The sequence below is a fragment of the Arthrobacter sp. 35W genome (assembly GCF_000482545.1).
Taxonomy (GTDB): Bacteria; Actinomycetota; Actinomycetes; order Actinomycetales; family Micrococcaceae; genus Specibacter.
The window spans coordinates 1,710,954-1,768,089 of sequence record NZ_KI519454.1 but is presented as its reverse complement, the minus strand read 5'-3'; the positions used below and the strand labels follow the sequence as shown (position 1 = coordinate 1,768,089).

Below are 57,136 nucleotides of genomic sequence, written 5' to 3'. Positions count from 1 at the left end.
CGCGCGTGATTGCCGCCGACGAGTGGGACGTGCTGGAGCGGGGCGTGGCCCAGCGCGTGCGGGCGCTGGAAGCGTTCCTCAACGATGTCTACGGCCCCATGAAAGTGGTCTCCGACGGCGTCGTCCCGCGCAAGCTCATCACCACCAGCGCACATTTCCACCGCGCAGTCCACGGCTTTGACCCTGCCGGCGGGGTCCGGGTCCATGTCTCCGGCATCGACGTCATACGTGACGCCGCGGGAACCTTCCGGGTGCTCGAGGACAACGTCCGCGTTCCCTCCGGGGTGAGCTACGTACTGGAGAACCGCCGGGCGATGGCCAAGGGGCTCCCGGAGGTGATGGGGCAGCAGCCCATCCGCCCCGTGGAGGAATACCCAAGGCGGTTGCTCTCCGCCCTGCGCAAGACGGCGCCGTCGGGCGTTCTTGACCCCACCGTCGTCGTGCTGACCCCCGGGGTGTTCAACAGTGCCTATTTCGAGCACACGCTGCTGGCCGGGCTGATGGGCGTGGAACTGGTGGAGGGGCGCGACCTCATCTGCCGAGGCAACCACGTCTTCATGCGGACCACCGCCGGCGAACGCCGCGTGGATGTGATCTACAAACGCATCGACGATGAGTTTCTGGACCCCCTTCATTTCCGTGCCGATTCCATGCTGGGTTGTCCGGGGCTGGTCAATGCGGCACGGGCCGGCGGCGTAACCATAGCCAATGCCGTGGGCAATGGCGTGGCCGATGACAAGCTGATCTACACCTACCTGCCGGACCTGATCCGCTACTACCTCGGCGAGGAGCCGGTGATTGCCAATGTGGACACGTTCCGATTGGAGGACAAGGCGTCCCTTGAAGAGGTTCTGGACCGGTTGGATGAGTTGGTGGTCAAGCCGGTGGACGGCTCCGGCGGCAAGGGGCTGGTGATCGGCCCCGATGCCTCCCGTGCCGAGCTGGCCCAACTGCGTGCCCGCTTGATCGAGGACCCCCGCGGCTGGATAGCCCAACCGGTGCTCCAGCTCTCCACAGTCCCCACCATGGGCGGAGAAAAGTTTGGACCCCGGCATGTGGACCTGCGGCCCTTTGCCGTGAACGACGGCGACGATGTGTGGGTTCTGCCGGGCGGGCTGACGCGTGTGGCGCTCAAGGAAGGATCATTGATCGTCAATTCCAGCCAGGGTGGTGGTTCCAAGGACACCTGGGTGCTGTCCAGCCCCCAGACGGACGGACCGGCGGCCGGGGTGGAAGAGCACGCGCAGGCCAATGCGGGGGGCGTTCCGGTTGGTGGGCCGAAGCCCGCCCCACCGGTCCGCGAGAGCGTTTCCGTCTGGCCGGTGGAAAGCAATTGGCGCGACAACCATGCCCAGAAGCAACAGCAGCAATGAGCCGGCCGCAGCCGCGGCACTCCCACCCACTGCCAGGAGGCAACCACCCATGCTGAGCCGTATCGCCGAGTCCCTCTTCTGGATCGGCCGCTATGTTGAACGGGCCGATGGCACCGCGCGGATCCTGGACGTTCATCTGGAACGCCTGAACCACCTCTCCGCCAAGGAGGCCGGCGGCGTCGCCCGGGAACTTCTGGCGGTCATGGGTGCCGTCCCCAAGGATGGCGCATTTGGTTTGCCCGAGCTGCTGGATGCGCTGGCCTATGACAAATCCAGTGCGGCCTCGATCGCCGGGTCGCTGGCCGCAGCCCGGGAAAATGCCAAACGTGCACGCGAAACCATATCCTCCGGCCTCTGGGAAAGCCTGAACACCACCTACTACGGGCTCGCCCAACAACGCAGCGACGTCGTCGGCACCTACCATTTCTGTCATTGGGTGCTCGAGCGAACGGCCATGATCAGCGGCCGGGCGGACACCACTGTGAGCCATGACGACAGCTGGCAGTTCCTGGCCCTGGGCAGGTCCCTTGAGCGGGCGGACATGACGGCAAGGCTGCTCTCGACGTCGGATGTGCTCGCCACCGGCGCGTCCTGGGTCAACATGCTCCACTGCGCCGGCGCCTATGAATCCTTCCTGCGCACCCGCCAGGCAGCCTTTGGCGATCGGTACGCTGCCGAGTTCCTGCTGATGGACAGGCTGTTTCCGCGCTCCATCGCCTTTGCCCTGCGCGATGCGGAAACGTGCCTCACCGCACTGGACCCCTCGGCCCAGCGGGTGGGGTTCGTGAACGACGCACGCAGGATTGTGGGCCAGGCCCGCACGTTCTTGGAGTTCCACCAGACCGATGACCTCATGGCGGAACTGCCCGAGCACATGGAACGGGTGCAGAAGGCCGTCACGGCGGCTTCGGACGCCATCTCACGCAAGTACTTCAATCGGTCAGACGAATTGGCCTGGGTAGGGGAAATGTCATGACGCGCCTGCACATCGTCCACACCACCACCTACCACTACAACTCACCCGTCACCGTCTCCTACAACGAGGCGCGCCTCACCCCGCTCAACGACCTCGAACAGGGCGTGCTGGAAACGTCCCTGGCCATCAATCCACCCCAGACCGGGGTCAGCAGCTACAACGACTATTGGGGCACCCGCGTCACTGCGTTTGACTTGCAGAGCCGCCACGAGCGCCTCACCATCACCGCGACGTCGACGGTTGAGACCTTTCGCGGCAGCGATCCCGGCGACGGTGGCGCCTCTTGGGCCCAGCTGCACTCCAGTGAAGCTTCGGACCAATTTGGCGAGTGGCTGGCCCAGACCCAGCTGACGGGCCCGGGTGCGGAGGTCCAGATCCTGGTGGCGGCCGCGGTGGGCTCCCTGCCGCCGGCTGCTGCCGCAGTGGCAGTTCTCAAGTGGCTGAGGGACGGTGTGGAATACGTCAAGGGGGTCACCGCCGTGACCACCAGCGCCGAACAGGTCTGGGCGCACCGCAAAGGTGTCTGCCAGGACCTGGCGCATCTGGGGATCGGCGCCCTGCGGTCCATCGGCATCCCGGCCCGGTATGTCTCCGGCTACATCCACCCCGTGCCCGAGGCCGCTCTCGGCGAAACAGTGGCGGGCCAATCGCACGCCTGGCTCCAGTGGTGGGATGGGCGGTGGCACAGTTGGGACCCCACCAACCACGGTCCGGCCGGCAACCTGCATGTTTCGGTCGCTGTGGGCCGGGACTACCGCGATGTCTCGCCCCTGCGCGGCATTCTCTCCGGCGGGGGCGGGTCGGTCCTGGACGTCCAGGTGGACATCGCCAGGATCGCCTAGGAGCAGGGGCAGATGTGAAAGGGCGGCCGGAACCGGTGTCCGGCCAAGAAAGTCCGGCCAAGAAAAAGGAGGCGCTGTCCGGCACCATCAGGTGTCCGGCCAGCGCCTCCGCATCCAGCAGTCTTCTAGCGGCCCTTGACGGGCACGCCGCAGCGGGTCATGGACTCCGCGTAGGCCTTGGCGATCTCCAGCAGCCACTGCTCCTGGCGCTCCGGGGAGCCGGCGAAGCTGCGTCCACCGGGGGACTTGACCTTGTAGATGCCAAAGCCGCGCTTGTACAGCGTGTGGCTCTGGGCCTTGGCCAGCTGGTCGGCAAGGCGGTGGGCCTCGGTGCCGTGGGCAACCAGGGCAGAGGCGCGCGGCACCAATGCCAGCAGCTTCACGAGCGGGCGCAGGCCTGCCTCGATCTGCGGTGCGGTGAGGCGGCCGTTGGGCTCGCCCGGGGTGAACCACGGGTGGACGTTCCACGGCATCACGTAGCTCGGGCGCAGGCCCAGCTGCCAGTGCACGCCCAGCAGGCGGGTGGAAGCCTGGGGATCGCCGGCGGTGATGAAGCCTGACTCGTCGGCCGTGCCGACGTTGGAGTACAGGCTGATGATGCGGCACTCATCCACATCATGGATCGGATCGACATAGGGAACCTGCATGTCGGGACGCGCTTCGCCCAAGGTGTCAAGAAGGCGGTTTACCTCGCCGACGTTCTCGTCGTACCGGCGGTTCCAGAGCTGTTCGCTGTGCGATTCGGTTGCCACGGACTGCATTGAGTGTTAAGTCTCCTCGGGGGTGGGTGGGGCCTTCCGTCCCTCCCCACAGGCACGGCATAGCAAGCTCTCCAGCCTAGCAACTTCCCGCCGTCGGCGCGCCCCCTGGGCGTGTGCTATCGGCGGGGGAAAACTTTGCCATTGTGACGAAGCACTCATGGGTGGGTGGGGCCTCTGCCGCCCGGCGCGGATCCCCCTCACGGTTCCCCTGTACGGAAGCCGCCCGTGTGCCTAGCATCGTATCCATGCGCCCATCCGGCACCGCTTCCGCCCAGCAGCCACGCACTGGCATGCCGCACCAGCCCGCGGCCATCACCGTCCGCGGGCTGCGCAAGTCCTATGGGTCCAAGGAAGTGCTGCACGGTCTGGACTTCACCGTTGAGCGTGGCACCATCTTCGGCATGATCGGGCCCAACGGTGCCGGCAAGACCACCACGATGCGCGCCCTGCTGGACATCATCCGCCCCAGCTCGGGGGAGTTGGCCCTGCTGGGCGAGGATCCTCGGCGGGGCGGGCCGGCGCTGCGCCGGCGCATCGGCTATCTGCCCGGCGATCTGATTCTGCAGGCCCGCACCACGGGCCGGCGGCTCGTGGAGCACTATGGCGAGCTGAGCGGCCCCGTCCGCCCCGGCCGTGTCCGGGAGCTTGCCGAGCGGCTGGATTTGGATCTGGACGTGCAGATCCGCCGCCTCTCCAAGGGCAACAAGCAGAAGCTGGGGCTGGTCCAGGCCTTCATGCACGATCCCGAGCTTCTGGTGCTGGATGAACCCACCAGCGGCCTGGACCCCCTCATGCAGGCGGAGTTCCTGGCCCTGCTGCACGAGGCGCGGGCGAAGGGCCAGACGGTGTTCCTCTCTTCCCACGTGCTCAGCGAGATCCAGGCCGTGGCCGACGAGGTGGCCATTCTGCGCGAGGGCAAGATCACCACCATCGCCACCGTGGAGGAACTGCGGGCCACGGCAACGCGGCGGCTGCGGCTGGTGGCCGGCAATACCAGCCCCGAGAAGTTGGCCGCATTGCTGCAGGGGGTGCCCGGCGTCGCCCGCCTGGCGGTCCACAGTGTCGGTGCCGCAGGCATGGTGGAGGCAACGGGTGTGCTGGAGGACGGCGTCTCGGCCCTGGTGCGGGCGTTGGCCGCCGTTGAGCTGCACGACCTCGTTCTGGAGGAGCCGGACCTCGAAGAGGCCGTGCTGTCCCTCTACTCGGAAGAGGTCCGGCCGTGAAAACCCCAGGTGCCGCCCTGCCCTTGATGCGCCGGGCCCTCGCAGACAGTTGGCGCTCCACCCTGGCCTGGGCGGTGGGGCTGGTGGCCGTCATGTCCCTCTACCTGCCGCTCTACCCGGCCATCGGTGGCAACGCCCAGATGAAGCAACTGCTTGACTCGCTTCCGCCAGAGCTCATCCGGGCCCTGAACTACGACCAGATCGCCACCGGCGCCGGCTACACGCAGGCCACCTTCTTTGGCCTCATGGGCTTCCTGCTGATGTCCATCGCCTCCGTGGCGTGGGGCGCGGCAGCCATCGGCGGTGATGAGGAGGCGGGGCTGCTGGAATTAACCCTGGCCCACGGCGTCTCCCGCGTGCAGGTGGTCCTGGAACGGGCCGCGGCCCTCGCCGTGCGCGTGGCGGTGCTGTCCGCCGTCGTGCTGGCCACCATCGTGGTGCTCAGCGGCCCATCCCAACTGGGGGTGGGCCCCGGGCACGCGGCCGGCGGCGTGCTGCTCTTTGCCGGCCTTGCCTTGCTCAGTGGGACGGCGGCGCTGGCTGCCGGAGCCATCGGCGGGCGGCGCTTCCATGGCCTGGCCGCCGGTGCCGCAGTGGCAGTGGCGGGCTATGCCTTCAATGCCCTGGGCAACCAAAGCAGCGATCTCTCCTGGCTGCACGGCCTGTCTCCATACCACTGGGCCTACGGCAATGCGCCGCTGGCCAATGGACCGGACTGGGGCGCCGTGGCCGCCATCTACGGGCTCTCGGCGGTGTTCACTGCCGCGGCGGCGGCCGTGCTGGCCCAGCGGGATGTGGGGGCCTAACCCCGTCACATGGCCGCGGCGGGTCGCGGGGCAGGGATGCCGATGTGAAAAGATTGGGCATGCGCCCGATGCAATACTCTTCCAAGCTGGCCAATGTCCGTTACGAACTCCGCGGACCCATCCTGCATGCCGCCCAGAAAATGGAGGCCGAGGGCCACCGGATCCTGCGGATGAACCTTGGGGATACGGCGCCCTTCGGGCTGGAAGCGCCGGAATCCATCGTGGTGGACATGATCCACCACCTGCGCGGCGCCCAGGGCTACAGCGATTCCAAGGGCATCTTCTCGGCCCGGACGGCCATCTCGCAGTACTACCAGACGCGCGGGCTGATGCAGATCGGCGTCGAGGACATCTTTGTCGGCAACGGCGTCAGCGAGCTCATCTCCATGACCCTGCAGGCCTTCCTGGAAAATGGGGACGAGGTCCTCATCCCGGCCCCGGACTACCCGCTGTGGACCGCCTCGGTGACGCTCACCGGAGGTGTTCCGGTGCACTACCTCTGCGATGAAGACAACCAGTGGTGGCCGGACATGGCCGACGTCGAGGCCAAGATCACCCCCGCCACCCGTGCCATCGTGGTCATCAACCCGAACAATCCCACCGGTGCCGTCTACCCGCGCCACATTCTGGAGCAATTCGCCGAGCTGGCGCGCCGCCACGACCTGGTGCTCTTCTCCGATGAGATCTACGAGAAGATCCTCTACGACGGGGCCAAGCACATCCACATGGCCTCGGTCGCCGCCGACGTCGCCACCCTCACCTTCAGCGGCCTGTCCAAGGCCTATCGGATGCCCGGCTACCGGGCCGGCTGGGTGGCCCTCTCCGGACCCCGTGCAGCGATGGCCGGGTTCAAGGAATCGCTGGAACTGCTCGCCTCGCTGCGCCTGTGCGCCAATGTGCCAGCACAGCATGCGATCCAGACCTCGCTGGGCGGCTACCAAAGCATCAACGACCTCACGAAGCCCGGTGGGCGGCTGCGCGAGCAGCGCGACAGGGCCGTGGATCTGCTCACCGCCATCCCCGGCGTCAGCTGCGTCCCGGCCGCCGGTGCCATGTACCTCTTCGTGAGGCTGGATCCTGCCGTCTACCCCATTGCGGACGATGAGAAGTTTGTCATCGACCTGCTGCAGGACCAGAAGATCCTCGTCTCCCACGGCACGGCCTTCCACTGGCCGACGCCGGACCACTTCCGGTTCGTGATCCTCCCCTCCGTGACGGACATCGAGGAGGCCGTGCGGCGGATCGGCTCGTTCCTGGCCGTGTACCGCAGCAAGGCCGCCGCCTAGGGTCCCCAAAGGGAAGGCCCAGGGAAGGCCCAGGGAATTCCACGGGGAATAGTTTCCGCACAGCCCCGGTTCCACTAGATGCAAACGCATGGAATTTGGATGAAGGAGCGGCATGGACGGGCAGCAGTTTGAACTTGGATTGGACACCTTCGGGGACATGACCCTGGATGCGTCCGGGGAGCTGAAGCCGGCGGCCCAGTCCATCCGCGACGTCGTCGAGCAGGGCGTGCTGGCCGATCAGGTGGGCCTGGACTTCTTCGGCGTCGGCGAGCACCACCGCGACGACTACGCCATCTCCGCCCCCGACATGGTGCTGGCGGCCCTCGCGGGCCGGACGGAGAAAATCCGCCTCGGTTCCGCCGTCACGGTGCTCAGCTCCGACGATCCGGTGCGCGTCTTCCAACGCTTCTCCACGCTCGACGCCGTCTCCAACGGCCGCGCGGAGGTCATCCTGGGCCGCGGCTCCTTCACGGAGTCCTTCCCGCTGTTCGGCTTCGACCTGACCGACTACGAGAAGTTGTATGAGGAGAAGCTGGATCTCTTCACCCAGCTGCGCAGGCAGGGCCCGGTGACGTGGTCCGGCGACACCCGCGCCGCCCTTTCCAACCAGATGGTCTACCCGCCATTGGAGAACGGCGAGCTGAAGACCTGGGTCGCCGTCGGCGGCAGCCCGCAGTCGGTGGTCCGTGCCGCACACCACGGCCTGCCCCTGATGCTGGCCATCATTGGCGGGGAGCCGATGCAGTTCGCGCCGTTCACCGAGCTCTACCACCGTGCACTGAAGGAATTCGGCCAGCCGGAGCAGCCCATTGGTGTGCACTCGCCCGGCCACATTGCCGCCACGGACCAGCAGGCGCTGGATGAGCTGTGGCCGCACTACCTGAAGAACTCCTCGCGCATTGGCCGCGAGCGGGGCTGGGGCCCGATGAGCCGGGCGCAGTTTGAGGAGACGGCCGGGCCCGATGGCGCGCTGTTTGTCGGTTCGCCCCAGACGGTGGCCTCGAAGATCGTCAAGGTGGCCAAGGGTCTGGGCCTGTCCCGCTTCGATCTGAAGTACAGCCACGGCACCCTGGGCCATGACCAGTTGATGGAAAGCATCCGCCTTTACGGCACCGAGGTGGCGCCGCTGGTGCGGGAGCAGCTCGCCGAAGCTTAGAGGTTCGATGACGGCGCCCGGCGAGCCTGCCGGGCGCCGTCGACGCTTAACCGCGGGGCTTCAGCCGGATGGTGGGCAGGACGGGCGCCGGCAGCGGTGCCAGGTCCTGGCCCGAAGGCAGTCCGAACCGGCGTTCCCCCGGACCTGTTCCGTCCTCGGCGGCCGGTTCAAAGCCGGCGTCGCGCTGCCAATCGGCGCGGAACGCCATGATCTCTTCGTGGCTGCGGCCCACGAAGTTCCACCACATCACAATGGACTCGCCCAACGGTGTGCCGCCGAGCACCAGCAGCCTCGCGCCCTGTGGCCCCGCCGTGAACTGCAGGGTTGTTGCCCCCACCGGTAGTGCGCCCAGCTGGTGCGCCGCCAGGTCGCGGCCGTTGACACTTACGCCGCCACTGTCCAGGAGTACGCCGAATTCAAAGCCAGGGTCCACCGGATACGCCACCGAGGCACCGGCGTCCAGCACCACCTCGGCCCCCAGCAGCGGGGTGAACGTTGCCACCGGTGAATGCTGCCCGCCGAGCGAGCCAAGGAACACCCGCAGCTGGACGCCGCCGCCCAACACTGCCGGCGGCCGGTAGCTCTCGAAGTCCGGTGCCGTGAACCTGTCGCCCTCGGGCAGCGCCACCCAGAGCTGGGCTCCATGCAGCACGGCGGTTCCCGGGGTGGAGACCTCCGAGTGGCTGATGCCCCGGCCGGCCGTCATCAGATGGAGTTCGCCCGGGCGGACCATCGCGTGGTGGCCGGCGCTGTCGCGGTGCTCCACCTCGCCGGTGAACAGCCAGGAGATGGTTTGCAGCCCGGTGTGCGGATGTGGCGGCACCACCATGCCGCCGGTCCCGGCCACCGGATCGGGGCCGTAGTGGTCCAGGAAGCACCAGGCGCCGATCAGCGAGCGGCTGCGCTGGGGGAGTGTGCGGCGGACCGTCATGGCCCGCGGTCCGCCCAGGGGGACCATGCGCGGTTCGAGCACTTCAAGCGACGGCGGCTGCGGGCCGCTGCCGCACACCAGTTCTTCGGGAGCGGATTCCAGATTGCTCATGTGTGTTCCTCCCAGGGGAAAGAGCCGGACCAAAGGCACACGACGTGCCGCATTTCACACCAGTGCCGATTGGCCCCCGTGCCACTGTCGATCCTACGACCTGCCCGCCACGGTGCAGGGGGCACACTAGTGTGCGTGTACCAACGGACGGTGAACACCCACTAAACTTTTGTGAAGTCCGCACTTGCCCACTTCAGATTGGATCGCGGGTGGATCTCACCTTTATTGTCGTGCTAGTCATAGCGCTGGCGCTTTTCTTCGACTTCACGAACGGCTTCCACGACACGGCGAATGCCATGGCGACCCCCATTGCGACGGGAGCCATCAAGCCCAGGACGGCGGTGGCCCTGGCAGCAATCCTGAATCTGGTGGGCGCGTTCCTTTCCACCGAGGTTGCCAAGACCATTTCCGGCGGCATCATCCGCGAGGGGGAGGGTGGCGTGTCCATCACGCCGGAGCTCATCTTTGCCGGCCTGCTGGGAGCCGTCCTGTGGAACCTGTTCACCTGGCTGCTGGGCCTGCCGTCCAGCTCCTCGCACGCCCTGTTCGGCGGCCTGATCGGTGCAGCCGTTGTCGGCACCTGGGGTTTCGACGCCGTTGACTTCGCCGTCGTCCTCTCCAAGGTCATCCTGCCCGCCATTTTGGCCCCAGCCATTGCCGGCGGTGTGGCCTATCTCTGTACAAAGCTGGCCTACGGCATCACCCGCCGCACCGACCCGGATTCGGGTGACAAGCTAGTCCAGAAGCGCGGCGGCTTCCGCTACGGCCAGATCTTCTCCTCCTCGCTGGTGGCCCTGGCGCACGGCACCAACGATGCCCAGAAGACCATGGGTGTCATCACTCTGGTGCTGATTGCCTCCGGCCTGCAGACCGCCGGCACCGGCCCGCACCTCTGGGTTGTTGCCGCCTGTGCCGTGGCCATTGCCGCCGGCACCTACGCCGGTGGTTGGCGCATCATCCGCACCCTCGGCAGCGGTCTGACCGACGTCAAGCCCGCCCAGGGATTCGCGGCTGAAACCTCCACGGCGGCGGCCATCCTAGCCTCCTCGCACCTGGGCTTCGCCCTCTCCACCACGCATGTGGCCTCCGGCTCCGTGATCGGATCCGGCCTTGGCCGCACCGGCTCCACGGTCCGCTGGGGCGCCATCGGCAAGATCGGCCTGGCGTGGCTGTTCACGCTGCCCGCTGCAGCCATCGTGGGCGGCCTGGCCGCATGGCTGGCCAGCCCAACCCACGGCTTTGGCACCACCGGTCTGGTGGTCTCCGCCGTCATCGGCCTGGCCGCCATGGTCTTCATCTTCATCCTGTCGCAGCGCGAAACCGTTGACCACTCGAACGCCGTCAGCGAGGTCGACGCCGTCGGCGAGGCCGTGCACATCCCGTCCAAGAAGGAGCGCGAGCGGTTGGCCGCCCGCGCCCGCCTTGCCGAAAAGGCCGCCGCCAAGGCAGCGGCCAAGGCAGCCGAGATGGCCGACATCCGCGCCCAGGCGCTGGCCGCCGTCGAGCGCGCGGACACGGCAGCGTTGATTGCCATGACTGCTGCAGCGGAGCGGGCCAAGACGGACGCCCGTGAGGAACGGGCCGCGGCCAAGGAAGCCAAGACCGCAGCCCACCAGGCCGCGCACGAGGCCGGTGGCAAGGGCGCAGGGAAGGCATCGGGCAAGGCCGCAGTGAACACCCCGGCGAACGCCACCAAGAGTGCCATTGGGGACGCCACCGAGGATGTCGGCACTGGGAATGTCGGCGTTGGGAATGTTACTGACAACAGCGAGGACAAAGCATGATCAACTGGGCATCCTTCGGCATCGTCGCCCTCGCCACCCTCATTGGCGCAGTAACAGTGGTCGGCATGTACTCCCTGGGCGTGCGCCTGTGGGCTGTCAGCGCCGACGCCGGCACCTCGGCCCACCGAACGGCCCGCAGCGGCGCCATTGCCTGCTTCGCCGTCTGCGGCGCGGCAGTGCTCTATGGCATCTACCTGATTGTGCCGTTCTTCCACTAGGCAGCACAGGCTCCACGCAGACGAAGGGTCCGGCACCTCTGGTGTCGGACCCTTCGTTTACGCTGGCACCATGGCACTGACACAGTACTTTGTTGCATCATCCCTGGACGGATTCATCGCCGAGCCCGACGGCGGCCTTGACTGGCTGATGGCCTTCAACGGCGTCGAGGGGCAGGAAGAGTCCTACGCATCATTCATGGCCGGCATCGGGGCCATCGTGATGGGGGCGGAGACCTACCGCTTCCTGCTCAACGAACAAGCCGCCGGCGCCCTGGACGAGTGGCCCTACCCGGGCCTGCCCACCTGGGTGGTCACGCACGCCCAGCTTCCCGCCTTTGAGGATGCGGACATCACCTTCACCTCCGGCGACATCGCCCCGGTGCATGCTGCGGCGCTGGCCGCGGCCGGCGGGGCCAATGTGTGGATGGTGGGCGGCGGCTCCCTGGCGGCGCAGTTCCACCAGGCAGGTCTGCTGGATGAACTCGTCCTCACCCTGATTCCCGTCGCCCTCGGTTCGGGGCGGCAGCTGCTGCCGGTGTCGGGGACGACGCCGGCCTGGACGCTGCTGCGGTCCAAGGTGCTCGGCGCCGGCGCCGTCGAACTCACCTACCGGCTGCGGCCCTAGGCCAAGGGGCCCGCCGGGCCCTTTGAAAGTGCTGGAATTCCGGCTGCGCGGGTCATGATCGGGGTTAGGCTCGAAGGGTGAGGTATTCCCTCATCTTTCTGAAAGCTGCCCATCATGTCCCCACTGTTGATTGTCATCGCCATTGTCGCCGTCGTGCTCCTGCTCACCGGTGGCTTCTTCCAATCCCTGCAGTTCCTGCTCTGGGTTGGCATCGTGCTCGCGATCATCGCCGTGATCATGTTCATCATGCGTTCGATGTCCGGGCACAAGAGCGCCTAGCCGCACCTTCCGCCGCCTTCAACTGTGCGACAGATAACGCTCTTAAACCCGCTGTTTGGAACGTTGTCTGTCGCACAGTTTCTGTGTCCTAGGCTTCGCGGATCAAATTGGTGATCCGCGCCGTCGAGAGCCGGCGTCCGTCCTCATCCGTCATGACGATCTCATGGGTGGTCAGGGTGCGGCCAAGGTGGATGGCGGTGCACGTGCCTGTCACCAATCCCTTTGACACGCCGCGGTGGTGCGTCGCGCCCACCTCAATGCCCAGTGCCTGGCCCTTGGGGCCGGCGTGGATGCCTGCGGCAAAGGATCCCAGCGTCTCCGCCAGCACCACGTGGGCTCCGCCGTGCAGGATGCCCGCCACCTGGGTGTTGCCCTCCACGGGCATGGTGGCGACCATGCGCTCGGCGCTCATTTCAAGGAATTTGATGCCCATCTTCACCACCAGCGCGCCAATGCCCCATTCGGCGAGCCACGCATGCATTTCCTCGGGGACGCCGGCTTCGACGAGCTCGGCGAGGTGGTCTGTGGGTGTGTAAATGTCGCTCATGCCAACTAGGCTGGCACCTGTGAGTGAATCTACCAAAACGGCCCCCCAAACCACCCCTGCCCCCGCCGCCGCTGCCACAGCAGACGGAGAGGGCAAGCGGCTGCTGGTCATTGACGGCCATTCCATGGCCTTCCGCGCCTTCTATGCCCTGCCGCCGGAGAACTTTGCCACCGACACCGGCCAGCACACCAACGCCGTGCACGGGTTCACTTCCATGCTGTTGACCATGATCCGCCAGCAGAAGCCCACCCACGTCGTCGTGGCCTTCGACCTGGACACCCCCACCTTCCGTTCGCTGGAATACACGGAGTACAAGGGCGGCCGCAACAAGACGCCCGAGGAGTTCTACGGGCAGATCGACCTCATCATCAAGGTGATGGAGGCCATGAAGATCCCCACGATTTCGCTGGACGGCTACGAGGCGGACGACATCATCGCCACGCTGTCCGAGCAGGGCGAAGCCGCCGGATGGGACGTACTGGTGGTCTCCGGCGACAGGGATGCCTTCCAGCTCATCACAGACAAGGTCTTGGTGCTCTACCCCAAGAAGGGCATCTCTGACATTCCGCCGATGGACGCCGAGGCCGTGGAGGCCAAGTACTTCGTGCCGCCGAACCGCTACTCGGACCTCGCGGCGCTGGTGGGCGAAACCGCCGACAACCTGCCGGGCGTTCCCGGCGTCGGGCCCAAGACGGCCGCCAAGTGGATCAACCTCTACGGCGGCCTCGAGGGCATCCTGGAGAACATCGATGCCATCGGCGGCAAGGTGGGCGACTCCCTGCGCGAGCACGTGGAAAACGTCAAGCGCAACCGCCGGCTGAACCACCTGCTGCGCGACCTCGAACTGCCCGTGGCCCTGGAGGACATGGAGCTGCAGCACCCGGACCGTGCCGCCGTCGAGGAGCTCTTCGACGCCCTGCAATTCAATACGCTGCGCAAGCGCCTCTTCGACCTCTTCGGCGAGGAGGAAGTGGCCGACGACGGCGAGGGCCACCAGGTGCCTGAACACCAGCTGGCCGCCACGGCCGCCGAGCTCACCTCCTGGCTGGCCGCCGGCACCGCCGGTGCCAAGACGGCCGTGCAGGTCATGAGCGTTCCAGCGGGCCTGATGACGCAGGCCGTCGGCGTCGCCCTGGTCCGTCCGCACGGTGCCATCGTTGTAGACCTTGAGACGGCCGAGGCCGCCCTGGATTCCGCACTGGCAGCGTGGCTGGCCGATCCCTCCACGCCCAAGGTGGTCCACGAGTACAAGGAGGCCATCAAGGCCCTGCACGCCTGCGGTCTGTCGCTGGAGGGCGTCGTGGACGACACTTCCATTTCCGGCTACCTGATCCAGCCGGACCGCCGCAGCTACGAGCTGGAGGACCTGAGCCAGGTGCACCTGAAGGTCACCTTCTCCACCGCGGATCCGTCCAAGGCAGGCCAGCTGGAACTGGGCCTCGAGGACGATGCCCCCGCCCGCGACGCCGTGCAGAAGGCCTACGTGGCGCTGCTGCTGAGCGAGAACTTCGCCCCGCAGCTGGTGGAGCGTGGAGCCGCCAGCCTGCTGACGGACCTCGAACTGCCGCTGGCCCGGGTGCTGGCCCAGATGGAGCTGACGGGCATCGCGGTGTCCGGCGACCGTCTGGAGACGCTGCTGGCGGACTTCACCGCAGCGATGGATGCCGCCCAGGCTGCAGCGTTCGCCGCCATCGGCCACGAGGTGAACCTCGGCTCGCCCAAGCAGTTGCAGACGGTCCTCTTCGAGGAGCTGGGCCTGCCCAAGACCAAGAAGATCAAGACCGGATTTTCCACCGATGCCGAGTCCCTCAAGACCCTGCTGGAGAAGACCGGGCACGAGTTCCTGGCCCAGCTGATGGCCCACCGCGAAGCCTCAAAGCTGAAGCAGATGGTGGAGACGCTCAAGAAGTCTGTGGCGGAGGATGGCCGGATCCACACCACCTACGCCCAGAACGTGGCCGCCACGGGCCGCATCTCCTCCAACAATCCGAACCTGCAGAACATCCCGATCCGCTCCGAAGAGGGCCGGCGCGTCCGCGACGTCTTCGTCGTCAGCGAGGGCTACGACTGCCTGCTGGCCGCCGACTACTCGCAGATTGAAATGCGCATCATGGCGCACCTCTCCAACGACGCCGGCCTGATCAAGGCCTACGCCGACGGCGAGGACCTGCACCGCTACGTCGGCTCGCACATCTTCAATGTGGCCCCCGATGAGGTCACCAGTGCCATGCGCTCCAAGGTCAAGGCCATGTCCTACGGCCTGGCCTACGGCTTGACCAGCTTCGGCCTGTCCAAGCAGCTGGAGATCTCCGTGGACGAGGCGCGGACGCTGATGAAGGACTACTTCGACCGCTTCGGCGGGGTGCGCGACTACCTGCGCGGCGTGGTGGACCAGGCTCGCATCGATGGCTACACCGCTACGATCGACGGCCGCCGCCGCTACCTGCCGGATTTGTCCAGCACGGACCGCCAGCTGCGCGAGATCGCCGAGCGAGTGGCGCTGAACTCGCCCATCCAGGGCTCGGCGGCGGACATCATCAAGCACGCGATGCTTGGTGTCGCCCGCGAGCTCGCGGCCCGGGGCCTGAAGTCCCGGATGCTGCTGCAGGTCCATGACGAACTGGTCCTCGAGGTGGCCCCGGGGGAGCGCGAGGCCGTCGAGGCGCTGGTCATCGCCCAGATGGGCGGCGCGGCACAGCTGTCGGTCCCGCTGGACGTCCAGGTTGGCGCCGGGTCGAGCTGGCACGACGCCGGCCACTAGCCACACCCGGTGGCCGGGTCCGTTCCGAAGAACGGGCCCGGCCACCGGCCTCCAAGGCCATTGACGGTGCACCGAAGGCACGGCTACGGTTGCCGCAGCTTCCAGATTCCACGCATCGAGGAGTAGCCATGGCACCGGACATCAAAGGGCAAGTAATGGGCGTACTGAAGAGCATCGAGACGGGCGACGCCGGCCCGGTGGCGTGGATTGATCCGGACCGGTACACCCAGCACAATCTGGCCGTCGGAGACGGCCTTGCCGGATTTGGTGCCGTGCTCCAGGCCTTGCCGGAGGGGTCCGCAAAGGTCGACACCCGCCGGGTCTTCGCCGATGGCAACCACGTATTTGCCCACACGGACTACAACTTCTTCGGACCCAAGATCGGCTTCGACATCTTCCGGTTCAAGGACGGCCGCATCGTTGAACACTGGGACAACCTGCAGGAGACGCCGGCGGACCCCAACCCCAGCGGACACACCATGATTGACGGCCCCACTGATGCGTCGGACCTTGCCTCCACCGAAACCAACAAGGCCCTGGTGCGCAGTTTCCTCGACGACATCCTGGTCAACGGCCGCTTGGACAAGCTGGCCGGCTACTTCGATGGCGACAATTACGCCCAGCACAACCCGCAGATCGGTGATGGCCTCTCGGGCCTGGGCGCCGCACTGGAGGCGATGGCCGCCCAGGGCATCACGATGAAGTACGACACCATCCACACCGTGCTCGGTGAGGGAAACTTTGTCCTGGCTGTCAGCGAAGGCCATTTGGGCGGGGTGCACAGCAGCTTCTACGACCTGTTCCGGATCGAGAATGGCAGGATCGCGGAGCACTGGGACACCATCGAAGCGATCCCGCCGAGCACGGAATGGAAGAACGAGAACGGCAAATTCGGCTTTCCCGCCTGAGCACTCCTTGGCTCGACCTCCGTCTAACGCCGGCGGGCCGGTTTCTCCCACAGGCCGTGGGCGGCCAATTGGAAGGCCGCCCACGCTGCCGTCGTATTCACGGCCAGCAGCGAAACGAGCACCAGCAATTGGATGATGCCGGCGTCGATGGGGCTCGCCCCGCCGAGGATCATCCCCACGAAGGCGCCCGGCAGGGTCACGAGTCCTGCCGTGCGGGTCTGGTCCAACCCCGGCAGCACCGCCTCGCCGGCAACGTGGCGGGAGACCAGCCGCCGCGCCGAGGGCCATTCAAAGCCGAGGGCGGCGGCGGCCTCCACTTCACCGCGGCGCAGCACGAGCTCATCGGCCACCCGGCGGCCGGCCAGCGTGGTGGTTGCCATGGCGCCGCCAATCTGTTGGCCGAGCACGGCGATGAGTGCCAGCGCCTGCAGCGGCAGCACGCCGCTGAGCAGCAGGGCACCGGCGGCAGGCAGTGTTCCGGCGGCGATGGGGAGTGCCGCCATCCACCACCGGCCGCGCGGTGCCACCCGGTGCCCGGACGTCCACACCGCCACAATGAACATGAGGGCCACAAAGGCCATGGCCAGCCCGGGGTAGGGACTGACTGCCGCGATGACCACCGCCACCACGGCCAGTTGGATGAGGGCGCGGGCGCCGGCCAGCAAAACCTCGGTGAACCGGCGGTGGAGCGCCAGGGCCCAGACCGCTGCCGCTCCGCCCAGCAGGACGGCCAGCACCACCCAGGCGGCCGGGCCGGTGTTCAGCAGTGTGGTTCCCTCCATGGGGCTATGTTCCCATGACCGCCGTTCCTCGACCTTCATGGCGGGCTCGGTTAGGCTGGCGCGGGTGAGTGATCAAAACGCTGCCGCCGAGTCCAATCCCTACGAGATCCGTTCCTTCCCCGTGCGCCGGCAGGTGGATGGCGTCGACCCCAGGCTCTCGAAATGGGTCCAGGCCGTCTCGTTCGGCTTCCACGACGGCGCCGTAGACGAGGAGACCATCGAGAAGTATCTGGCCTCCGAGGAAAAGGACGGCCGCACCGCCACGGGCGTGTACGCGGCAACGTCCCTGAAGGGGGCCTGGGACGCCGACTACCCGGTGGCCACCTACGCAGCGCACCGCAAGACGCTCAATGTTGGCGCCGGGACGCTGCTCCCCGTCCACATGATCACCGCCGTCACGGTCCGCAGCAGCCACCGGCGCCGCGGACTGCTGCGTTCGATGATCACCGCCGACCTCCAGCAGGCCAAGGACGACGGGCTGCCGATGGCTGCACTGACGGCCTCGGAAGCCAGCATCTATGGCCGCTTCGGCTTTGGCCCGGCCACGCACCACACCAGCGTGGACATCGACGCCGGCCCCACCTTCGCTTTCCGCAACCCGGCGGCCGCCAACCGTGGTCTGGTCGAGGTGGCGGACCCTGTGGTGCTCCAGGACCTTGAGCCAGTGCTGTTCGAGAGGATCCATGCGGCCACCTTCGGCTCCATCGCCCGCCAGGACTCGTACCGCTACCAGGCGAGCGGCTACTGGAGCTACGCCAACCCGGAGCGGGACAAGGCCGTCCGCGCCGCGTTGCACTACGGTGCCGACGGCGGGGTGGACGGCTACGTCTCCTACAAGTTCAAGGGCTGGGATGAGAAGCCCGCTGCCGTCGAGGTGGTTGACCTGCTGGCCGTCGACGCCGATGCCTACCTGGCGCTGTGGAACTACCTTGGCTCACTGGACCTCGTCGGCAAGGTGGTCCGGCACGGCGCCCCGGTGGAGGATCCGCTGGAATGGGCACTGGCCAACAAGCGCCACTACCGCCGCACCAGGGTCAGCGACCACCTGTGGCTGCGCATCCTGGACACCAAGGCGGCACTGGAGGCCCGCGCCTGGCACCACGACGCCGTCGTCGTGCTCAAGGTCACGGACCTGCTGGGCCATGCCGGCGGCGTGTTCGAGGTGAAGGTCGCAGGGGGATCCGCCTCCGTGACGGAACTGGTCCACGACGAGCTGGTTGACGAGCCCCGCATCCACGCCGAGTTGGGCATCGCCGAACTTTCATCGCTGTACCTGGGCGATGTTTCCCCTGCCACGCTGGCGGCCGCCGGAACGCTCCGCGGCCTGGTTCCGGGCGCCGTCGAACGACTGCAAACTCTCTTTGGGGTGCCGGTCAGGGCGCACAGCCTGACGGACTTCTAGGGGCGGGAGTGCGTGGGGGAGTTCGCTGTGGGCGGGACGGGTTCGTGCCGCAGGTAGCTGCGCCGGAAGCGTCCGGCGCCGGCTGTCAGGGCATGCAGCTGGACCGCGTAGTGCAGCAATTCCTGTTCGGGGACCTCGGCGCTGATGTCCGTGACGCCACCGACGGCCGACAAGGTGCCGGTCAGCCGTCCACGGCGGGTGGTGAGATCGCTCATGACCGCCCCCACGCAGTCCTCCGGGACGCTGATGGCCAGTTCCGCGACCGGTTCCAGCAGCTGGATGCGGCCGGCGGCAGCGGCCTCCCGCAGGGCCAGAGCCCCGGCGGCCTGGAAGGCTGCGTCCGAGGAGTCCACGCTGTGGGTCTTGCCGCCCACCAGCGTCACCCTGATGTCGACCACCGGAAATCCGGCAAAGACGCCGGACTGCATCTGCGACCGGACCCCCTTCTCGACCGAGGTGACGAACGGTCCGGGAATCACCCCTCCGACAATCTTGTCGACAAACTCGAACCCCGCCCCGCGGTCGAGCGGTTCAACGTCGATGTCGCACACGGCAAACTGCCCGTGGCCTCCGGACTGTTTGACGTAACGCCCATGCCCGGCGGCCGGGGCGCCAAACGTCTCCCGCAGCGGGACCACCACCTCCACTGTGGCAACCTTGACGCCTTGGCTCCGCAGCCTGTCCAGAACCACCTCGGCATGCGCTTCCCCCGTGCACCAGAGGACCAATTGGTGGGTCTCCGCGTTGCGCTCCACTCGAAGCGTAGGGTCGCTGGCCGTCAGTTTGCCCAGACTCTTGGCCAGGGCGTCTTCATCGTTGCGGGAGAGCGCTTCGACGGCAATCGGCAGCAACGGCTCGGGCATGTCCCACGGGTCGATCAGGAGTGGTGCGTCCTTGGCCGAGACGGTGTCACCGGTTTCGGCGCCGTTCACCCGGGTGAGCGCACAGATGTCCCCCGCCACACAGTACGGAACCGGCCGCAGGCCCGCCCCCAGCGGTGAATGCAGGTGGGTGACGCGTTCGTCGCTGTCGTGGTCTTCGTGGCCCCGGCTGGACAGCCCGCGGCCGCTGACATGCACTGCGGAATCCTCGCGCAGCGTCCCGGAGAAGACCCTGACCAGGGCAATCCGGCCCAGAAATGGGTCGATCGTGGTCCGGACCACTTCTCCGACAAGGGCTCCGGCGGGGTCGCAGGACACCGGGGGCGCGGGACTGCCCTGGAGGTCCTTCACGGCGGGCAGCCCCCGTCCAACAGGGGAGGGGAGTACGTGCTCCAGCACGGCCAGCACCTCCGCCACCCCTGCTCCGGCCAGGGACGAGACACCCAAGGCGGGGAAGATCGCTCCACGGGCGACGGCGGCCGCCAGTGCGGCGGCGAGGACCTGCGGTTCCACGTCCTCGCCGTCGAGGTAGCGGTCCATCAACGTCTCATCGTCGGCCTCGGCGATGATGCTCTCAACAAGAACCGCGCGGTCGGACTCGGAGGCCTCTCGTTCGGCTGCGTCGGCGTCGCGCGTGGCAGGCCGGGGACTGCCGCCCGGATATTCCGACACCCGCCCCGCCGCCAGCCCCAGCCAACCAGTGATGCCCCCATCCGTCCGAAGCGGGCTGTAGAGCGGCACCACCCGGCTGCCAAACGCCTGCCGGCAGGCGGCCAGGACACCGTCGTAGTCGGCCCGCGGATGGTCCAACCGGCTGAGCACCAGCACCCGGGGCATGCCCAGCCGCTCACATTCGCCCCAGAGTGCCGCCGTCCCCACGGCCAGGCCCTCTACGGCCGACACCACAAACAGCACCGCATCTGCGGCGCGCAGCCCGGCTCGCAGCTCCCCGGTGAAGTCCGGGTAGCCCGGTGTATCGAGCAGGTTGACCTTTGTGCTGCCAAGCATCACAGGCACCACCGACAAGGCCACGGAACGCTGTTGGTGGATGGCCGACGGATCCGAGTCACTGACCGTGGTGCCGTCCTCGATGGTGCCAAGGCGGGAGATGGCACCTGTGGCAGCGAGCAGGGCCTCGACCAGCATCGTCTTCCCGGCCCCGGAATGGCCCACCAAGGCAACGTTGCGGATGGCCTCCGGCCTGTCCGCTGGACCCTCGGTCCGCTTGGAGGCCGGAGCGACGGGCCGCTGGGGATCGGGGACGGCCCCACCCGGCCCCCCTGCCGGTCCACTGCTGGCTTTCGCTGACATGGGTACCTCCTGGCGTCGTATTCATCCACCGCTGTCGAGCGCACTTAGAACAGATTCGACACCCTCGAGTGGGTGGACGGCAAGGGCGCGGCGGCCGGACCCGCCCGGCGGAACCTTTTTGCCATCATTGCTGGAACGGACTAGACTAAACGGGCGTGTAGTGCGCAGATTATGCCTCCTTGTGGGTCAAAATCGGCCGCTCCGCATCCATGCTTTGCCCATAATTCAGGCCCGGCAGCCCGGTTCACACCGGTCCGCGCGTGCCTGCGAATCCAACTATCCACATCGGAGCCCCTACTACATGACCATCACGACCCCCGAGAAGACCGGTACCCCCGTAGTCGCCATCAACGACATTGGTACTGCTGAAGACTTCCTCGCAGCCGTAGACGCAACCATCAAGTACTTCAACGACGGCGACCTCGTCGAAGGTGTTGTTGTCAAGGTTGACCGCGACGAAGTTCTGCTCGACATCGGTTACAAGACCGAAGGTGTCATCCCCTCCCGCGAGCTCTCCATCAAGCACGACGTTGATCCCGGAGACGTTGTCTCCGTTGGCGATCAGGTCGAAGCCCTGGTGCTCACCAAGGAAGACAAAGAAGGCCGCCTGATTCTCTCCAAGAAGCGCGCTCAGTACGAGCGTGCCTGGGGCGACATCGAGAAGGTCAAGGAAGAGGATGGTGTCGTTACCGGTACCGTCATCGAGGTCGTCAAGGGTGGTCTTATCCTGGACATCGGCCTGCGCGGCTTCCTCCCCGCCTCCCTCGTCGAGATGCGCCGCGTGCGCGATCTGGCTCCGTACATCGGCCAGCAGATCGAAGCCAAGATCATCGAGCTGGACAAGAACCGCAACAACGTTGTTCTGTCCCGCCGTGCCTGGCTCGAGCAGACCCAGTCCGAGGTTCGTTCCACGTTCCTCAACAAGCTGGAAAAGGGCCAGGTTCGTCCCGGCGTCGTGTCCTCCATCGTCAACTTCGGTGCCTTCGTGGACCTGGGCGGCGTCGATGGTCTGGTTCACGTTTCCGAGCTGTCCTGGAAGCACATCGACCACCCGTCCGAGGTTGTCGAAGTTGGCCAGGAAGTCACCGTCGAGGTTCTCGAAGTGGATCTGGACCGCGAGCGTGTATCGCTCTCGCTCAAGGCTACGCAGGAAGACCCGTGGCAGACCTTCGCCCGCACTCACGCGCTGGGCCAGGTTGTCCCCGGTAAGGTCACCAAGCTGGTTCCGTTCGGTGCGTTCGTGCGCGTCGAAGACGGCATCGAGGGCCTGGTCCACATCTCCGAGCTGGCCGTGCGCCACGTGGAGCTGGCCGAGCAGGTTGTCTCCGTTGGCGACGAGCTCTTCGTCAAGGTCATCGACATCGACCTGGAACGCCGCCGCATCTCGCTGTCCCTCAAGCAGGCCAACGAGGGCGTCGACGCCGAGGGCACCGAGTTCGACCCGGCTCTGTACGGCATGGCCGCAGAGTACGACGAAGAGGGCAACTACAAGTACCCGGAGGGCTTCGACCCGGAGTCCAACGAGTGGCTCGAGGGCTACGAGACCCAGCGCGCAACCTGGGAGCAGCAGTACGCTGACGCCCAGGCTCGCTGGGAGTCCCACAAGAAGCAGGTTGCCCAGCACGCTGCCGAGGACATCGCAGCTGCCGGCTCCGGCGACAGCGACTCCGCTGCAACCTCGTACTCCTCCGAGCCGGCTGCTGCCGACTCCGGTGCGGGCACGCTGGCTTCCGACGAGGCTCTCGCCGCTCTGCGCGAGAAGCTGACCGGAAACTAATTCCGCAGCACTGGCTAGCAATAGCTGAAGGCGGGTCCCTGCGAAAGCAGGGGCCCGCCTTTGCGTTAACCACAATTCCACCCGCCCAGTTCCACCCTGCGCGAAAGAGCACGTGGGGGTTTCGGAATTGCTAGGTGAGGTCCACCCAGCCGGTGCCGGACGCTTCCAGGGTGGCTCCGCCGGCAGTCAGCGACGCGAGCCGGTGCCGGGCGGCCTCGATGGCGGCGGGCTCGTCCGGCATGGCCAGGCCCATGTGCGTGAGGACGGCATCGTAGCCGTTGCCCGTCATGGTGTAGCCGGCGCTGCGCAGCTCGTTCTCCAGGCGCCCGGCGGCGGCGTGGGGGAGCGAGACGGTGAACAGCCCCAGCCGCTGGCGCTGGACCAGGGGTGCGGCGTCCAGGGCTGCCGAGACGGATTCCGAGTAGGCGCGGACCAGTCCGCCGGCCCCCAGCAGGATGCCGCCAAAGTAGCGCACGACGACGGCGGAGACGTCGCTGAGCGCACTGCCGTCCGCGGTGCGGTGCTTGGTGAGGGCCTCAAGCATGGGGATGCCAGCGGTGCCCGAGGGCTCGCCGTCGTCGTTGGAGCGCTGGACGGACTGGTCCGGGCCGAGAACGAAGGCCGTGCAGTGGTGGCGGGCGTCGTAGAATTCCTTGCGCAGTTCCGCCACGAGCGCCCGGGCGCCGGCCTCATCCTCCACCCGGCGCAGCACCGTGATGAAGCGGGAGCGCTTGATGGTGAGCTCGTGCCGGAAGTCCGCCCCCGCTGCCAGGGTGGTGTAGCCGGTGGCCGTGCTCGGGGTTTCGCGTTCCGTCTTCTCCACCAACCCAGCTTAGTCTTTAGGCATGCTTTCCCTTGGCCTCACCGGCGGCATCGCGTCCGGCAAATCCCTGCTCTCCGCCCGGTTCCGCGAACTGGGCGCCGTCGTGATCGATGCCGATCAGCTGGCCCGCCAGGTGGTGGCGACCGGAACCCCGGGGCTGGCCGCCGTGGCCGCCGAGTTCGGCCCAGGCGTGCTGGACGCCGACGGCGGCCTGGACCGCCCGGCGCTGGGTGCCATCGTCTTCGCGGATCCGGACAGGTTGAAGGCCCTCAACGCGATCACGCATCCCCTGGTGCGGGCCGAGGCGGCACGTCTGTCGGCGGCCGCTGGGCCGGGCCAGGTGGTGGTGCAGGACATCCCGCTGCTGGTGGAGACCGGCCAGGGGGCGGCGTTCCACTTGGTGCTAGTGGTGGACGCGCCGGTGGAGCAGCAGCTGGCCCGCATGGTGGCCCACCGCGGGATGGCCGAGGCCGATGCCCTGGCGCGCATCGCGGCCCAGGCCAGCCGGGAGCAGCGGCTGGCGGCGGCCGACGTCGTCATCGACAACAGTGCGGGGCCGGAGGCTGCCCTGGCGGCACTGGATGCCCTGTGGCAGAAACGCCTGGTGCCGTTTGCACAGAACCTGGCAGCCGGCCGGTGCGCCGCGGGGGACGACGCCGTGGTGCCGGCGGATCCGGCCTGGCCTGACCAGGCTCGCCGGCTGGCCTGGCGCATCGCCCACGCAGGAACGGGGCTGGTGCTCGGCGTCGAGCATGTGGGCCCAACGGCGGTGGCCGGGCGCCCTGCACCCGACGTGCTGCACCTGCGCGTGTCCGCCGCAGGAGCAGAGCAGGCGCAAAAGGTCTCGGCCCTGCTGGCGGAGGCAGGATTCCCGGTGCAGGCACCCGGACACGGCTCCTGCGGGGATCTGCTCCCTGGAGCCGGCACCGTCCGCCACTGCTCGGCCGACCCGGGCCGGGCCGCTGTGGTCGAGATTCAAGCCGCTGAAGGCTAGGTCCGCGGCGACGGTTCGGCAACAACAGAGGCCGGCTTCGCAGTGAAGCCGGCCTCTGTCTCTCAGACCCCCGGGAAAGCGGTGCGGGCTAGATGCCCGTGCAGGAGCCTGTCTGGCCGTTGACGGTGAAGGTGGGGGAGCCGTTGCTGCACTGCTGCTGGATGTCCGTTGCCAGCTGCGTGGCGGCGGAAATGCCAATGATCGCAACAACGATAGTGATGACGATGGCCAGCGCACCGAGAATGACGCCCACGAGTGCCGGGGTGTTCTTGAAGCCGGCCTTCTTGGACTTGCTCATGCCGATGAGGCCCAGGATGAGCCCCACGAGTCCCAGCCCCACGAACGGCAGAATGATGGAGATGATGCCCATGACCTTGCCGGGATCCTGGGCCGGAGCGCCCTGGTATGCGCCGTTGGGTGCGGTGGGGTAGGCGACAGGCTGCGGCTGCTGGAACTGCGGCGGGGTGGGGCTGTTGTTCTCGCTCATGAGACCTCATTCGGGTTGTTTGCGGTGATGTCGTCAACATTCTTACACGAATCAAGTCCAGCGTTTGGACTTATCGACGGGGAGTCCTCCCCATGCCCGCGGCGGCTCCTCTTATCCATGTCGGTGGCACGCGGTAGCGTTGTCCTATGAGCCTTGCCCAGGAAATCAACCGCGTCGTCGCCCCCTTCGAGGTCATCAGCGAATTCCAGCCCGCAGGAGACCAGCCGGCGGCCATCGCTGAATTGACCCAGCGGATCAACAATGGGGAGAAGGACATCGTCCTGCTCGGCGCCACCGGCACCGGAAAGTCAGCCACCACGGCGTGGTTGATCGAGCAGGTGCAGCGCCCCACGCTGGTCATGGTGCAGAACAAGACCCTGGCGGCACAGCTGGCCAATGAGTTCCGTGAACTTCTTCCCAACAACGCCGTCGAGTACTTCGTCTCGTACTACGACTACTACCAGCCCGAGGCCTACGTACCGCAGACGGACACCTTCATCGAGAAGGACTCCTCGGTCAACGAGGAGGTGGAGCGGCTGCGGCATTCGGCGACCAACGCGCTGTTGACCCGCCGCGACGTGATTGTGGTGGCCACCGTGTCCTGCATCTACGGTCTCGGCACCCCGGAGGAGTACGTGGCGGGCATGGTGACGCTGACCCGTGGCGCCCAGATGAACCGCGACGATCTGCTGCGCAAGTTCGTCTCCATGCAGTACAAGCGCAACGACGTCGACTTCCACCGCGGCACCTTCCGAGTGCGCGGGGACACTGTGGAGATCATCCCGATGTATGAGGAAGAGGCCGTCCGCATCGAGTTCTTCGGCGACGAGATCGAGAGCATCTACACGCTGCATCCGCTCACCGGCGACCTGATCCGCGAAGAGACGGAGATGTACATCTTCCCGGCCTCGCACTACGTCGCGGGCCCGGAGCGGATGAACCGCGCCATCACGCAGATCGAGGACGAGCTCGCCGTGCGGTTGAAGGAGCTGGAGAAGCAGAACAAGCTTCTGGAAGCCCAGCGGCTGCGCATGCGCACCACCTACGACCTGGAGATGATGGCGCAGATGGGCTTCTGCACCGGCATCGAAAACTACTCCCGGCACATTGACGGCCGCGGCCCGGGCACGGCTCCGCACTGTTTGATCGACTACTTCCCGGACGACTTTCTGCTGGTCATCGACGAGTCCCACGTGACGGTCCCGCAGATCGGCGCCATGTACGAGGGGGACAGTTCCCGCAAGCGCACCCTGGTGGACCACGGGTTCCGTCTGCCCTCCGCACTGGACAACAGGCCGCTGAAATGGGACGAGTTCCTGGAGCGCATCGGCCAGACCGTCTACCTCTCGGCAACGCCGGGCAAGTACGAGCTCGGCAAGGCGGATGGCTATGTGCAGCAGATCATCCGCCCCACGGGGCTGATTGATCCGGAGATCATCGTCAAGCCCACCAAGGGCCAGATCGATGACCTGCTGGGGGAGATCCGCACCCGGGTGGAGAAGAACGAGCGCGTGCTGGTCACCACCCTGACCAAGCGCATGGCCGAGGACCTCACGGACTACCTGCTGGGCCACGGCGTCAAGGTCCAGTATCTGCACTCGGATGTGGACACCCTGCGCCGGGTGGAGCTGCTGCGCGAGCTGCGCATGGGCCAATTCGATGTGCTGGTGGGCATCAATCTGCTCCGCGAGGGCCTGGATCTGCCGGAGGTGTCGCTGGTCAGCATCCTCGACGCCGACAAGGAGGGCTTCCTGCGCTCTGCCACCTCGCTGATCCAGACCATCGGCCGTGCCGCCCGCAATGTCTCCGGCGAGGTGCACATGTATGCGGACCGGATCACCGATTCCATGGCCAAGGCCATCGATGAGACCAATCGGCGCCGGGCCATCCAGGTGCAGTACAACCTGGACCACGGCATCGATCCGCAGCCGCTGCGCAAGAAGATCGCCGACATCACGGACACGCTCGCCCGCGAGGATGCCGACACCAAGGAACTGCTCGCGACGGCGGCGAAGAACCGCATCAAGGGCAAGGGTGCCGCTGTGGTCCGCCACGACGGCCTGGCCGCGGCGCCCGCGGAGGATCTGGTGGAGCTGATCGCCAGCCTGACGGAGCAGATGCATGCCGCCGCCGCGGAGCTGCACTTCGAGCTGGCCGCCCGGCTGCGCGACGAGGTGGGGGACCTGAAGAAGGAGCTGCGGCAGATGCAGTCAGCGGGCCATGCCTGAGTAGGGTACGATGGTTGGTACGTAGGGGAGTATCCCAAGAGCTCGTTCCGTCAACACGTAGGGTAAAGACGCCCTGCCGGGACCAGCAGCTGGAAACAGCGGAGAGACTTATGCCTCTTTGTTGTACCCTCGAAAGGTTGCTTCGTGCCTACGTTACCCCTGTGGTTTGAAATCGGCGCTTTTGCCGTCCTCGGTCTGATTCTGCTGGCCGATCTGCTGCTTGTGATCAAGCGCCCCCACACCCCCTCGATGAAGGAATCCGGCCTGTGGGTCGCCTTCTATGTCGCCCTGGCCCTGGTCTTCGCCGGTCTGATGTTCGCCTTCACCGGCCCCGAATACGGTGGCCAGTTTGTGGCCGGCTGGGTCACCGAATACAGCCTGAGCATTGACAACCTGTTTGTCTTCATCATCATCATGGCCCGCTTCTCGGTGCCCAAGCCGCTCCAGCAGGGTGTGCTGATGGTGGGCATCGTGATCGCGCTCATCCTGCGCGGCATCTTCATCCTGCTCGGCGCCATCGTCATCGAGCAGTTCAGCTGGGTCTTCTACATCTTCGGTGCCTTCCTGCTCTGGACCGCCTACAAGCAGGCCAAGGATGACGGCAGCGACGAGGAAGAGGGCGCCGAGAACCCGCTCATTGCCAAGCTGCGCAAGGTTCTGCCCATGAGCGACAAGTACGTCGGCACCAAGGTCCGCACCGTCGTTGACGGCAAGAAGGTCTTCACCCCGATGCTGATCGTCTTCATCACCATCGGTGTCACCGACCTGCTCTTCGCCGTGGACTCCATCCCGGCCATCTTCGGCCTCACGCAGAGTGCCTTCATCGTCTTCACCGCCAACATCTTCGCCCTGATGGGTCTGCGCCAGCTGTACTTCCTGCTCGGCGGTCTGATGACCCAGCTGGTCTACCTCAAGCACGCGCTGTCCGTCATCCTGGCCTTCATCGGCGTCAAGCTGGTGCTGCACGCGATGCACGTCAACGAACTGCCCTTCATCAACGGCGGCCAGCACATTGAGTGGGCTCCGGAGATCCCGACGTTCGTGTCCCTGGGCATCATCCTCGGCACCATGGCCATCGCCGTGGTGGCCAGCCTGCTCAGCCCCGCTGGCAAGCAGGCCAAGATCGACGCGCGGCTGAAGGCCGACGCCGAGGCTGCTGCTGCCGGCGAGGACAACAAGTCCCTCGTCTAGCACTTAGCTGAAGCCCGGTCGCGGCCGGGACAGCACCCAACGACGACGGCGGGCCCCACCAGTGTGGTGGGGCCCGCCGTTTGCGTTGGCCGTCTAGGGCTCGCGGTCGATCTGCAGATGGCTGAGGCCGCTGACGTCGAGCCAGTACTGCGTGGGCGTCTCGACCAGGCGCAGCAGGACGCCCTGGCAGGAACTGCAGCGGACGACGATGCCCGGGGCATCGGTGTAGACCACGGCCTCGCCGAAGGCGTGTTCGGCGCCGCAATGCCGGCACCGGCCAATCGCCGCGATGATGTCGATGCGGAACAGTTCCCCCATCATCCCCGCCACGGCATTGCCGTCGAGATGGGGTATCGGATTGCCCACGGTTGCCGCGATGTCACTGTCGTCGAAGCGCGGCTCCCCGGATCCCGGCGTGCCTGAGCTGTGCCTGCCGGTCACCGGTTGCCTCCCGTTCCGCCGAAGCGTTCGGTCTTGATCGACGTTGGGTAGCCCGCCTGGACGAGCCATTCCGAGACGGTCTCGACAAACACCGTCTGGCCGCAGATGAAGATCTCCGGGGCGGCATCGGCCGGCAGGATGCTTGCCAACAGGGATTCAGCGGTGAGCCGTTGCGGTGCATGAGACCAGCCGGGCGGCACGGCACGGGTGTAGACGTAGTCCACCGCGAGCCTGCCGGACTCCCGGCCCAGGGTTTCCAGTTCGGAGCGGTAAAACCCTGCCTCGGGCGATTTGAGCGAGTACAGCAGCCGGAACCGGGACGGATTCGTCGAGGCCTCATGTGCGCGGATCATCGACATCAGCGGCACGATGCCCGATCCGCCGGCAATCAGCTGGACGGGGTTCGGGTCCGAGGGCAGCCAGACAAACCAGCCTCCGACGGGGCCGCGGATCTCCAATTGGTCGCCGACCACCAGCTCACGCACCAGATACGGGGAGACTTCGCCGTCGGCCAGTTCGTCGACGGTGATCTGCAAAAGGCCGTCCATGCCGGCCGCCGCCACGGAGTAGGACCGCACGGCAGAGTACCCGTCATCGGAGGTCAACCGGATGTCGATGTGCTGTCCGGGGAGGCTGCCGTCCAACCCCGCCACCTTCAGTCCAATGGTCCGGGCGGTGTCATTTTCGGGCATGCCGCTGACGACGTCGGCAACGCGCCACGTGGTGCTCACCTGGTGCGGCTCACGAGTAGCGCTCCTCGCGCCACGGATCGCCGTGCAGATGGTAGCCGTTGGATTCCCAGAAGCCTGGAACGTCGCGCGGGATCAGTTCAAGGCCGTGGACCCACTTTGCGCTCTTCCAGAAGTACAGGTGGGGGACCAGCAGCCGGGCCGGTCCGCCGTGGGCCCGCTCGAGGGGTTCGCCGTCGAATTCCCACGCCACCCAGGACTGGCCGCCGAGGAGGTCCGCCAGGGGGACATTGGTGGTGTAGCCGTCGTAGGAGTGGGCCATGGTGAATTTGGACGACGTGTCCACCTGCTCGAACAAGGTATCCAGTGACACTCCACGCCACGAGGTCCCGAGCTTGGACCAGCTGGTGACGCAGTGGATGTCGTTGCGGATGTCGATCTGCGGCAGCGCCATGAACTGCTCCCACGACCAGGCGTGGCGTTTGCCCGCCTCGGTGGTGATGAAGAATTCCCAATCCCGGGTGGCGACGTCCGGTGCCGGGCCGGCCGTCAGCACGGGAAAGTCTCCCGTTCCATGTTGGCCGGGGGGCAGCTTGTCATTGGTTGTCTGCCGCTTGCCATGAAAACCACGCGAAATGATTCCCACCATGCACCTCCGATGAGGATGTCCCGGTCGGCACTGGCCGGTCCTCCCACGATAGGCCACTGGGAGGACCGGGTCCAGACACACGGGGCACCGGACCAGCGGGCCGGCCGGGTCAGCCCGCTGTGCCGCGCACCATGCCCAGCAGGCGGGCGAAGATGCCCTCGCCGTCGTCGGTGATGCCGTCGTGGTGGAAGTCCGCGCTTTCCCAGACCTGCAGGCCGGCGACGGCGGCGGCCGTCTCCAGGGAGAGGTCCCGGTCCACGTAGATGTCATCGCTGTAGACGGCGGCAGCCACGGGGACGGTGTTGCGGGCAAGCTGCTCGGGATCGTAGAGGGCGGGCCACTGCGTGCGGACCGCCAGCAGTTCCGCAACCTCCTTCAACGGCGCCAACGCGGGATCCTGGTCGAAGTACCACGGGTAGATCATTTCTCCCGTGAGCAGGGGCTCGGCGGCGTCGGGGGCGAAATCCGGATGGGCGGCAAGGACGCGCTGGGCCGACCAATCGGTGGCCGCACCCTGGGCGTAGATGGATTCGTGCAGGACGGCGTAGAGCGGGTTGCCGGCGCGGCTTACCTGGCCGCCCACCTGCTCCAGGAACGCATCGGCCAGCCTGTCGCCATCGGGCGTGGGGACGAAGGCCTCCTCCAGCAGGTAGTGCAGCCCGTCCACCCGGGTGTTGCCGCCTAGGAAGCTCCCCACCATCTGGAAACGCTCCGGGGTGAGCCGCTCCCCGGTGGGCAGGCGCTCGTCGACGGCGCGGAGGTGCTCCATGATCCGGGTGGCCACCGCGCGGTCCTGCGGGTAGCGGGCAAAGTACTCGGCGTTGCGGGCGCGGACCCGGCCGAAGGTGGCCTCATAGACGCGGTCGGCACTGCCGTGCAGCGGCCCGAGGCCGCCGGTGATCAGCACCTCGCGCAAAGCCTCGGGCGCCGTGGAGAGGTAGGTCAGGGCGCAGAAGCCGCCAAAGCTCTGGCCATAGACGCTCCACTGGCCATCCGCCAAGGCACCGCGGAACAATTCGGAGTCGGCCACGATCGCGTCCGCACGGAAGTGGGCCAGGTAGTCGGCCTGGGCGGCGGCGTTGCCGCGCAGAGCGAGCGTGCGGCGGTCCACGGGCGTGGAGAGGCCGGTGCCGCGCTGGTCCAGCATCAGAATGCGGAAGCTGGAGGACGCCTCCTTGATCCAGCCGGACAGGCCCAGGGGCCGGATGCCGCGCCCGCCGGGTCCGCCCTGCAGGTACAGCAGCCACGGCAGCCCGGCCGCGGCCGCCGCATCGAGGTCGGCATCGGCAATCTCGCGGGCGAAGACGGTGATCTGCTCCCCGCCAAGCTGCGAGTGGTCCAGCGGCACAGCCAGACGGTGGTCGCGCAGGCGCATGCCGCGCAGTTCATAGGGTGCGGAGGATTCCAGCGGCATCAGCGCACCTCCCCGGCAACGGCGTCGGCCGTGGAATGGGCGGCACCGAAGGCGCCCAGTGCGCTGCCCTCGAGGCGGAAGGTGGACCAGCCGTCCATCGGGGCGGCACCCAGACTGCGGTAGAACTCAATGGAGGGCGTGTTCCAATCCAACACATTCCATTCCACCCGGGCGTAGCCGCGTTCGACGGCGATCTGCGCCAGGGTGCGCAGCAGCGCCTTGCCGTGGCCGGCGCCGCGTGCGGAGGGGCGGACGTAGAGGTCCTCGAGGTGGATGCCGTGGGTGCCCTCCCACGTGGAGTAGTTCAGGAACCACAGGGCGTAGCCGTCGATGGCCCCGGCCGCGCCGTCCTCGGCCTCAACCACATGGGCAAACGCCTGTGGGTTCTCGCCGAAGAGGGTGGTGTGCAGCATCTCTGCGGTGTTTTTCACCGCATCGGGTTCTTTTTCGTAGACGGCCAGATCATGGATCATGCCCAAGATGGCGGGGACGTCTGAGGGCACTGCTGTGCGAACGATACTCATGGATTGAGCCTATCGAAATCCGGCGCCCGCCTTGAACCAGTGGGCGCCGGATTGGCCGGCTCAGAGCCGGCTGAAGTCCTCCATCTGCACGACGGCGGCACCTGCCTCGTCGGAGGCGTCCAGATCGACAGTGGCCGTGATGGCCCAATCGTGGTTGCCGGCCGGGTCGTCGATGATCTGGCGGACCTTCCAAGCATCCGGGCCCATGGTGATCTGCAGCAGGGCCGGCCCACGGGCCGAGGGGCCGTCGTTGATGAACTCGTGCTCGTCCCAGTAGTCATCCAGGGCATCGCCCCAGCGCTTGGCGTTCCAGCCGGCGTCGCCGTCGAGCTCGGCCAGCGCGTCGATGTCATCGTCCGCCGCCAGCTCAACACGGCGGAAGAGCTCATTGCGGACCATCACGCGGAAGGCGCGCTCGTTGCCCGTCAGCTTCGGCGGGGCCGGCGGGGTGATCTCGGCCTCCGGGGCGTGGGCGCTGCCGCCGCTGGCCAGCTGCTCCCACTCATCCAGCAGGGAGGAGTCGACCTGGCGGACCAGCTCGCCCAGCCAGGCAATGATGTCCTCCAGATCCTCGGTCAGCGCGTCCTGGGGGACGGTCTGGCGCAGAGCCTTGTAGGCATCGGCCAGGTAGCGCAGCACAATGCCCTCGGAGCGGGCCAGGGAGTAGAACTGGACGAACTCGCCGAAGTTCATGGCGCGCTCGTACATATCGCGCACAATCGACTTCGGGCTGAGCTCGAAGTCGCCCACCCACGGGGCGGCCTTGCGGTAGACCTCAAACGCCTCGAACAGCATCGGAGCCAGCGGCTGGGCGTAGGTGACCTCGTCCAGGGCCGCCATCCGCGCGTCGTACTCCATGCCCTCGGACTTCATCGCGGCCACGGCCTCGGTGCGGGCACGCTTGAGCTGGGCGGAGAGGATCTGGCGCGGCTTCTCCAGGGTCGATTCGATGACCGACACCGTATCCAGGGCGTAGCTGGGGGACTCCGGATCCAGCAGGTCCTGGGCGGCCAGCGCGAAGGGGGAGAGCGGCTGGTTCAGGGCGAAGTTCATCTGCAGGTGGACCGTCAGGCGGACGGTGCGGCCATCGTCCGTGAGCTCGTCCTCGGGGATGCGCTCGAGGATCTCCGCACCGAGCAGCTCCCGGTAGATGCCCAGGGCCTTGCGCATCAGCTTCAGCTGCGCCGAACGGGACTCATGGTTTGCCGTGAGCAGCCGGCGGGCGGCCTGGAAGGGATCGCCCGGGCGCTCCAGCAGGTTCAGCAGCATCGCGTGGGTGATGGTGAAGCTGGAGGTCAGCGGCTCCGGCACGGACTCGCTCAGCCTGGTGAACGTCGGCTCGCCCCAGCTGACAAAGCCCTCCGGCGGCTTCTTCTTGACCACCTGGCGCAGCTTCTTGGCGTCGTCGCCGAACTTGGCCTGTGCCTTCGCCATGGCCTTGGTGTTCTCCACTACGTGCTCGGGGGCCTGCACCACCACGGTGCCGGCGGTGTCGTAGCCGGCGCGGCCCGCACGTCCGGCAATCTGCTGGAACTCGCGCACCTGCAGCACCCGGGTGCGGACGCCGTCGTACTTGCTCAGAGCCGTCAGCAGCACCGTGCGGATGGGCACATTGATGCCGACACCGAGGGTGTCCGTGCCGCAGATGACCTTCAGCAGGCCCGCCTGGGCCAGCTGCTCCACCAGGCGGCGGTACTTGGGCAGCATGCCCGCGTGGTGCACGCCGATGCCGTGGCGCACCAGGCGGTTGAGGGTCTTGCCGAAGCCGGCGGAGAAGCGGAAGCCGGCAATCAGCTCGCCGATCTTGTCCTTCTCCTCGCGGGTGCAGACGTTGATGCTCATCAGGTTCTGCGCGCGGTCGATGGCCTCGGCCTGGCTGAAGTGCACCACGTAGACGGGCACCTGCTTGGTGGCCAGCAGCTCCTCCAGCTGCTCGTGGACGCCCGTCTGCACGTAGTAGTAGTGCAGCGGAATGGGCCGCTCGGCATTGGCGACTGTGGTGGTGACGCGGTTGGTCAGCGTCGTCAGATCCTTCTCAAAGCTGCTCACATCGCCCAGGGTGGCGCTCATCAGCAGGAACTGCGACTGCGGCAGCTCCAGCAGCGGCACCTGCCAGGCCCAGCCGCGCTGCGGGTCCGAATAGTAGTGGAACTCGTCCATGATGACGACGCCGACGTCGGCCGCCTCGCCCTCGCGCAGGGCGATGTTCGCCAGGATCTCCGCGGTGCAGCAGATGATCGGGGCCTCCTGGTTGACGGCGGAGTCGCCGGTGATCATGCCGACGTTCGAAGCGCCGAAAATGTCGCAGAGGGCGAAGAACTTCTCCGAGACGAGGGCCTTGATGGGGGCCGTGTAGTAGCTGGTGGCGCCGTGGGCCATGGCGTTGAAGTGCGCCGCGATGGCCACCAGGGACTTCCCCGAGCCCGTGGGCGTGGAGAGGATCACGTTGTTGCCCTCCACCAGTTCCATCGCGGCCTCTTCCTGGGCCGGGTAGAGCTCGATCCCGCGGGAGTCCGTCCATTCCATGAACGCGTCGAAGACAGTGTCGGGATCCGGTGTTCCGGCGGTACGAGGGGGGAGCTGGTCGGCAAGATTCATGATGTTTCAAGCCTACTGGGCTTTTGGCTGTGGCAGGATAACGCCATGGAGCGCCAACGCATCACCTGGGATCCGGCCAAATACGTCCAGTTCGGCAATTTCCGCGACAGGCCCTTTTTCGACCTGACCGGCAGGATTGCCGCACTGTCGCCGCGGCGGGTGGTGGATCTGGGCTGTGGGCCGGGGACCTTGACGGCGGCGCTGGCCCGCCGCTGGCCGGATGCCGACGTTGTTGGTGTGGACAGCTCGGCCGAGATGGTGGCCACCGCCGGCGCCATGGCGGACCGGCCGGCCAATCTCAGCTTTGAGCAGGGCGACATTGCCGGCTGGATGCCGGAGCCGGGCACGGACGTGCTGGTCTCCAACGCGGCACTGCAGTGGGTGCCGGGGCACCAGGATCTGATGCGCCGCTGGCTGGCGGTGCTGGAGCCGGGAGCCTGGCTGGCAGTCCAGGTGCCGGGCAATTTCGCCTCGCCCTCACATGTGCTGATGCGCCAGCTGGCCGAGTCGGCGCGCTGGTCCGAGGCGCTGGACGGCGTGCTGCGCCACGACGACGCCGTGTGGGAACCGGGCCAGTACCAGCAATTGCTGCTGCATGCCGGCTGCGATGCCGACGTCTGGGAGAGCACCTTCCACCAGCTGCTGGCGGGGGAGCGGCCGGTGCTGGAGTGGGTCAGGGGAACGGCACTGCGCCCCGTGATGGCGGCGCTGGACACCGCCGAGGGCGAGGCGTTTGAAGCCGAGTACGCCAAGCGCCTTGGCGCCGCCTACCCGCCGGGCCCCGATGGCACCATCTTTCCCTTCCGCCGCATCTTTATGGTGGGGCGGAAACGCTGACGCGGTGACATTTCTTTAGGGAGATAAAGCTTGTTCATCGGGATAGTCTTTGTTTATGGCAAAGAAAATGACCCAGGAACAAGAGGCATTGGCATCCTATGTGTGGATGCTGGCCCGGCACCGCGAGGCCCTGGCCCGCCAGCTGGCCGACGTGGAGCAGTTCGAACGCGATGCCGTGGCCGCCGCCGGCCAATTTGGCGTGAAGCAGGCGATGCTGGCGACGCTGACCGGCAAGAGCCCCGGACGCATCTCCCAGATCATCAGCGCCACCCCGGCGGACTTCGAGGCCGCACCCCAGCAGACGCGGGAGCAGTGGCGCCAGGTTCTGGACGATCCGGCCGGCCACCTGGAACGCTACTCAGGCGCCGGCAAGACGATCGAAGAGCTTGACGATTGGAACGCCAAGCACCGCTTGATCCACGGCGAGGACTAAGCGCTACCAGCCGCGGGCGCGCCATTCCAAAAGGTGCGGCCGCTCGGCGCCCAGCGTGGTGCCGGCGCCGTGGCCGGGGTGGACCACGGTGTCATCGGGCAGCACGTTGAAGATCCGCTCGACGACGTCGGTGTAGAGCTGGGTGAACCGCGCCGGGTCCTTCTCCGTGTTCCCGACGCCGCCCGGGAAGAGCGAATCCCCGGTGAACAGGTGCGCCGGCCCGGCCTTGCTGCGGTAGAGCAGGGCCACGGAGCCGGGCGTATGGCCGCGCAGCTCGATGGCCTCCAGGTCGAAGTCGTCGAAGGTGCCCACGTCGCCGTCGTCCAGCGCCACATCCGTGGGCACGTCGATGGCCGCGGCATCGGCGGCTCCGGCCGCCGTCCGTGCACCCGTGGCTGCCACCACCGCGGCCAGGGCACGCACATGGTCCCAATGCGCGTGGGTGGTCACCACCAAAGCCAACCCGGGCACTATCCCCGCTGCGGTGGCGGAGCGGTCGAGGTCCTTCGCGCCGTCGGCCAGCAGGTCCGCAATGGCTGGCGCATCATCCGCGGCATCGATGAGCACTTGGATGCCTGTCCGGCGGGAGGTCAGCAGGTAGACATTGTTGTCCATGGCGCTGACGCTGATGCGGCGGATGGCCACAGGGCCCGAAGAGAGAAGTTCGCTGGTCATGGACCCAGTCTAGGAGCGGGCCCCGGGGGAAATGCACAGTTCGCCCTCAGGATAAGGCTCTGACATTCCGCAGCCGCGGGGAGTAGGTTGGCACTGAATGTGCAAGTGGGCCGCAAGGTCCAGACCTGAAACGTGCGGGCCGCCCGGCCGGGTCCGCTGGAGGATCCGTGCTGCTGAAACTGATATCCCGGAATCTGGCGCCGCACAAGGTGCCTTTGATCCTCATCGTGGTGCTCCAGCTGCTGTCGACGCTGGCCACCCTGTACCTGCCCACCCTGAACGCGGACATCATCGATGACGGCGTCGTCAAGGGGGACACCGGCACCATCTTCACCCTCGGCGGCTGGATGCTGGCGATCACCGCCGGCCAGGTGCTCTGTGCCGTGGCCGCAACGTTCCTCAGCGCCAGGCTGGCCATGCAGCTGGGCCGCCAGGTCCGGCGGGAGCTCTTCACCACGGTGGAGACGTTCTCAGCCCAGGAGGTGGGCAGCTTCGGCGCACCGTCCCTGATCACCCGCACCACCAATGACGTCCAGCAGGTGCAGATGCTGACCCTGATGGGCTTCACCATGATGGTGACGGCCCCCATCATGTGCGTGGGCGGCATTGTGCTGGCCCTGCAGCAGGATGTCCCGCTGTCCGCGCTGCTGCTGGTGGTGCTTCCGCTGCTGGTGGTGGCCATTGCGCTGATTGTCCGCAAGCTGGTGCCCACCTTCCGGCTCGTCCAGAAGCAGCTGGACCGGATCAACACGGTGCTGCGCGAACAGATCATGGGCATCTCCGTGATCCGCGCCTTTGTCCGCCGGGACTTCGAGGCCGAGCGCTTCGGCGCGGCCAATGGCGAGCTGACCGCCACCCAGCTGCGCGCCGGCCGGCTGCTGTCGCTGATGTTTCCGACCATCTTCCTGCTGGTCAATGCCACCAGCGTCGGCGTGCTGTGGTTCGGTGGACAGCGCATCGACGCCGGCGACATGCAGATCGGCGCCCTGACGGCCTTTCTGAGCTACATCATGCAGATCTTGATGTCGGTGATGATGGCCATGTTCATGTTCATGATGATCCCCCGCGCCGCTGTCAGCGCCGAGCGCATCCAGGCCGTGCTGGACACGGTGCCGAGCGTGCAGGATGCGCCGGATGCCATCCGCACCCGCGTGGTGGACGGCTCGCTGGAATTCCACGATGTCTCCTTCAGCTACCCGGGCGCCGAGGCCCCCGTCGTGTCCGGACTGAGCTTTGCCGCCCGGCCGGGCACGACGACGGCGATCATCGGCTCCACCGGCAGCGGCAAGACGACGCTGTTGAATCTGATTCCGCGGCTGCTGGACCGCTCCGAGGGCCGGATCAGCATCGGCGGCCACGACGCGCAGGCGTTGTCCCTGGATTCGCTGCGGACGGCCATCGGCCTGGTGCCGCAGAAGGCGTACCTGTTCTCGGGCACCGTGGCCTCGAATCTGCGCGTGGGCAAGCCCAACGCCAGCGACGAGGAGCTGTGGCGGGCGCTGGAGATCGCCCAAGCGGCCGACTTCGTCCGTGACATGCCCGAGGGGCTCGCGGCGGCCATCGACCAGGGTGGGTCCAATGTCTCGGGCGGCCAGCGGCAGCGCCTGTGCATTGCGCGGGCCCTGGTGGGGGAGCCCGCCGTCTACCTCTTTGACGACAGCTTCTCCGCCCTGGACTTTGCCACCGATGCCCGGCTGCGGGCCGCGCTGCGGCCCGTGACGCTGGAGTCCACGGTGCTGCTGGTGGCACAGCGGGTGAGCACCATCCTGCATGCCGACAACATCCTGGTGCTGGACGAGGGGCGCCTGGTGGGGCAGGGCACCCACACATCCTTGATGGAGGACTGTGAAACGTATCGTGAAATCGTCACGTCCCAGATGACCGAAGAGGACCAGGAGCACGCAGCATGAGCATGATGGGACGGGGCGGACCCCCGGTGAGCAAGCCGATGGCCTTCGGGCCCAGCGTCAAGCGCATCCTGGCCATGATGGCTCCGGACAAGCTGCGGATGATCTGGGTGGTGGTGCTGGCCGCGGTGTCCGTGGGGCTTTCCGTGCTGGCGCCCAAGATCCTGGGCCACGCCACCGACATCATCTTCAACGGCGTCGTGGGCCAGATGCTGGCCGGGCGCTTCCCCGCCGGAACCACCAAGGAGCAGGCGGTGGCGGCGCTCCGGGCCGCCGGCCAGGGGCAGATCGCCGACATGCTCTCCGGCATGGACACCGTCCCCGGCCAGGGGCTGGACCTTGCGGCACTGGGCCAGGTGATGGTGCTGGTGCTGGCCCTCTATGTGGCGGCCTTCTTCTTCAACTGGGCCCAGGGCTACATCACCACCGGCATCGTCCAGCGCGCCATGTACCGGCTGCGCGGGCAGATCGAGGCGAAGCTGGACAAGCTGCCGATGGGCCACTTCCAGGAGCAGTCCCGCGGCGATGTGCTCTCCAAGGTCACCAACGACATCGACAACTTTGCCCAAACGCTGAACCAGACGCTCACCCAGCTGCTGATCTCCTCCATGACGGTGATCGGCGTGCTGGCCATGATGTTCTCCATTTCCCCGATGCTGGGGGTGATTTCATTGGCCACTGTGCCGCTGCTGGCCCTGGTCACGGTGGTGATCGCCAAGCGCTCCCGAGTGCAGTTCATGGCCCAGTGGAAGACCACCGGCGAACTCAATGGACATGTGGAGGAGATGTTCACCGGACACGAGATCGTCAAGGCCTTCGGCCAGCAGCAGGCGGCCATCGACAAGTTCCAGGTCTCCAACGACTCCCTCTACGCCTCCAGTGCCAAGGCCCAGTTCATTTCCGGCATCATCATGCCCACCATGAACTTCGTCGCCAACCTCAACTACGTGATCGTGGCCGTGGTGGGCGGCATCCAGGTGGCCTCCGGCCTGCTCACCATCGGTTCGGTGCAGGCCTTCATCCAGTACTCGCGCCAGTTCAGCCAGCCGCTGGCCCAGATCGGCGGCATGATCAACCTGCTCCAATCCGGCGTGGCCTCGGCCGAGCGCGTCTTCGAGCTGCTGGACGCCGAGGAGCAGACCCCCGACCACGAGCCGGCGGACACGCTGGGCAAGACGGTGGGCCGGGTGGTGTTCGAGGATGTGTCCTTCAGCTACAAGCCCGATGAGCCGTTGATCCAGAACCTCTCCCTGGTGGCGGAGCCGGGGGCCACGGTGGCCATTGTGGGCCCCACCGGCGCCGGCAAGACAACGCTGGTGAACCTGTTGATGCGCTTCTACGACATCGATTCCGGCCGGATCACCATCGACGGCGTGGACACCGCCAGGATGACGCGCGACGATGTGCGGCGCCGCTTCGGCATGGTGCTGCAGGATGCGTGGCTCTTCGGCGGCACCATCCGGGAGAATCTGGCCTACGGCCGGCTCGACGCCACCGAGGAGGAGATTGTCGAAGCGGCCGAGGCGACGCACGTGGACCACTTTGTCCGCGCGCTGCCGCAGGGCTACGACACGGTGCTTGACGGCGACGGCGGCGGGCTCAGCCAGGGCCAGCGCCAGCTGATGACCATTGCCAGGGCCTGGGTGGCCGAGCCGGGCATCCTGATCCTGGATGAGGCGACCAGTTCGGTGGACACCCGCACGGAGGTGCTGATCCGCCAGGCCATGAACCGGCTGCGCGAATCGCGCACCAGCTTTGTGATTGCCCACCGGCTGTCCACCATCCGCGACGCGGATTTGATCCTGGTGATGGACCACGGGCGCATCATTGAACAAGGGACCCACGAGGCGCTGCTGGCTGCAGGCGGGTTCTACTACGATCTGTACATGTCCCAATTCGGCGATCCAATGGTGGAAGAGCAGGCGGCGCGATGAGCACCCTGACAACGGAACAGTTGATCCTGCGCTCCTGGCGGCCGGATCCAGCCTCCATGGTGCCGGTGTTTGAGCAGCTGAAACTGCGCATCACCGATCTGGCCGCGTCGGGGAAGCTGGTGGTGGGGGCCAAGCTCCCCTCCGTCCGCGCCCTGGCCGCGGCCCTCGGCCTGGCCGTCAACACCGTGGCCAAGACCTACAAGGAACTGGAAGTGGCCGGCATCGTCCACACCCAGGGCCGCGCCGGAACAGTGGTCGCCGCCTCGGGGGACCAGCTCACCGCGGCGGTCGCCGAGGCAGCCACCGCGTTTGCCGCCGTCGTGCTGCAGCACGGCGTTCCGTTGTCCAAAGCCCTGGACATGGTGCGCGCGGCGGTGGCCCGGTCCGGCCAACGCTGACGGGTGCCGCCGCTCACAAACCACTCCTATTCGAACGAACTTTCGATTACTATGGGAGACGTGCCTAACGCTGCCGACTCCTCCTTTGCAAGGGAAGCAATGCCCCAGCCTGCCTCGACCACGCCGGGTCTTTCACACAAGCCGGATCTCTCCCGGTTGATCGTGAAGGGCGCGCGCGAACACAATCTGCGCAATGTGGATCTCGATCTGCCCCGCGACGCCATGATCGTCTTCACCGGCCTGTCCGGCTCGGGGAAGTCCTCGCTGGCGTTCGACACCATCTTCGCCGAGGGCCAGCGCCGCTACGTGGAATCGCTGTCCGCCTACGCGCGCCAGTTCCTGGGCCAGGTGGACAAACCGGATGTCGACTTCATCGAGGGGCTCTCCCCGGCGGTGTCGATCGACCAGAAGTCCACCTCGAAGAACCCCCGGTCCACCGTGGGCACCATCACCGAGATCTACGACTACATGCGCCTGCTCTGGGCCCGCGTGGGCCGTCCGCACTGCCCGGTCTGCGGCGAGCCCGTCACCCGGCAGACCCCGCAGCAGATTGTGGACCAGCTGCTGGAGATGGCGGAGGGCACCCGCTTCCAGGTGCTGGCGCCGGTGGTGCGGGCCCGCAAGGGCGAGTTCGTGGAGCTGTTCAAGGAGCTCAGCGCCAAGGGCTATTCGCGGGCCAAGGTCGACGGCGAGCAGATCCAGCTCTCCGACCCGCCCAAGCTGAAGAAGCAGTTCAAGCACACCATCGAGGTGGTCATCGACCGTCTGGTGGTCAAGGAGGGCATCCAGCAGCGCCTGACCGACTCCGTGGAGACGGCCCTGGTGCTGGCGGAGGGCCGCGTGCTCGCCGAGCTGGTGGACCTGGACGCCGACGACGACGGGCGGATCCGCTCGTTCTCCGAAAACCTGGCCTGCCCCAACGAACACCCGTTGGCGATCGACGAGATCGAACCGCGCTCCTTCTCCTTCAACAACCCCTTTGGCGCCTGCCAGGCCTGCTCCGGCATCGGCACCAAGCTGGAGGTGGACGAGGAGCTGGTGGTGCCCAACCCGGCGCTCTCGCTGGCCGAGGGTGCCATCGCGCCGTGGTCCCTGGGAACAGCCACCACCGAATACTGGAACCGGCTGCTGGAGGGGCTGGCGGATGAACTGGGCTTCTCGCTCAGCGATCCGTGGGAGAAGCTCTCAGCGGAGTCCCGGCAGAACATCCTCTACGGCAAGGACCACAAGGTGGTGGTCCAGTACAAGAACCGCTTTGGCCGTGAACGAAAGTACAGCACCGGTTTTGAGGGTGCCGTGCAGTACATCCAGCGCAAGCATGTGGAGACGGAATCCGATTCCGCCCGCGACAGGTACGAAGAGTACATGCGCCAGATACCGTGCCCGGCCTGCGGCGGTGCCCGGCTTAATCCGGCCTCGCTGTCGGTGCTGATCAACGACAAGTCCATCGCCCAGGTCTCCGCCCTGCCGATGCGCGAATGCTTTGACTTCCTCTCCACGCTGGTCCTGACCGGCCGCGAGGCGCAGATCGCCAGCCAGGTTTTGAAGGAAATCCAGGCTCGGCTGAAGTTCCTGCTGGATGTGGGTCTGGAATACCTGAACCTGGAGCGGGCCTCCGCCACGCTGTCCGGCGGCGAGGCCCAGCGCATCCGCCTGGCCACGCAGATCGGCTCCGGGCTCGTGGGCGTGCTGTACGTTTTGGACGAGCCGTCCATTGGCCTGCACCAGCGCGACAACCGCCGCTTGATTGGCACACTGACCCGCCTCCGCGACCTGGGGAACACGCTCATCGTCGTCGAGCACGATGAGGACACCATCCAGGAGGCCGACTGGATTGTCGACATCGGCCCCGGTGCCGGAGAGCACGGCGGCATGGTGGTGCACTCCGGCTCCTACGACGAACTGCTGGCCAACACCGGCTCGCTGACGGGGGACTACCTCTCCGGCCGCAGGCAGATCGGCATTCCGGCCAAGCGCCGCAAGTACGACAAGAAGCGCCAGCTCACGGTGGTGGGCGCCCGCGAAAACAATCTGCGCAATGTGGACGCAACCTTCCCGCTGGGCCTGTTCACGGCCGTGACGGGCGTCAGCGGCTCCGGCAAGTCCACGCTGGTGAACGAGATCCTCTACAAGGTCCTCGCCAACAAGCTCAACGGCGCGCGCCAGGTGGCAGGCCGCCACCTGCGCGTGGACGGTCTGGAACACCTGGACAAGGTGGTCCATGTTGACCAGAGCCCCATCGGCCGCACCCCGCGCTCCAACCCCGCCACCTACACCGGCGTCTTTGACAACATCCGCAAGCTCTTCGCGGAGACCACCGAGGCGAAGGTGCGCGGCTACCAGCCGGGCCGCTTCTCCTTCAACGTCAAGGGCGGCCGCTGCGAAGCCTGCACCGGCGATGGCACGCTGAAGATCGAGATGAACTTCCTGCCGGATGTCTACGTGCCCTGCGAGGTCTGCCACGGTGCGCGCTACAACCGCGAAACGCTGGAGGTCCACTACAAGGGCAAGACCATCGCGGATGTGCTCAACATGCCCATCGAGGAGGGCGCGGAGTTCTTTGCCGCCTTCACGCCGATTGCCCGGCACCTGCGCACGCTGGTGGATGTTGGCCTGGGCTATGTGCGGCTGGGCCAGCCCGCCACCACCCTCTCCGGCGGCGAGGCGCAGCGCGTCAAGCTGGCGGCCGAGCTGCAGAAGCGCTCCAACGGGCGCAGCGTCTATGTCCTGGACGAGCCGACCACCGGTCTGCATTTTGAGGACATCCGCAAGCTGCTGCTGGTGCTGCAGGGCCTGGTGGACAAGGGCAACACGGTGATCGTGATCGAGCACAACCTCGATGTCATCAAGAATGCCGACTGGCTGGTGGACCTGGGGCCCGACGGTGGTTCCGGCGGCGGCCAGATCATTGCCACGGGGACACCGGAGGCCGTGGCCAAGTCCACGGAAAGCTACACGGCGGTGTTCCTTCGCGAGGTGCTGGAAACCCAGGCGGCCGGCTAGGGGCGTTTGGCACTGCCGGGGTGACCTGTCGCGGTTGCCCACCGGCGATGTATGCCATCGGCGGCATGGATGTCAAGGGTGCGGCGAGGTTTGTGGGAAACTGGGCGGGTGACTATTGCTGCCCCCGCCGTCCTCTTTGACCTGGATGGCACCCTTGTCGATCCGGCCGGGGGCATCACCTCCGGTGTGGCCCATGCGCTGCGGGCCCTCGGCCTGGCCGTGCCCTCGGATGCCGTCCTGGAGTCGATGATCGGCCCCAAACTCTCCGATTCGCTGGCCGTCATGACCGAGGCTGCCGACCACCAGATCCCCGAGCTGATCGCCATATACCGCCGCTGGTATGCGGAAAAGGGCATCGCCATGTCCCGGGTGTATCCCGGCGTGGCCGAGCTGCTCGCCACCCTGAAGGCCGCCGGTGTGCCGCTGGGCGTGGCCACGCAGAAGCCCCAGGGCCTGGCCCGGACGGTGCTGGAGCACCACGGCCTGCACGTCCACTTCACCGCCATTGCAGGGTCCAGCGACGATGAAACCCTGATGCCCGGGGACCCGGGCTACCGCAGCGGGAAGACGGAGATCATCGCCAGCGCCCTGTCGGCCCTCGGCGTCGAGCCCAACGGCGAGGGCGCGCCGGCGGCCGTGATGGTGGGCGACCGCCACCAGGACGTCCGCGGTGCCACGGCCAACAATCTGCCCTGCATCGGCGTCGACTGGGGCTTTGCCGCCCCGGGCGAGCTGGGCGCGGCAGGCGCCATCGCCGTCGTCGGCACCGCCGCGGAGCTGCTGGCGCAGCTCTCCCTCCCCGCCACCCCGAAGGAGTCTGCGCATGGCGCTCTATGACCTGACCCGCAGCCTCACGCGCGGCACCATCTTTGGCCTGTGCCGCCCGACCCTGGAGGGCCTGGAGAATGTGCCCACCGAGGGGCCGTTCATCGTCGCGCCCAACCACCTCTCGTTTCTGGACAGCGTGATCGTCCAGGCTCTGATGCCCCGTCCCGTGTCGTTCTTCGCCAAGGCCGAGTACTTCACCACCAAGGGCGTCAAGGGCAGGCTGATGAAGACCTTTTTCGAGTCTGTGAAGTCCATACCGGTGGAGCGCGGCGAGCACGCCGCCAGCGTCCAGGCCTTGAAAACCCTGCTGGACATTCTGGCCAAGGACGAGGGCATCGGCATCTACCCGGAGGGCACCCGCTCCCGTGACGGCATGCTCTACCGCGGCCGCACCGGCGTCGGCTGGCTGGCCCTGACCACCGGCGCCCCCGTGCTGCCCGTGGGGCTGATCGGCACCGAGAAGCTCCAGCCCGCAGACAGGAACGGCATCAGGCCCCAGCACTTCACCATGAAGATCGGCGAGCCGCTGTACTTCGAGAAGACCGGCCCGGACCACTCGCTGCCGGCCCGCCGCGCCGTCACCGACACCATCATGGACGCCATCGCCGGGTTGACCGGCCAGGAGCGTGTGGGCAGCTACAACCAGAGCCCATCGGTGGACTAACCCGCGCTCAACCGGTGGCAGAATGGGAGCGTGGCAGACCCAGCAAGCTACCGGCCGCAGCCGGGCGAAATCCCCACCGATCCCGGCGTCTACAGGTTCCGTGATCCGCACGGCCGTGTCATCTATGTGGGCAAGGCGAAGAACCTCCGGCAGCGGCTGAACTCCTACTTCGCCAATCCGGCCACGCTGCTGCCCAAGACGTACGCCATGGTCCATGCCGCCTCTTCCGTGCAGTGGACCATTGTGGGCAGCGAGCTTGAGGCCCTCCAGCTGGAATACACCTGGATCAAGGAGTTCACCCCCCGCTACAACCTCGCCTTCCGCGACGACAAGACCTACCCCTACCTGGCCGTATCGATGGGGGAGAAGTTCCCCCGCGTGCAGGTGATGCGCGGCGAGCGGCGCAAGGGCACCCGGTACTTCGGCCCGTATACGGCCGGTGCCATCCGCGAGACCGTTGACACGCTGCTGCGGGTGTTCCCGGTGCGCACCTGCAGCCCCGGCGTCCTCAAGCGCGCCCAGCAGAGCGGGCGCCCCTGCCTGCTGGGCTACATCGACAAATGCGCCGCCCCCTGCGTGGGGCGTGTGACAGAAGCCGAGCACCGCGCGCTGGCCGAGGAATTCTGCGATTTCATGGGTGGGGAGGCCAAGCGGTTCATCACCAAGCTGGAGAAGCAGATGGCCGCCGCGGTGGCGGAACTCGACTACGAGAGCGCCGCCCGCCTGCGCGATGACATTGCCGCGCTGAAGAAGGTCTTTGAACGCAACGCCGTGGTGCTGGCGGAGGACACCAACGCGGACATTTTCGCCGTGCACCAGGACGATCTGGAGGCGGCGGTGCAGGTCTTCTACGTCCGTGCCGGGCGGATCCGCGGCCAGCGCGGCTGGGTGGTGGAGAAGGTGGAGGATTCCACCCCGGCCGAACTGGTGGAGCACCTGCTGCAGCAGGTCTACGGCGACAAGGAACGCGAGCAGGACGACATCCCGCCGCAGATCCTGGTGCCGGAGCTGCCCACCAACGCCGAGCAGCTCACCGAGTGGCTGGGCGGCCTGCGCGGCGCCAAGGTGGCCGTCAAGGTGCCCCAGCGCGGCGACAAGGCCGCCCTGATGGACACCGTCCGGGCCAATGCCGAGCAGTCCATGAAGCTGCACAAGTCACGCCGCGCCGGGGACATCACGGCGCGGTCGCTGGCCCTGCGCGAGCTGCAGGAGGCCCTTGACCTGCCGCTGCCGCTGCTGCGGATCGAGTGCTATGACATCTCCCATGTGCAGGGCACCAATGTGGTGGCCTCCATGGTGGTGGTGGAGGACGGCATCGCCAAGAAGAGCGAGTACCGCAAGTTCGCGATCACCGGCGACGCCGCGATCGATGACACCGCCTCCATGTACGACGTGATCACCCGGCGCTTTAGGCACTACCTTGCCGAGCAGGAGGCCAAACCCGCCGCGGCCACGGGCGAGGTGCTCGAGGCCGAGGCGCCGCGCGCCAGGTTCGCCTACCCGCCCAACCTCGTCGTCGTCGACGGCGGTCCGCCCCAGGTGGCGGCCGCCTGCCGCGCGCTGGCGGATCTGGGCATCACCGACATGCCCGTGGTGGGGCTGGCCAAACGGCTCGAGGAGGTCTGGCTGCCCGAGGACGAGTTCCCGGTGATCCTGCCGCGCACTTCCCAGGGGCTGTACCTGCTCCAGCGCATTCGCGACGAGGCCCACCGCTTCGCCATCACCTTCCACCGGGCCAAGCGCGGCAAATCCATGACGGCCTCGGTCCTTGACGCCGTCCCCGGGCTGGGCGCGGCAAAGAGCCGGGCGCTGGTGGACCACTTTGGTTCGGTCAAGAAACTGAAGGCCGCCTCCGTGGAGGAGCTGTCCGCCGTCAAGGGGATCGGGCCGGTACTGGCCGCCGCCGTCGACGCCGCCCTGCACCCCGCGGGCGCCGACGAGCCGGCCCCGGCCGTGAACATGGCCACCGGCGAGATCGTCGAAGGCTAGCTCGTCATGGTCCAGCCAGGGCGGGCCCGGTGACGCGGCGCGGTGCCGGTAGACGATAGGCTGGGAGGGCAAGCACGAAGGCAGCAGGCACGCTATGGACGGGACGCGTTGATGACGGATCAGGACAAGGCGCCCCAGAGCGCCGACGGGCAGGACGCAAGTGGAGAACTCACGGCCGTGAAGCCCGAGGAGTCCGAACTTCTGGTGGTCACCGGCATGTCCGGCGCCGGCCGCAGCACGGCGGCAAACGCCCTGGAGGACCACGGCTGGTACGTGGTGGAAAACCTTCCTCCGCAGATGCTCGGCACGCTGGCCGATCTGGTCTCCCGGATGCCCGCCGCCCTGCCCAAGCTGGCCGTGGTGGTCGATGTGCGTGGCAAGGCCCTGTTCGCCGACATCCGCGAATCCCTCAACGCCCTCTCCGCCAGCGGCGTGACCTACCGCGTGCTCTTCCTGGACGCCAGCGACGAGACCCTGGTGCGCCGTTTCGAACAGGGCCGCAGGCCCCACCCGTTGCAGGGCAATGGACGCATCCTGGACGGCATCGCCGCCGAGCGCGCCCTGCTGGCGGAAATGAAGGAACAGTCCGAGATGGTGCTGGACACCTCCATTTTGAACGTGCACGAGCTGGGCTCCGCCGTCACCGAGCTGTTCAGCGACTCCGGCCCGGTGGTGCTGCGCCTGACGGTGATGAGCTTCGGCTTCAAGTACGGGCTGCCGGTGGACGCCAACTATGTGGCCGATGTGCGCTTCATCCCCAACCCGCACTGGATTCCGCAGCTGCGCCCGCACACCGGGCTGGATGCCGATGTGAGCAACTTTGTGCTCAAGGACAACAACGCCGCGGACTTCGTGGACCGCTATGTCCACGCCCTGGAGCCCGTGCTGGACGGCTACCGCCGCGAAAACAAGCACTACGCCACCATTGCCGTGGGCTGCACCGGCGGCAAGCACCGCTCGGTGGCCGTTGCCGTCGAATTGGCCAAACGCCTGGGCGAGCTCTCCGGGGTCACCGTCAGCACCCGCCACCGCGACCTCGGCCGGGAGTAAACGCGGTGTACACGGGCATCCTCCCCATGGTTCCCCTGCCCGCGCGCGCATCCGCCACTGATCTGCGCGGCACCGACCTGCGCATCGCCGCGCTGGGCGGGGGCCATGGGCTGGCCGCATCGCTCTCTGCTCTGCGGCTGATCACCTCCGAGCTCACCGCCGTCGTGACGGTGGCCGACGACGGCGGCTCTTCAGGGCGGCTGCGCGAGGAGTTGGGCGTGCTGCCGCCGGGCGATCTGCGCATGGCGCTGGCCGCCCTGTGCGATGACACGGACTGGGGCCGCACCTGGCGCGATGTCATGCAGCACCGCTTCAGCTCCGGCGGCGGGCCCGGCTCGCTGGACAACCATGCCATGGGCAATCTGCTCATTGTCACGCTCTGGGAGCTGCTGGGGGACACCGTGGCCGGGCTGCAATGGGCCGGTGCGCTGCTGGGCGCCCGCGGGACGGTGCTGCCGATGGCCTCCGTTCCGCTGACCATCGAGGGCACCGTCCGCCGCCGCAATGCGCTGGGGGAGGAGGACCGGCACATCATCTCCGGCCAGGCGAGCCTGGCCCTGCAGGGCACCGTGGAGGATGTCCGCCTGCTGCCGGCCGATGCTCCGGCCTGCCCGGAGGCGGTGTCCGCCGTGCTCGAGGCGGACTGGGTGGTGCTCGGCCCCGGCTCCTGGTACACCTCCGTGCTGCCGCATCTGCTGCTGCCGGAACTGCGCCGCGCGCTGAGTTCAACCAAGGCCAAGCGCTGCCTGACCATGAACCTTGACGTGAACGACAAGGAGACCACGGGCATGAGTGCGGCGGACCATTTGCACGTGATTTCCCGCTACGCGCCGGAATTTGGCGTGGACGTGGTGCTGGCCGATCCGCGCAGCATCACGGATGTGGCGCAGTTCAAAGAAGCGGCCGCGATGATCGGCGCAGAGGTGGTTTTGGGTACAGTAGGTGGGTCCGGTGGGGCCGCGGTGCATGATCCGCTGCGGCTGGCCGCGGCGTATAGAGACATCTTTGGGGACAACTAGAGCATTGAGAGCGAGGGCGGCATCATGGCGCTGACGGCGGCGGTTAAAGAGGAACTATCCCGGCTGGACATCAAGAAGTCCTCCGTGCGCAAGGCCGAAGTCTCCACGCTGCTGCGCTTCGCCGGCGGCCTGCACATCATCTCCGGCCGGATCGTCATCGAGGCCGAGGTTGACCTGGCCTCCACCGCCCGCAGGCTGCGGGCGGCCATTGCCGAGATCTACGGCCACCAAAGCGAGATCATCGTGGTCTCCGGCGGCGGTCTGCGCCGCGGCAACCGCTACGTGGTGCGCGTGGTCCGCGAGGGCGAGGCATTGGCCCGCCAGACCGGCCTGTTGGATGCCCGCGGCCGTCCGGTGCGCGGCCTGCCCTCCGTGGTGGTCAATGGCTCCGCCTCCGACGCCGAGGCCGTGTGGCGCGGCGCGTTCCTGGCCCACGGTTCACTGACCGAGCCCGGACGCTCCTCCGCCATGGAGGTGACCTGCCCTGGCCCCGAGGCAGCGCTGGCGCTGGTGGGTGCCGCCCGCCGGCTGGACATTGCCGCCAAGGCGCGCGAGGTGCGCGGTGTGGACCGCGTGGTGATCCGCGACGGCGACACGATCGCGGCACTGCTGACCCGCATGGGGGCCCACGACGCCCTCCTGGTGTGGGAGGAGCGGCGCATGCGCAAGGAAGTCCGCGCCACGGCCAACCGCCTGGCCAACTTTGACGATGCCAATCTGCGCCGCTCGGCCCAGGCGGCCGTGGCGGCCGGCGCCCGCGTGGACAGGGCCCTGGAGATCCTCGGCGACGACGTTCCCGACCACCTCAAGTACGCAGGCCAGCTGCGCGTGGCCCACAAGCAGGCCAGCCTTGACGAACTGGGCCGTCTGGCGGATCCGCCCATGACGAAGGATGCCATCGCCGGGCGGATCCGGCGGCTGCTGGCAATGGCCGACAAGCGTGCCATGGATCTGGGAATTCCGTCCACGGAATCAAGTGTGACTTTGGAGATGCTCGAAGAATAAAGAAAGGCCGCATTTCGCGCCTTAGTATGAAAGAGTAGAAATAAACCCCGGGCCGCCGGGGTTGTGCGAATTGTTAGACAACAAATTGCTTCAGAACTGCTACGGAGGAACCGTGACCGAGTACACACTTCCCGAATTGCCCTACGACTATGCTGCGTTGGAGCCGAACATCTCGGCCCGCATCATGGAGCTGCACCACAGCAAGCACCATGCAGCCTACGTCGCCGGCGCCAACAACGCGCTGGCCCAGCTGGCCGAGGCCCGCGACAAGGGTGACTTCGCGAACATCAACCGCCTCTCCAAGGACCTCGCGTTCCACACGGGCGGCCACATCAACCACTCGGTGTTCTGGAACAACCTCTCCCCGGACGGAGGCGACAAGCCCGAGGGTGAGCTGGCCGCTGCCATCGATGACGCCTTTGGCTCCTTCGACGCCTTCCGCGCACAGTTCACCGCTGCGGCCATGGGCCTGCAGGGCTCCGGCTGGGCCTTCCTGGCCTACGAGCCCATCGGTGGCAACCTGCTCATCGAGCAGCTCTACGACCAGCAGGGCAACGTCGCCGTCGGCACCACCCCGCTGCTGATGCTGGACATGTGGGAGCACGCCTTCTACCTGGACTACGTCAACGTCAAGGCCGACTACGTCAAGGCCTTCTGGAACATCGTCAACTGGGCCGATGTTGCCCAGCGCTTCGACGGCGCCCGTGCCAACGCAACGGGTCTGATCATCCTCTAGCAGGCCTTCTGCGCCACGTGGTGGGCGGCTGGTCCGCTGACCAATATGTGGACACCCGCCCCGGCAAATTGCCGGGGCGGGCTAGGCTAAATGTAAGATGGATCACGGGGAGCGGCGGCTGGGCACCATGCCGGTGCCGCGCCCCACAGAAGGAACACAGAAGGAAACTGTAAGAATCTCTGCCCAATGTCGTGCGGGAAACCCTGAGCCGGAGTATCGCGCTCCGGCCGGACTATGTGTGCTTGAAATAGCACCAAGGAGATATATCTAGTGACTACTCGTATTGGTATCAACGGTTTCGGCCGCATTGGACGCAACTACTTCCGCGCCGCCCTTGAGCAGCAGGCAGACATCGAAATCGTTGCCGTCAATGACCTCACCAGCCCCGAGACGCTGGCCCACCTGCTGAAGTACGACTCCGTGACCGGCCGCCTGAAGGTCAGCGTCGAGGTTGTCGACGGAAACCTCGTGGTTGACGGCAAGACCATCAAGGTTCTCGCCGAGCGCGACCCCGCAAACCTCCCCTGGGGCGAGCTGGGTGTTGACATCGTTGTCGAGTCCACCGGCTTCTTCACCAAGGCTGCCGACGCACAGAAGCACATCGATGCCGGTGCCAAGAAGGTCCTGATCTCCGCTCCCGCCTCCAACGAGGACATCACGATCGTGATGGGTGTGAACGACGAGCTGTACGACCCGGCTGCGCACAACATCATCTCCAACGCTTCCTGCACCACCAACTGCCTCGGCCCGCTGGCCAAGGTGCTGAACGACAACTTCGGCCTGGAGCGTGGCCTGATGACCACCATCCACGCCTACACTGCCGACCAGAACCTGCAGGACGGCCCGCACGGCGACCTGCGCCGCGCCCGCGCCGCAGCCATCAACATGGTCCCGACCTCCACCGGTGCCGCCAAGGCCATCGGCCTGGTCCTGCCGGAGCTCAAGGGCAAGCTGGACGGCTACGCCATCCGCGTTCCCGTCCCCACCGGCTCCGCCACCGACCTCACCGCAACCGTGTCCCGCGAGGTCACCGTTGAGGAAGTCAACGCCGCCTACAAGGCTGCTGCAGCCGAGGGCAAGCTGGCCGGCTACCTGACCTACACCGAAGACCCGATCGTGTCCTCGGACATCGTCACGGACCCGTCCTCCTCGATCTTCGACTCGGGCCTGACCAAGGTTATCGGCAACCAGGTCAAGGTTGTCTCCTGGTACGACAACGAGTGGGGCTACTCCAACCGCCTCGTCGACCTCACCGAACTCGTCGCTTCGAAGCTGGGCTAGGCTGACTACATGACTTTGCACACCCTCAACGAACTCCTCGCTGAAGGTGTCCGCGGGCGGCACGTTCTTATCCGTAGTGATCTGAACGTGCCGCTCGACGGCTCTACAGTGACTGACGACGGCCGCATCAAGGCCTCTCTGCCTGTCATCTCCGCCCTGGCAAACGCCGGTGCGAAGGTGCTGGTGTCTGCGCACCTGGGCCGTCCCAAGGGCACCCCCGAGGCGAAGTATTCGCTGGCTCCCGCCGTCGCACGCATGGCGGAGCTCGCGCCCGAACTGGACATCGCGCTGGCCGCGGACACCACCGGCGCCTCGGCGCAGGAGCTCTCGGCCGCACTGGCCGACGGTGCCGTCCTGGTGCTGGAGAACGTGCGTTTCGACGCCCGTGAAACCAGCAAGGACGACGCCGAGCGCGCCGCCATGGCCGCCGAGCTCGCCGCCCTGACCGGCGGCACCGGCGCCTACGTGGACGATGCCTTCGGCGCCGTCCACCGCAAGCACGCCTCGGTGTACGACATCGCCAAGGCGCTGCCGTCCTACCAGGGCGACCTGGTGCGCACCGAGCTTGAGGTCCTGAACAAGCTCACCACCGATACGGCCAGCCCGTACGTTGTGGTGCTCGGCGGGTCCAAGGTCTCGGACAAGCTCGCGGTGATCGACAACCTGATCGGCAAGGCTGACACGATCCTTGTGGGCGGCGGCATGCTGTTCACCTTCCTGGCAGCCCAGGGCTACGCCGTCGGCGCCTCCCTGCTGGAGGTCGACCAGATCCCCGTGGTGACGGACTACCTGTCCCGCGCCGCCGCCGCCGGTACGACATTCGTGCTTCCCACGGACATCGTGGTGGCCGCCGGCTTTGCCGCCGACGCCGAGAACGAGACTGTTCCGGCAACCGCCATCGAAGGCAGCAGCTTCGGCGCCAAGGGCCTCGGCCTGGACATCGGCCCGGAGAGCGGTGCTGCGTTCGCGGCGGCCATCGAGAGCGCCAAGACGGTGTTCTGGAACGGTCCCATGGGCGTCTTTGAATTCCCGGCCTTCGCCGAGGGCACGCGCGCCGTGGCCGCGGCACTGGCCGCAAACTCCGCGTCCGGCGGCTTCACGGTGGTCGGTGGTGGCGACTCCGCCGCCGCCGTGCGCACCCTGGGCTTTGCCGATGACGCATTCGGCCACATCTCCACCGGTGGTGGGGCCAGCCTCGAGTTCCTCGAGGGCAAGGAACTGCCCGGTCTGACGGCGCTGCAGCGCTAGGGCATCGACCCCTTCCGGCGGCCGGCCTCCTGGCCGGCCGCCGGATTCTTTTTGTTGTACTTAATTCGCATGTCAACCATTTGTGATTCTGGAGCGAGCAATGACTACCTCAACCAATGGAACCTTTGACCGGACGCCGCTGATCGCGGGCAACTGGAAGATGAACATGGACCACGTCCAGGGCATCACCCTGCTGCAGAAGCTGGCCTGGACCCTGTCCGACGCCCGCCACGATTTTGGCCGGGTTGAGGTGGCTGTCTTCCCGCCCTTCACCGATCTGCGCGGCGTCCAGACCCTCGTCCAGGGCGACAAGCTCAAGCTTGTCTACGGTGGACAGGACCTCTCGCCGGAGGATTCCGGCGCCTACACCGGTGACATCTCCGGTGCCTTCCTGGCCAAGCTGGGCTGCGCCTACGTGCTGGTGGGCCACAGCGAACGCCGCAGCATCCACGGCGAGTCCGACGAGCTGCTCAACCGCAAGGTCAAGGCCGCCTTCCGCCACGAGGTCACTCCGATCCTGTGCGCCGGCGAGGGCCTGGACATCCGCCAGGCCGGCACCCACGTTGAGTACACGCTGGCCCAGGTGCGCGGCGGCATCGAAGGCCTCACCGCCGAAGAGGTTGCCTCCCTGGTCATCGCCTACGAGCCCGTCTGGGCCATCGGCACGGGCGAGGTTGCCGGACCGGAGGATGCACAGGAAATGTGCGCCGCGATCCGTGCCCAGCTCACCGAGCTGTACGGCGCCGAGACCGCCGCCAAGACCCGCCTGCTCTACGGCGGTTCCGTCAAGGCCTCCAACGCTGCCGCGATTCTGGGCCAGAGCGACGTCGACGGCGTTCTGGTGGGAGGCGCCAGCCTGGATGCCGGCGAGTTCGCAAACATCGCACGGTTCGAAAACCACCTCGTCACCGACTAGGCTGTCTGTAGTTCATTTGCAGCAACCCGCTGCCGCAAATACCTCTCTTACTTGTCACTGCTGAAAGGCCGTTGTGGACGCTCTTCAAATTGCTTTGCAGATCCTGCTGGGCATTACCAGTTTGCTGCTGACCTTGCTCATCCTTCTGCACAAGGGGCGCGGTGGCGGTCTTTCTGACATGTTCGGCGGCGGCATGAGCTCTTCGCTGGGTTCCTCGGGTGTCGCCGAGCGCAACCTGAACCGCTTCACGGTGATTCTGGGCATCACCTGGGCCGTGGTCATCATTGGCCTTGGCCTGATCATGGCCTACAGCTGACACAGCCTTAAACGAAAGGGCCCGGGTCCTGCGGATTTCTCCGCAGGACCCGGGCCCTTTTTGTTAGGGCCCACGCCCGCAGGGTTCCCTGGCCGAGCGTGCGAGGCCAGGGGGCGGGTGGGGACTAGGCGTCCAGCCGGGCGATGAGTGCGCCGGGGACCTTGGCCGCAGCATCCTCATCCACCAGCCAACGGGTCCGGGACCTGCCGTTGGCACCGGAGGCCGGAACCTGCACGGGGCTTGCCCCGGCCAAGGCCAGAGCCACCGCTCCAGCCTTGTCGCTGCCCGCGGCCACCAACCAAATCTCGTCGGCGGAGTTGATGGTGCCCAGCGTCAGGGACACCCGCTCCGGCGGCGGCTTGGGGGAGTTGGTGACGGAGACGACGGCGGCATCCTTGGTGCGGATGCCTGCCATCTCCGGGAACAGCGAGGCAATGTGCGCATCCGGGCCGATGCCCAGCAGCAGCACATCAAAGCGCGGCAGCAGCGGTGCGCCGGCATCGCCGTCGTAGTCATCGCTGGCGCGGTGCTCGGCGAGGGCCGCGGCTGCCAACTGCTCGGCATACTCGGCGGCGGCCTGGGCGACATCCAGGCCCGCATCCGCGGGCTTCATGACGTGGACCCGCGCGGGGTCCACCTCGATGTGGTCCAGCAGGGCCTCGGCGGCTTGGACGTGGTTCCGGTCCGGGGAATCGGCGGAGACAAAACGGTCGTCGCCCCACCAGAAGTTCACCTTGGACCAGTTGACGGCCAACCGTGCCGGGGACTCCGCAACGGCCTTCAGGGTGGCGATGCCCACGCTGCCGCCGGTGAGGACCACCGTGGCCTCGCCGCGTTCGCTCTGGACATCCAACAGCCTCGTGATCAGCCGTGCGGCAGTGGTGGCCGCCAGAACCTCAAAGGAGGGGTGGACGGTGATGCGCGTGTTGCCTCTCATGCGGGAACAACCTCTTCCTCGGCCAGCAGGCGCGACAGGCCCGTGGTGATGACTTCGCCGAAGACCTCGTCCGGGTCCAACCGGCGCAGTTCCTCGGCCAGGCAGTCCTGCAGGGTGCGGCGCGGCAGCGCAATGCGCTGCTGGGGCTGGCCCGGCTGGGTCAGCACCGCATCGACGGCGCCGGGGCGGTGGATTTCCACGTCCCCGCCGGCCCGCTCCAGGACAACCCGGCGGATGCCGGTGCCGGAGGGGTCCTCCACCACGGTGATGGGGGCGCCCAGGGCCTGGTGGAGCCAGGATGCCAGCAGCAGGGTGCTGGGGGAGTCCGTGGCACCTTCGACGGTGATGTGCGTGACGGGTTCCTCATCGAGCTGGTCGAACACGGCCGCGAGCTGGATGCGCCAGTTCGTCAGGCGCGTCCAGGCCAGGTCCGTGTCGCCCCCGGTGTAGGTCCTGCCCAGGTGGGCCAGGGCATCACGAGGGCTGGGCTCGTTGGCCGAATCCGTGATGCGGCGGTGGGCAATGCGTCCGATGGAGCTGGCGCTGGCCGATTCCGGCATGCCCTGCGGCCACCAGGCCACGATCGGGGCATCGGGCAGCAGCAGCGCCGAAATGACCGATTCGCTGTCCGTGGCCAGCTCCCCGTAGCCGCGGAGCACAATGACCTCCGAGGCGCCCGCGTCGCCGCCGACCCGGATCTGCCCGTCCAGTCGGGTCGGCTCCGCGGCGCTGCCGGCGGCAAGGACGATGATCCGGCAGGGGTGTTCACGGCTGGCGAGGTTGGCTGCCGCAATGGCCTCCTCCTCGTGCCCGTCCCGGGTGATGACCACCAGGGTCATCACCCGGCCCAGGGCGACCACGCCGCCCTGCTCGCGCAGGGTGACGATCTTCTTGGTGACCTTTGAGGTTGTGGTGTTCGGCAGATCAATGATCACGGTCTTCTCCAGGTCCTTCCATCGCGGGTCAACAGTTCATCGGCGGCGGCCGGCCCCCAGGAGCCGGGCGCGTACGATTCCGGCTGCGTGCCCTCCGCGGCCCAGAACTCCTCGAACGGGTCCAGGATCTTCCAGGACAGCTCCACCTCCTGGTGGCGCGGGAACAGCGGCGGCTCGCCCAGCAGCACATCCAGGATCAGCCGCTCGTACGCCTCCGGGGAGGACTCGGTGAACGCGTGGCCGTAGC

51 protein-coding genes and 1 pseudogene (1 of these 52 running past the window's edge) are annotated in these 57,136 nt (G+C 67.0%); 35 read left to right on the top strand and 17 right to left on the bottom strand.

All coding sequences use genetic code 11. The features are described from left to right. The 3 genes in view from K254_RS0107695 to K254_RS0107685 are tightly spaced (at most 49 nt apart) and all read left to right on the top strand, a layout consistent with a single transcriptional unit that may run on beyond the window. Positions 1-1,373, top strand: partial view of a circularly permuted type 2 ATP-grasp protein gene (locus K254_RS0107695; RefSeq protein ID WP_026554875.1) — the 3' portion only. It extends 238 nt beyond the left edge of the window; 1,373 of the gene's 1,611 nt are visible here — the last part of the coding sequence; the start codon falls outside the window, past its left edge; its stop codon occupies positions 1,371-1,373. A 49-nt stretch (positions 1,374-1,422) separates the two neighbouring features. Further along, positions 1,423-2,349, top strand: a complete 927-nt coding sequence (locus K254_RS0107690) for an alpha-E domain-containing protein (RefSeq protein WP_026554874.1) — start codon at positions 1,423-1,425, stop codon at positions 2,347-2,349. Next, the gene (locus K254_RS0107685) at positions 2,346-3,191 is read left to right on the top strand and encodes a transglutaminase family protein (protein ID WP_026554873.1); all 846 of its coding nucleotides are present in this window, start codon (positions 2,346-2,348) and stop codon (positions 3,189-3,191) included. Before K254_RS0107690 ends, K254_RS0107685 begins: the two co-directional genes overlap by 4 nt. Positions 3,192-3,316: 125 nt before the next feature. Here K254_RS0107685 and K254_RS0107680 read toward each other — a convergent pair whose 3' ends face one another. Then, positions 3,317-3,952, bottom strand: a complete 636-nt coding sequence (locus K254_RS0107680) for a hypothetical protein (protein ID WP_026554872.1) — start codon at positions 3,950-3,952, stop codon at positions 3,317-3,319. A gap of 290 nt (positions 3,953-4,242) precedes the next feature. Between K254_RS0107680 and K254_RS0107675 the strand changes: the two genes are divergently transcribed. The 4 genes from K254_RS0107675 to K254_RS0107660 all read left to right on the top strand — a co-directional run bounded on the left by K254_RS0107675 (position 4,243) and on the right by K254_RS0107660 (position 8,423). Then, positions 4,243-5,175, top strand: coding sequence for an ABC transporter ATP-binding protein (locus K254_RS0107675; protein WP_035749752.1), 933 nt, complete (start codon positions 4,243-4,245; stop codon positions 5,173-5,175). Positions 5,176-5,201: 26 nt separating this feature from the next. After that, positions 5,202-5,981 (top strand): ABC transporter permease subunit, encoded by a 780-nt coding sequence (locus K254_RS0107670; protein WP_035749115.1) that lies wholly within the window; start codon positions 5,202-5,204, stop codon positions 5,979-5,981. A gap of 59 nt (positions 5,982-6,040) precedes the next feature. Beyond that, positions 6,041-7,267 carry a pyridoxal phosphate-dependent aminotransferase gene (locus K254_RS0107665; RefSeq protein WP_026554869.1) on the top strand — a complete coding sequence of 409 codons (1,227 nt, stop codon included), beginning with the start codon at positions 6,041-6,043 and terminating at the stop codon, positions 7,265-7,267. A gap of 112 nt (positions 7,268-7,379) precedes the next feature. Continuing rightward, positions 7,380-8,423, top strand: a complete 1,044-nt coding sequence (locus K254_RS0107660) for an LLM class flavin-dependent oxidoreductase (protein ID WP_026554868.1) — start codon at positions 7,380-7,382, stop codon at positions 8,421-8,423. Positions 8,424-8,469: 46 nt separating this feature from the next. Here the strand turns inward: K254_RS0107660 and K254_RS0107655 are convergent, their stop codons facing one another. Next, positions 8,470-9,465: a pirin family protein gene (locus tag K254_RS0107655; protein WP_026554867.1), complete on the bottom strand. Its 996-nt coding sequence runs from the start codon at positions 9,463-9,465 to the stop codon at positions 8,470-8,472. Positions 9,466-9,674: 209 nt separating this feature from the next. Between K254_RS0107655 and K254_RS22330 the strand changes: the two genes are divergently transcribed. From K254_RS22330 to K254_RS25925, 4 genes are all read left to right on the top strand, one after another. Further along, complete coding sequence (locus K254_RS22330; protein ID WP_081709955.1) at positions 9,675-11,249, top strand: inorganic phosphate transporter; 1,575 nt, start codon at positions 9,675-9,677, stop codon at positions 11,247-11,249. Further along, positions 11,246-11,467, top strand: coding sequence for a hypothetical protein (locus tag K254_RS0107645; RefSeq protein WP_026554866.1), 222 nt, complete (start codon positions 11,246-11,248; stop codon positions 11,465-11,467). Before K254_RS22330 ends, K254_RS0107645 begins: the two co-directional genes overlap by 4 nt. 70 nt (positions 11,468-11,537) lie before the next feature. Then, positions 11,538-12,092 carry a dihydrofolate reductase family protein gene (locus K254_RS0107640; protein WP_026554865.1) on the top strand — a complete coding sequence of 185 codons (555 nt, stop codon included), beginning with the start codon at positions 11,538-11,540 and terminating at the stop codon, positions 12,090-12,092. 114 nt (positions 12,093-12,206) lie between these two features. Continuing rightward, positions 12,207-12,371, top strand: a complete 165-nt coding sequence (locus tag K254_RS25925) for a hypothetical protein (RefSeq protein WP_196810894.1) — start codon at positions 12,207-12,209, stop codon at positions 12,369-12,371. A gap of 88 nt (positions 12,372-12,459) precedes the next feature. On the opposite strand, the gene K254_RS22325 is transcribed toward K254_RS25925, so the two are convergent. Continuing rightward, on the bottom strand, positions 12,460-12,918 hold the full coding sequence (locus tag K254_RS22325) for a hotdog fold thioesterase (RefSeq protein WP_026554864.1): 459 nt from the start codon (positions 12,916-12,918) through the stop codon (positions 12,460-12,462). 124 nt (positions 12,919-13,042) lie between these two features. On the opposite strand from K254_RS22325, the gene polA reads away from it, so the two are divergent. Together polA and K254_RS0107620 are read left to right on the top strand one after the other, a co-directional pair. Continuing rightward, positions 13,043-15,679, top strand: a complete 2,637-nt coding sequence (gene polA / locus K254_RS0107625; RefSeq protein ID WP_026554863.1) for a DNA polymerase I — start codon at positions 13,043-13,045, stop codon at positions 15,677-15,679. A 155-nt stretch (positions 15,680-15,834) separates the two neighbouring features. Next, a complete protein-coding gene (locus K254_RS0107620; RefSeq protein ID WP_196810893.1) occupies positions 15,835-16,587 on the top strand; it encodes a nuclear transport factor 2 family protein in 753 nt (250 codons plus the stop codon). Positions 16,588-16,610: 23 nt separating this feature from the next. Here the strand turns inward: K254_RS0107620 and K254_RS0107615 are convergent, their stop codons facing one another. Further along, positions 16,611-17,369 (bottom strand): ABC transporter permease, encoded by a 759-nt coding sequence (locus K254_RS0107615; protein WP_196810892.1) that lies wholly within the window; start codon positions 17,367-17,369, stop codon positions 16,611-16,613. Positions 17,370-17,433: 64 nt separating this feature from the next. Here K254_RS0107615 and K254_RS0107610 point away from each other — a divergent pair, with 64 nt between their 5' ends. Further along, positions 17,434-18,771, top strand: coding sequence for a GNAT family N-acetyltransferase (locus tag K254_RS0107610; RefSeq protein ID WP_026554860.1), 1,338 nt, complete (start codon positions 17,434-17,436; stop codon positions 18,769-18,771). On the opposite strand, the gene K254_RS0107605 is transcribed toward K254_RS0107610, so the two are convergent. Beyond that, positions 18,768-20,963, bottom strand: coding sequence for an elongation factor G-like protein EF-G2 (locus K254_RS0107605; RefSeq protein ID WP_026554859.1), 2,196 nt, complete (start codon positions 20,961-20,963; stop codon positions 18,768-18,770). The genes K254_RS0107610 and K254_RS0107605 overlap by 4 nt on opposite strands. Before the next feature lie 301 nt (positions 20,964-21,264). Between K254_RS0107605 and rpsA the strand changes: the two genes are divergently transcribed. After that, positions 21,265-22,740: a 30S ribosomal protein S1 gene (gene rpsA / locus K254_RS0107600; RefSeq protein ID WP_026554858.1), complete on the top strand. Its 1,476-nt coding sequence runs from the start codon at positions 21,265-21,267 to the stop codon at positions 22,738-22,740. Positions 22,741-22,870: 130 nt separating this feature from the next. Here the strand turns inward: rpsA and K254_RS0107595 are convergent, their stop codons facing one another. Next, positions 22,871-23,566, bottom strand: coding sequence for an IMPACT family protein (locus K254_RS0107595; protein WP_026554857.1), 696 nt, complete (start codon positions 23,564-23,566; stop codon positions 22,871-22,873). A gap of 19 nt (positions 23,567-23,585) precedes the next feature. Here K254_RS0107595 and coaE point away from each other — a divergent pair, with 19 nt between their 5' ends. Next, a complete protein-coding gene (coaE, locus tag K254_RS22320) occupies positions 23,586-24,557 on the top strand; it encodes a dephospho-CoA kinase (protein WP_051388962.1) in 972 nt (323 codons plus the stop codon). Positions 24,558-24,645: 88 nt separating this feature from the next. Here the strand turns inward: coaE and K254_RS22315 are convergent, their stop codons facing one another. Continuing rightward, positions 24,646-25,044 (bottom strand): hypothetical protein, encoded by a 399-nt coding sequence (locus tag K254_RS22315; protein ID WP_051388961.1) that lies wholly within the window; start codon positions 25,042-25,044, stop codon positions 24,646-24,648. A gap of 146 nt (positions 25,045-25,190) precedes the next feature. Here K254_RS22315 and uvrB point away from each other — a divergent pair, with 146 nt between their 5' ends. Further along, positions 25,191-27,272 carry an excinuclease ABC subunit UvrB gene (gene uvrB / locus K254_RS0107580; RefSeq protein ID WP_026554856.1) on the top strand — a complete coding sequence of 694 codons (2,082 nt, stop codon included), beginning with the start codon at positions 25,191-25,193 and terminating at the stop codon, positions 27,270-27,272. Between the two features lie 144 nt (positions 27,273-27,416). After that, positions 27,417-28,463 (top strand): TerC family protein, encoded by a 1,047-nt coding sequence (locus tag K254_RS0107575; protein WP_035749110.1) that lies wholly within the window; start codon positions 27,417-27,419, stop codon positions 28,461-28,463. 93 nt (positions 28,464-28,556) lie between these two features. Here the strand turns inward: K254_RS0107575 and K254_RS0107570 are convergent, their stop codons facing one another. From K254_RS0107570 to K254_RS0107545, 6 genes are all read right to left on the bottom strand, one after another. Then, positions 28,557-28,904 (bottom strand): DUF6510 family protein, encoded by a 348-nt coding sequence (locus K254_RS0107570; protein ID WP_196810891.1) that lies wholly within the window; start codon positions 28,902-28,904, stop codon positions 28,557-28,559. Then, positions 28,901-29,635, bottom strand: coding sequence for an FAD-binding oxidoreductase (locus tag K254_RS0107565; protein ID WP_026554853.1), 735 nt, complete (start codon positions 29,633-29,635; stop codon positions 28,901-28,903). Before K254_RS0107565 ends, K254_RS0107570 begins: the two co-directional genes overlap by 4 nt. 10 nt (positions 29,636-29,645) lie before the next feature. Then, positions 29,646-30,242, bottom strand: a complete 597-nt coding sequence (locus K254_RS0107560) for a sulfite oxidase-like oxidoreductase (protein WP_196810890.1) — start codon at positions 30,240-30,242, stop codon at positions 29,646-29,648. 109 nt (positions 30,243-30,351) lie between these two features. Next, positions 30,352-31,656, bottom strand: a complete 1,305-nt coding sequence (locus K254_RS22310) for an alpha/beta fold hydrolase (RefSeq protein ID WP_035749108.1) — start codon at positions 31,654-31,656, stop codon at positions 30,352-30,354. Next, positions 31,656-32,180 carry a GNAT family N-acetyltransferase gene (locus K254_RS22305; RefSeq protein WP_035749106.1) on the bottom strand — a complete coding sequence of 175 codons (525 nt, stop codon included), beginning with the start codon at positions 32,178-32,180 and terminating at the stop codon, positions 31,656-31,658. Before K254_RS22305 ends, K254_RS22310 begins: the two co-directional genes overlap by 1 nt. Positions 32,181-32,240: 60 nt before the next feature. Next, positions 32,241-34,778, bottom strand: a complete 2,538-nt coding sequence (locus tag K254_RS0107545) for a DEAD/DEAH box helicase (RefSeq protein WP_026554851.1) — start codon at positions 34,776-34,778, stop codon at positions 32,241-32,243. Positions 34,779-34,823: 45 nt separating this feature from the next. Here K254_RS0107545 and K254_RS0107540 point away from each other — a divergent pair, with 45 nt between their 5' ends. Together K254_RS0107540 and K254_RS0107535 are read left to right on the top strand one after the other, a co-directional pair. Beyond that, the gene (locus K254_RS0107540) at positions 34,824-35,615 is read left to right on the top strand and encodes a trans-aconitate 2-methyltransferase (RefSeq protein WP_231391779.1); all 792 of its coding nucleotides are present in this window, start codon (positions 34,824-34,826) and stop codon (positions 35,613-35,615) included. A gap of 67 nt (positions 35,616-35,682) precedes the next feature. Continuing rightward, positions 35,683-36,048, top strand: coding sequence for a hypothetical protein (locus tag K254_RS0107535; RefSeq protein WP_026554849.1), 366 nt, complete (start codon positions 35,683-35,685; stop codon positions 36,046-36,048). A gap of 3 nt (positions 36,049-36,051) precedes the next feature. Here the strand turns inward: K254_RS0107535 and K254_RS0107530 are convergent, their stop codons facing one another. After that, the gene (locus K254_RS0107530) at positions 36,052-36,723 is read right to left on the bottom strand and encodes an MBL fold metallo-hydrolase (protein WP_026554848.1); all 672 of its coding nucleotides are present in this window, start codon (positions 36,721-36,723) and stop codon (positions 36,052-36,054) included. 167 nt (positions 36,724-36,890) lie between these two features. Between K254_RS0107530 and K254_RS0107525 the strand changes: the two genes are divergently transcribed. From K254_RS0107525 to secG, 15 genes are all read left to right on the top strand, one after another. Beyond that, positions 36,891-38,633, top strand: coding sequence for an ABC transporter ATP-binding protein (locus tag K254_RS0107525; RefSeq protein WP_026554847.1), 1,743 nt, complete (start codon positions 36,891-36,893; stop codon positions 38,631-38,633). Continuing rightward, complete coding sequence (locus tag K254_RS22300; protein WP_035749104.1) at positions 38,630-40,564, top strand: ABC transporter ATP-binding protein; 1,935 nt, start codon at positions 38,630-38,632, stop codon at positions 40,562-40,564. Before K254_RS0107525 ends, K254_RS22300 begins: the two co-directional genes overlap by 4 nt. Continuing rightward, on the top strand, positions 40,561-40,962 hold the full coding sequence (locus K254_RS0107515; protein WP_051388960.1) for a GntR family transcriptional regulator: 402 nt from the start codon (positions 40,561-40,563) through the stop codon (positions 40,960-40,962). The genes K254_RS22300 and K254_RS0107515 overlap by 4 nt, the downstream gene beginning before the upstream one ends. Before the next feature lie 99 nt (positions 40,963-41,061). Next, the gene (uvrA, locus tag K254_RS0107510; RefSeq protein ID WP_026554845.1) at positions 41,062-43,965 is read left to right on the top strand and encodes an excinuclease ABC subunit UvrA; all 2,904 of its coding nucleotides are present in this window, start codon (positions 41,062-41,064) and stop codon (positions 43,963-43,965) included. A 108-nt stretch (positions 43,966-44,073) separates the two neighbouring features. Beyond that, complete coding sequence (locus tag K254_RS0107505) at positions 44,074-44,802, top strand: HAD hydrolase-like protein (RefSeq protein ID WP_026554844.1); 729 nt, start codon at positions 44,074-44,076, stop codon at positions 44,800-44,802. Beyond that, positions 44,789-45,457 carry a lysophospholipid acyltransferase family protein gene (locus K254_RS0107500; RefSeq protein ID WP_026554843.1) on the top strand — a complete coding sequence of 223 codons (669 nt, stop codon included), beginning with the start codon at positions 44,789-44,791 and terminating at the stop codon, positions 45,455-45,457. Before K254_RS0107505 ends, K254_RS0107500 begins: the two co-directional genes overlap by 14 nt. A 30-nt stretch (positions 45,458-45,487) precedes the next feature. Continuing rightward, positions 45,488-47,446, top strand: coding sequence for an excinuclease ABC subunit UvrC (gene uvrC / locus K254_RS0107495; RefSeq protein WP_026554842.1), 1,959 nt, complete (start codon positions 45,488-45,490; stop codon positions 47,444-47,446). 111 nt (positions 47,447-47,557) lie between these two features. Continuing rightward, the gene (rapZ, locus tag K254_RS0107490) at positions 47,558-48,496 is read left to right on the top strand and encodes an RNase adapter RapZ (RefSeq protein ID WP_026554841.1); all 939 of its coding nucleotides are present in this window, start codon (positions 47,558-47,560) and stop codon (positions 48,494-48,496) included. 26 nt (positions 48,497-48,522) lie between these two features. Continuing rightward, positions 48,523-49,515 carry a gluconeogenesis factor YvcK family protein gene (locus K254_RS0107485; RefSeq protein ID WP_035749746.1) on the top strand — a complete coding sequence of 331 codons (993 nt, stop codon included), beginning with the start codon at positions 48,523-48,525 and terminating at the stop codon, positions 49,513-49,515. A gap of 24 nt (positions 49,516-49,539) precedes the next feature. Next, the gene (whiA, locus tag K254_RS0107480) at positions 49,540-50,520 is read left to right on the top strand and encodes a DNA-binding protein WhiA (RefSeq protein WP_026554839.1); all 981 of its coding nucleotides are present in this window, start codon (positions 49,540-49,542) and stop codon (positions 50,518-50,520) included. 112 nt (positions 50,521-50,632) lie between these two features. Beyond that, positions 50,633-51,256 carry a superoxide dismutase gene (locus K254_RS0107475; RefSeq protein WP_026554838.1) on the top strand — a complete coding sequence of 208 codons (624 nt, stop codon included), beginning with the start codon at positions 50,633-50,635 and terminating at the stop codon, positions 51,254-51,256. A gap of 270 nt (positions 51,257-51,526) precedes the next feature. Further along, positions 51,527-52,537, top strand: a complete 1,011-nt coding sequence (gap, locus tag K254_RS0107470; protein ID WP_026554837.1) for a type I glyceraldehyde-3-phosphate dehydrogenase — start codon at positions 51,527-51,529, stop codon at positions 52,535-52,537. Between the two features lie 9 nt (positions 52,538-52,546). Beyond that, a complete protein-coding gene (locus K254_RS0107465) occupies positions 52,547-53,785 on the top strand; it encodes a phosphoglycerate kinase (RefSeq protein WP_026554836.1) in 1,239 nt (412 codons plus the stop codon). A gap of 100 nt (positions 53,786-53,885) precedes the next feature. Then, the gene (gene tpiA / locus K254_RS0107460; protein ID WP_026554835.1) at positions 53,886-54,701 is read left to right on the top strand and encodes a triose-phosphate isomerase; all 816 of its coding nucleotides are present in this window, start codon (positions 53,886-53,888) and stop codon (positions 54,699-54,701) included. A gap of 73 nt (positions 54,702-54,774) precedes the next feature. Further along, positions 54,775-55,017, top strand: a complete 243-nt coding sequence (secG, locus tag K254_RS0107455; protein WP_026554834.1) for a preprotein translocase subunit SecG — start codon at positions 54,775-54,777, stop codon at positions 55,015-55,017. Between the two features lie 124 nt (positions 55,018-55,141). On the opposite strand, the gene pgl is transcribed toward secG, so the two are convergent. From pgl to K254_RS22295, 3 genes and pseudogenes are all read right to left on the bottom strand, one after another. Next, on the bottom strand, positions 55,142-55,954 hold the full coding sequence (gene pgl / locus K254_RS0107450) for a 6-phosphogluconolactonase (protein WP_026554833.1): 813 nt from the start codon (positions 55,952-55,954) through the stop codon (positions 55,142-55,144). Next, positions 55,951-56,889, bottom strand: coding sequence for a glucose-6-phosphate dehydrogenase assembly protein OpcA (locus K254_RS0107445; RefSeq protein WP_026554832.1), 939 nt, complete (start codon positions 56,887-56,889; stop codon positions 55,951-55,953). The genes pgl and K254_RS0107445 overlap by 4 nt, the downstream gene beginning before the upstream one ends. Continuing rightward, a pseudogene (locus K254_RS22295) lies at positions 56,886-57,136 on the bottom strand (glucose-6-phosphate dehydrogenase); the annotation flags it as partial. The gene K254_RS0107445 and the pseudogene K254_RS22295, both read right to left, overlap by 4 nt.

Excerpts from the sequence above, each read along its gene's own strand:
- K254_RS0107690 (WP_026554874.1), top strand. The coding sequence starts at position 1,423 with ATGCTGAGCCGTATCGCCGAGTCCCTCTTCTGGATCGGCCGCTATGTT.
- K254_RS0107685 (WP_026554873.1), top strand. The coding sequence starts at position 2,346 with ATGACGCGCCTGCACATCGTCCACACCACCACCTACCACTACAACTCA.
- K254_RS0107680 (WP_026554872.1), bottom strand. The coding sequence starts at position 3,952 with ATGCAGTCCGTGGCAACCGAATCGCACAGCGAACAGCTCTGGAACCGC.
- K254_RS0107675 (WP_035749752.1), top strand. The coding sequence starts at position 4,243 with ATGCCGCACCAGCCCGCGGCCATCACCGTCCGCGGGCTGCGCAAGTCC.
- K254_RS0107670 (WP_035749115.1), top strand. The coding sequence starts at position 5,202 with ATGCGCCGGGCCCTCGCAGACAGTTGGCGCTCCACCCTGGCCTGGGCG.
- K254_RS0107665 (WP_026554869.1), top strand. The coding sequence starts at position 6,041 with ATGCGCCCGATGCAATACTCTTCCAAGCTGGCCAATGTCCGTTACGAA.
- K254_RS0107660 (WP_026554868.1), top strand. The coding sequence starts at position 7,380 with ATGGACGGGCAGCAGTTTGAACTTGGATTGGACACCTTCGGGGACATG.
- K254_RS0107655 (WP_026554867.1), bottom strand. The coding sequence starts at position 9,465 with ATGAGCAATCTGGAATCCGCTCCCGAAGAACTGGTGTGCGGCAGCGGC.
- K254_RS0107645 (WP_026554866.1), top strand. The coding sequence starts at position 11,246 with ATGATCAACTGGGCATCCTTCGGCATCGTCGCCCTCGCCACCCTCATT.
- K254_RS0107640 (WP_026554865.1), top strand. The coding sequence starts at position 11,538 with ATGGCACTGACACAGTACTTTGTTGCATCATCCCTGGACGGATTCATC.
- K254_RS25925 (WP_196810894.1), top strand. The coding sequence starts at position 12,207 with ATGTCCCCACTGTTGATTGTCATCGCCATTGTCGCCGTCGTGCTCCTG.
- K254_RS22325 (WP_026554864.1), bottom strand. The coding sequence starts at position 12,918 with ATGAGCGACATTTACACACCCACAGACCACCTCGCCGAGCTCGTCGAA.
- polA (WP_026554863.1), top strand. The coding sequence starts at position 13,043 with ATGGCCTTCCGCGCCTTCTATGCCCTGCCGCCGGAGAACTTTGCCACC.
- K254_RS0107620 (WP_196810893.1), top strand. The coding sequence starts at position 15,835 with ATGGGCGTACTGAAGAGCATCGAGACGGGCGACGCCGGCCCGGTGGCG.
- K254_RS0107615 (WP_196810892.1), bottom strand. The coding sequence starts at position 17,369 with ATGGAGGGAACCACACTGCTGAACACCGGCCCGGCCGCCTGGGTGGTG.
- K254_RS0107605 (WP_026554859.1), bottom strand. The coding sequence starts at position 20,963 with ATGTCAGCGAAAGCCAGCAGTGGACCGGCAGGGGGGCCGGGTGGGGCC.
- rpsA (WP_026554858.1), top strand. The coding sequence starts at position 21,265 with ATGACCATCACGACCCCCGAGAAGACCGGTACCCCCGTAGTCGCCATC.
- coaE (WP_051388962.1), top strand. The coding sequence starts at position 23,586 with ATGCTTTCCCTTGGCCTCACCGGCGGCATCGCGTCCGGCAAATCCCTG.
- K254_RS22315 (WP_051388961.1), bottom strand. The coding sequence starts at position 25,044 with ATGAGCGAGAACAACAGCCCCACCCCGCCGCAGTTCCAGCAGCCGCAG.
- uvrB (WP_026554856.1), top strand. The coding sequence starts at position 25,191 with ATGAGCCTTGCCCAGGAAATCAACCGCGTCGTCGCCCCCTTCGAGGTC.
- K254_RS0107560 (WP_196810890.1), bottom strand. The coding sequence starts at position 30,242 with ATGGTGGGAATCATTTCGCGTGGTTTTCATGGCAAGCGGCAGACAACC.
- K254_RS22310 (WP_035749108.1), bottom strand. The coding sequence starts at position 31,656 with ATGCCGCTGGAATCCTCCGCACCCTATGAACTGCGCGGCATGCGCCTG.
- K254_RS22305 (WP_035749106.1), bottom strand. The coding sequence starts at position 32,180 with ATGAGTATCGTTCGCACAGCAGTGCCCTCAGACGTCCCCGCCATCTTG.
- K254_RS0107545 (WP_026554851.1), bottom strand. The coding sequence starts at position 34,778 with ATGAATCTTGCCGACCAGCTCCCCCCTCGTACCGCCGGAACACCGGAT.
- K254_RS0107540 (WP_231391779.1), top strand. The coding sequence starts at position 34,824 with ATGGAGCGCCAACGCATCACCTGGGATCCGGCCAAATACGTCCAGTTC.
- K254_RS0107535 (WP_026554849.1), top strand. The coding sequence starts at position 35,683 with ATGACCCAGGAACAAGAGGCATTGGCATCCTATGTGTGGATGCTGGCC.
- K254_RS0107530 (WP_026554848.1), bottom strand. The coding sequence starts at position 36,723 with ATGACCAGCGAACTTCTCTCTTCGGGCCCTGTGGCCATCCGCCGCATC.
- K254_RS22300 (WP_035749104.1), top strand. The coding sequence starts at position 38,630 with ATGAGCATGATGGGACGGGGCGGACCCCCGGTGAGCAAGCCGATGGCC.
- K254_RS0107515 (WP_051388960.1), top strand. The coding sequence starts at position 40,561 with ATGAGCACCCTGACAACGGAACAGTTGATCCTGCGCTCCTGGCGGCCG.
- uvrA (WP_026554845.1), top strand. The coding sequence starts at position 41,062 with ATGCCCCAGCCTGCCTCGACCACGCCGGGTCTTTCACACAAGCCGGAT.
- K254_RS0107500 (WP_026554843.1), top strand. The coding sequence starts at position 44,789 with ATGGCGCTCTATGACCTGACCCGCAGCCTCACGCGCGGCACCATCTTT.
- rapZ (WP_026554841.1), top strand. The coding sequence starts at position 47,558 with ATGACGGATCAGGACAAGGCGCCCCAGAGCGCCGACGGGCAGGACGCA.
- K254_RS0107485 (WP_035749746.1), top strand. The coding sequence starts at position 48,523 with ATGGTTCCCCTGCCCGCGCGCGCATCCGCCACTGATCTGCGCGGCACC.
- whiA (WP_026554839.1), top strand. The coding sequence starts at position 49,540 with ATGGCGCTGACGGCGGCGGTTAAAGAGGAACTATCCCGGCTGGACATC.
- K254_RS0107465 (WP_026554836.1), top strand. The coding sequence starts at position 52,547 with ATGACTTTGCACACCCTCAACGAACTCCTCGCTGAAGGTGTCCGCGGG.
- tpiA (WP_026554835.1), top strand. The coding sequence starts at position 53,886 with ATGACTACCTCAACCAATGGAACCTTTGACCGGACGCCGCTGATCGCG.
- pgl (WP_026554833.1), bottom strand. The coding sequence starts at position 55,954 with ATGAGAGGCAACACGCGCATCACCGTCCACCCCTCCTTTGAGGTTCTG.